54 protein-coding genes (2 of these 54 cut by a window edge) are annotated in these 56,781 nt (G+C 57.6%); 14 read left to right on the forward strand and 40 right to left on the reverse strand.

Annotated elements, in window-relative coordinates:
- Positions 1-371, reverse strand: partial view of an alpha-2-macroglobulin family protein gene (locus tag FHN83_RS05015; RefSeq protein WP_139563360.1) — the beginning only. 4,588 nt of this gene lie to the left of the window's left edge; 371 of the gene's 4,959 nt are visible here — the first part of the coding sequence; its start codon is at positions 369-371; the stop codon falls past the left edge of the window.
- A gap of 284 nt (positions 372-655) precedes the next feature.
- Here FHN83_RS05015 and FHN83_RS05020 point away from each other — a divergent pair, with 284 nt between their 5' ends.
- From FHN83_RS05020 to FHN83_RS05040, 5 genes are all read left to right on the forward strand, one after another.
- The gene (locus FHN83_RS05020) at positions 656-2,200 is read left to right on the forward strand and encodes a PTS transporter subunit EIIC (protein WP_039029723.1); all 1,545 of its coding nucleotides are present in this window, start codon (positions 656-658) and stop codon (positions 2,198-2,200) included.
- An 11-nt stretch (positions 2,201-2,211) separates the two neighbouring features.
- Positions 2,212-3,579 (forward strand): 6-phospho-alpha-glucosidase, encoded by a 1,368-nt coding sequence (locus FHN83_RS05025; RefSeq protein ID WP_139563361.1) that lies wholly within the window; start codon positions 2,212-2,214, stop codon positions 3,577-3,579.
- Between the two features lie 780 nt (positions 3,580-4,359).
- Positions 4,360-4,626 (forward strand): hypothetical protein, encoded by a 267-nt coding sequence (locus tag FHN83_RS05030; protein WP_139563362.1) that lies wholly within the window; start codon positions 4,360-4,362, stop codon positions 4,624-4,626.
- Between the two features lie 92 nt (positions 4,627-4,718).
- Positions 4,719-5,561: a 3-mercaptopyruvate sulfurtransferase gene (sseA, locus tag FHN83_RS05035; RefSeq protein ID WP_139563363.1), complete on the forward strand. Its 843-nt coding sequence runs from the start codon at positions 4,719-4,721 to the stop codon at positions 5,559-5,561.
- Positions 5,562-5,563: 2 nt separating this feature from the next.
- The gene (locus FHN83_RS05040; protein WP_039029725.1) at positions 5,564-6,334 is read left to right on the forward strand and encodes a MurR/RpiR family transcriptional regulator; all 771 of its coding nucleotides are present in this window, start codon (positions 5,564-5,566) and stop codon (positions 6,332-6,334) included.
- 19 nt (positions 6,335-6,353) lie between these two features.
- On the opposite strand, the gene sseB is transcribed toward FHN83_RS05040, so the two are convergent.
- The 11 genes from sseB to trmJ all read right to left on the reverse strand — a co-directional run bounded on the left by sseB (position 6,354) and on the right by trmJ (position 15,235).
- Positions 6,354-7,130: an enhanced serine sensitivity protein SseB gene (gene sseB, locus FHN83_RS05045; protein WP_139563364.1), complete on the reverse strand. Its 777-nt coding sequence runs from the start codon at positions 7,128-7,130 to the stop codon at positions 6,354-6,356.
- A 95-nt stretch (positions 7,131-7,225) separates the two neighbouring features.
- Positions 7,226-8,512 (reverse strand): aminopeptidase PepB, encoded by a 1,287-nt coding sequence (pepB, locus tag FHN83_RS05050; RefSeq protein WP_138369755.1) that lies wholly within the window; start codon positions 8,510-8,512, stop codon positions 7,226-7,228.
- Between the two features lie 59 nt (positions 8,513-8,571).
- Positions 8,572-8,772: a Fe-S cluster assembly protein IscX gene (iscX, locus tag FHN83_RS05055; RefSeq protein ID WP_032613119.1), complete on the reverse strand. Its 201-nt coding sequence runs from the start codon at positions 8,770-8,772 to the stop codon at positions 8,572-8,574.
- A gap of 1 nt (position 8,773) precedes the next feature.
- Complete coding sequence (fdx, locus tag FHN83_RS05060; protein ID WP_039029728.1) at positions 8,774-9,109, reverse strand: ISC system 2Fe-2S type ferredoxin; 336 nt, start codon at positions 9,107-9,109, stop codon at positions 8,774-8,776.
- Between the two features lies 1 nt (position 9,110).
- On the reverse strand, positions 9,111-10,961 hold the full coding sequence (gene hscA / locus FHN83_RS05065; RefSeq protein ID WP_139563365.1) for a Fe-S protein assembly chaperone HscA: 1,851 nt from the start codon (positions 10,959-10,961) through the stop codon (positions 9,111-9,113).
- Positions 10,962-10,975: 14 nt separating this feature from the next.
- A complete protein-coding gene (gene hscB, locus FHN83_RS05070) occupies positions 10,976-11,491 on the reverse strand; it encodes a co-chaperone HscB (protein WP_138369753.1) in 516 nt (171 codons plus the stop codon).
- 77 nt (positions 11,492-11,568) lie between these two features.
- Positions 11,569-11,892 (reverse strand): iron-sulfur cluster assembly protein IscA, encoded by a 324-nt coding sequence (gene iscA, locus FHN83_RS05075; RefSeq protein ID WP_039029731.1) that lies wholly within the window; start codon positions 11,890-11,892, stop codon positions 11,569-11,571.
- A 15-nt stretch (positions 11,893-11,907) separates the two neighbouring features.
- Positions 11,908-12,294 (reverse strand): Fe-S cluster assembly scaffold IscU, encoded by a 387-nt coding sequence (gene iscU / locus FHN83_RS05080; protein ID WP_032613127.1) that lies wholly within the window; start codon positions 12,292-12,294, stop codon positions 11,908-11,910.
- A 23-nt stretch (positions 12,295-12,317) separates the two neighbouring features.
- Complete coding sequence (gene iscS, locus FHN83_RS05085) at positions 12,318-13,532, reverse strand: cysteine desulfurase (protein WP_039029732.1); 1,215 nt, start codon at positions 13,530-13,532, stop codon at positions 12,318-12,320.
- Positions 13,533-13,772: 240 nt separating this feature from the next.
- The gene (iscR, locus tag FHN83_RS05090) at positions 13,773-14,264 is read right to left on the reverse strand and encodes a Fe-S cluster assembly transcriptional regulator IscR (protein WP_008502158.1); all 492 of its coding nucleotides are present in this window, start codon (positions 14,262-14,264) and stop codon (positions 13,773-13,775) included.
- Positions 14,265-14,506: 242 nt separating this feature from the next.
- Positions 14,507-15,235 carry a tRNA (cytosine(32)/uridine(32)-2'-O)-methyltransferase TrmJ gene (trmJ, locus tag FHN83_RS05095; protein WP_039029733.1) on the reverse strand — a complete coding sequence of 243 codons (729 nt, stop codon included), beginning with the start codon at positions 15,233-15,235 and terminating at the stop codon, positions 14,507-14,509.
- 124 nt (positions 15,236-15,359) lie between these two features.
- Here trmJ and suhB point away from each other — a divergent pair, with 124 nt between their 5' ends.
- A complete protein-coding gene (gene suhB, locus FHN83_RS05100) occupies positions 15,360-16,166 on the forward strand; it encodes an inositol-1-monophosphatase (RefSeq protein ID WP_138369752.1) in 807 nt (268 codons plus the stop codon).
- 62 nt (positions 16,167-16,228) lie between these two features.
- Here the strand turns inward: suhB and FHN83_RS05105 are convergent, their stop codons facing one another.
- Complete coding sequence (locus FHN83_RS05105; RefSeq protein ID WP_139563366.1) at positions 16,229-17,194, reverse strand: nickel/cobalt transporter; 966 nt, start codon at positions 17,192-17,194, stop codon at positions 16,229-16,231.
- Positions 17,185-17,823, reverse strand: a complete 639-nt coding sequence (locus FHN83_RS05110) for a DUF1007 family protein (protein ID WP_039029736.1) — start codon at positions 17,821-17,823, stop codon at positions 17,185-17,187. The genes FHN83_RS05105 and FHN83_RS05110 overlap by 10 nt, the downstream gene beginning before the upstream one ends.
- A gap of 123 nt (positions 17,824-17,946) precedes the next feature.
- Between FHN83_RS05110 and csiE the strand changes: the two genes are divergently transcribed.
- On the forward strand, positions 17,947-19,224 hold the full coding sequence (csiE, locus tag FHN83_RS05115) for a stationary phase inducible protein CsiE (RefSeq protein ID WP_039029737.1): 1,278 nt from the start codon (positions 17,947-17,949) through the stop codon (positions 19,222-19,224).
- On the opposite strand, the gene FHN83_RS05120 is transcribed toward csiE, so the two are convergent.
- The 4 genes from FHN83_RS05120 to FHN83_RS05135 form a co-directional block, all read right to left on the reverse strand.
- Positions 19,221-20,357 (reverse strand): 3-phenylpropionate MFS transporter, encoded by a 1,137-nt coding sequence (locus FHN83_RS05120; RefSeq protein ID WP_139563367.1) that lies wholly within the window; start codon positions 20,355-20,357, stop codon positions 19,221-19,223. The two genes, csiE and FHN83_RS05120, sit on opposite strands and share 4 nt — an antisense overlap.
- A gap of 72 nt (positions 20,358-20,429) precedes the next feature.
- Positions 20,430-21,275 carry an aldose 1-epimerase gene (locus tag FHN83_RS05125; RefSeq protein WP_176556534.1) on the reverse strand — a complete coding sequence of 282 codons (846 nt, stop codon included), beginning with the start codon at positions 21,273-21,275 and terminating at the stop codon, positions 20,430-20,432.
- Positions 21,272-22,714 (reverse strand): sugar porter family MFS transporter, encoded by a 1,443-nt coding sequence (locus FHN83_RS05130; protein ID WP_039029740.1) that lies wholly within the window; start codon positions 22,712-22,714, stop codon positions 21,272-21,274. Before FHN83_RS05130 ends, FHN83_RS05125 begins: the two co-directional genes overlap by 4 nt.
- A gap of 70 nt (positions 22,715-22,784) precedes the next feature.
- Positions 22,785-26,060 carry a DUF5107 domain-containing protein gene (locus tag FHN83_RS05135; RefSeq protein ID WP_139563369.1) on the reverse strand — a complete coding sequence of 1,092 codons (3,276 nt, stop codon included), beginning with the start codon at positions 26,058-26,060 and terminating at the stop codon, positions 22,785-22,787.
- Between the two features lie 114 nt (positions 26,061-26,174).
- On the opposite strand from FHN83_RS05135, the gene FHN83_RS05140 reads away from it, so the two are divergent.
- Positions 26,175-27,371 carry an ROK family protein gene (locus tag FHN83_RS05140; RefSeq protein ID WP_139563370.1) on the forward strand — a complete coding sequence of 399 codons (1,197 nt, stop codon included), beginning with the start codon at positions 26,175-26,177 and terminating at the stop codon, positions 27,369-27,371.
- 127 nt (positions 27,372-27,498) lie between these two features.
- Complete coding sequence (locus tag FHN83_RS05145) at positions 27,499-27,921, forward strand: DoxX family protein (RefSeq protein WP_039029743.1); 423 nt, start codon at positions 27,499-27,501, stop codon at positions 27,919-27,921.
- 48 nt (positions 27,922-27,969) lie between these two features.
- Here the strand turns inward: FHN83_RS05145 and glyA are convergent, their stop codons facing one another.
- Positions 27,970-29,223 (reverse strand): serine hydroxymethyltransferase, encoded by a 1,254-nt coding sequence (gene glyA, locus FHN83_RS05150; protein ID WP_039029744.1) that lies wholly within the window; start codon positions 29,221-29,223, stop codon positions 27,970-27,972.
- Positions 29,224-29,525: 302 nt separating this feature from the next.
- Between glyA and hmpA the strand changes: the two genes are divergently transcribed.
- On the forward strand, positions 29,526-30,716 hold the full coding sequence (gene hmpA / locus FHN83_RS05155) for an NO-inducible flavohemoprotein (RefSeq protein WP_139563371.1): 1,191 nt from the start codon (positions 29,526-29,528) through the stop codon (positions 30,714-30,716).
- Between the two features lie 86 nt (positions 30,717-30,802).
- On the opposite strand, the gene glnB is transcribed toward hmpA, so the two are convergent.
- The 5 genes from glnB to purL all read right to left on the reverse strand — a co-directional run bounded on the left by glnB (position 30,803) and on the right by purL (position 39,217).
- Positions 30,803-31,141 (reverse strand): nitrogen regulatory protein P-II, encoded by a 339-nt coding sequence (glnB, locus tag FHN83_RS05160; protein ID WP_039029746.1) that lies wholly within the window; start codon positions 31,139-31,141, stop codon positions 30,803-30,805.
- Between the two features lie 79 nt (positions 31,142-31,220).
- Positions 31,221-32,558, reverse strand: coding sequence for a two-component system response regulator GlrR (gene glrR / locus FHN83_RS05165; RefSeq protein ID WP_039029747.1), 1,338 nt, complete (start codon positions 32,556-32,558; stop codon positions 31,221-31,223).
- A complete protein-coding gene (gene qseG / locus FHN83_RS05170) occupies positions 32,555-33,331 on the reverse strand; it encodes a two-component system QseEF-associated lipoprotein QseG (protein ID WP_039029748.1) in 777 nt (258 codons plus the stop codon). Before qseG ends, glrR begins: the two co-directional genes overlap by 4 nt.
- On the reverse strand, positions 33,328-34,761 hold the full coding sequence (qseE, locus tag FHN83_RS05175; RefSeq protein WP_176556469.1) for a two component system sensor histidine kinase QseE/GlrK: 1,434 nt from the start codon (positions 34,759-34,761) through the stop codon (positions 33,328-33,330). Before qseE ends, qseG begins: the two co-directional genes overlap by 4 nt.
- Positions 34,762-35,329: 568 nt before the next feature.
- On the reverse strand, positions 35,330-39,217 hold the full coding sequence (gene purL / locus FHN83_RS05180) for a phosphoribosylformylglycinamidine synthase (RefSeq protein WP_139563373.1): 3,888 nt from the start codon (positions 39,215-39,217) through the stop codon (positions 35,330-35,332).
- 268 nt (positions 39,218-39,485) lie between these two features.
- Here purL and mltF point away from each other — a divergent pair, with 268 nt between their 5' ends.
- Positions 39,486-41,036 carry a membrane-bound lytic murein transglycosylase MltF gene (gene mltF, locus FHN83_RS05190; RefSeq protein WP_139563374.1) on the forward strand — a complete coding sequence of 517 codons (1,551 nt, stop codon included), beginning with the start codon at positions 39,486-39,488 and terminating at the stop codon, positions 41,034-41,036.
- On the opposite strand, the gene tadA is transcribed toward mltF, so the two are convergent.
- The 4 genes from tadA to murQ are packed head-to-tail and all read right to left on the reverse strand — an operon-like array spanning position 40,936 to position 44,389.
- Entirely contained in the window at positions 40,936-41,463 is a 528-nt protein-coding gene (gene tadA / locus FHN83_RS05195; RefSeq protein WP_139563375.1) for a tRNA adenosine(34) deaminase TadA, read from the reverse strand. The two genes, mltF and tadA, sit on opposite strands and share 101 nt — an antisense overlap.
- Before the next feature lie 30 nt (positions 41,464-41,493).
- Positions 41,494-42,129: a phosphatidylglycerophosphatase C gene (gene yfhb / locus FHN83_RS05200; RefSeq protein ID WP_039029753.1), complete on the reverse strand. Its 636-nt coding sequence runs from the start codon at positions 42,127-42,129 to the stop codon at positions 41,494-41,496.
- A 3-nt stretch (positions 42,130-42,132) separates the two neighbouring features.
- Positions 42,133-43,485, reverse strand: a complete 1,353-nt coding sequence (locus tag FHN83_RS05205; protein ID WP_139563376.1) for a PTS transporter subunit EIIC — start codon at positions 43,483-43,485, stop codon at positions 42,133-42,135.
- A gap of 10 nt (positions 43,486-43,495) precedes the next feature.
- Entirely contained in the window at positions 43,496-44,389 is an 894-nt protein-coding gene (murQ, locus tag FHN83_RS05210; protein WP_039029755.1) for an N-acetylmuramic acid 6-phosphate etherase, read from the reverse strand.
- Between the two features lie 117 nt (positions 44,390-44,506).
- Between murQ and FHN83_RS05215 the strand changes: the two genes are divergently transcribed.
- The gene (locus tag FHN83_RS05215) at positions 44,507-45,355 is read left to right on the forward strand and encodes a MurR/RpiR family transcriptional regulator (RefSeq protein ID WP_139563377.1); all 849 of its coding nucleotides are present in this window, start codon (positions 44,507-44,509) and stop codon (positions 45,353-45,355) included.
- 56 nt (positions 45,356-45,411) lie between these two features.
- Positions 45,412-45,672 carry a YfhL family 4Fe-4S dicluster ferredoxin gene (locus FHN83_RS05220; protein ID WP_039029757.1) on the forward strand — a complete coding sequence of 87 codons (261 nt, stop codon included), beginning with the start codon at positions 45,412-45,414 and terminating at the stop codon, positions 45,670-45,672.
- Here FHN83_RS05220 and acpS read toward each other — a convergent pair.
- The 12 genes from acpS to rseD all read right to left on the reverse strand — a co-directional run bounded on the left by acpS (position 45,669) and on the right by rseD (position 55,209).
- Complete coding sequence (gene acpS, locus FHN83_RS05225; protein WP_139563378.1) at positions 45,669-46,049, reverse strand: holo-ACP synthase; 381 nt, start codon at positions 46,047-46,049, stop codon at positions 45,669-45,671. The genes FHN83_RS05220 and acpS overlap by 4 nt on opposite strands.
- Positions 46,049-46,780, reverse strand: coding sequence for a pyridoxine 5'-phosphate synthase (pdxJ, locus tag FHN83_RS05230; RefSeq protein ID WP_039029759.1), 732 nt, complete (start codon positions 46,778-46,780; stop codon positions 46,049-46,051). Before pdxJ ends, acpS begins: the two co-directional genes overlap by 1 nt.
- Positions 46,781-46,841: 61 nt before the next feature.
- The gene (gene recO / locus FHN83_RS05235; protein WP_138369998.1) at positions 46,842-47,549 is read right to left on the reverse strand and encodes a DNA repair protein RecO; all 708 of its coding nucleotides are present in this window, start codon (positions 47,547-47,549) and stop codon (positions 46,842-46,844) included.
- 131 nt (positions 47,550-47,680) lie between these two features.
- The gene (gene era / locus FHN83_RS05240) at positions 47,681-48,586 is read right to left on the reverse strand and encodes a GTPase Era (RefSeq protein WP_138369737.1); all 906 of its coding nucleotides are present in this window, start codon (positions 48,584-48,586) and stop codon (positions 47,681-47,683) included.
- Positions 48,583-49,263, reverse strand: a complete 681-nt coding sequence (gene rnc, locus FHN83_RS05245) for a ribonuclease III (RefSeq protein WP_039029762.1) — start codon at positions 49,261-49,263, stop codon at positions 48,583-48,585. The genes era and rnc overlap by 4 nt, the downstream gene beginning before the upstream one ends.
- A 223-nt stretch (positions 49,264-49,486) precedes the next feature.
- Positions 49,487-50,461, reverse strand: a complete 975-nt coding sequence (gene lepB / locus FHN83_RS05250; protein ID WP_139563379.1) for a signal peptidase I — start codon at positions 50,459-50,461, stop codon at positions 49,487-49,489.
- 16 nt (positions 50,462-50,477) lie between these two features.
- Entirely contained in the window at positions 50,478-52,277 is a 1,800-nt protein-coding gene (lepA, locus tag FHN83_RS05255; RefSeq protein ID WP_039029764.1) for a translation elongation factor 4, read from the reverse strand.
- A gap of 183 nt (positions 52,278-52,460) precedes the next feature.
- Positions 52,461-52,937, reverse strand: coding sequence for a SoxR-reducing system protein RseC (rseC, locus tag FHN83_RS05260; RefSeq protein WP_139563380.1), 477 nt, complete (start codon positions 52,935-52,937; stop codon positions 52,461-52,463).
- A complete protein-coding gene (rseB, locus tag FHN83_RS05265; RefSeq protein ID WP_138369734.1) occupies positions 52,934-53,887 on the reverse strand; it encodes a sigma-E factor regulatory protein RseB in 954 nt (317 codons plus the stop codon). Before rseB ends, rseC begins: the two co-directional genes overlap by 4 nt.
- A complete protein-coding gene (gene rseA / locus FHN83_RS05270) occupies positions 53,887-54,537 on the reverse strand; it encodes an anti-sigma-E factor RseA (protein WP_139563381.1) in 651 nt (216 codons plus the stop codon). The genes rseB and rseA overlap by 1 nt, the downstream gene beginning before the upstream one ends.
- 31 nt (positions 54,538-54,568) lie before the next feature.
- The gene (gene rpoE, locus FHN83_RS05275) at positions 54,569-55,144 is read right to left on the reverse strand and encodes an RNA polymerase sigma factor RpoE (RefSeq protein WP_032613187.1); all 576 of its coding nucleotides are present in this window, start codon (positions 55,142-55,144) and stop codon (positions 54,569-54,571) included.
- Positions 55,141-55,209, reverse strand: coding sequence for a rpoE leader peptide RseD (gene rseD, locus FHN83_RS28935; RefSeq protein WP_231313890.1), 69 nt, complete (start codon positions 55,207-55,209; stop codon positions 55,141-55,143). Before rseD ends, rpoE begins: the two co-directional genes overlap by 4 nt.
- 358 nt (positions 55,210-55,567) lie before the next feature.
- On the opposite strand from rseD, the gene nadB reads away from it, so the two are divergent.
- Positions 55,568-56,781, forward strand: partial view of an L-aspartate oxidase gene (gene nadB / locus FHN83_RS05290; protein ID WP_139563383.1) — the 5' portion only. Its footprint extends 406 nt past the window's final position; the window shows 1,214 of its 1,620 coding nt (coding positions 1-1,214); its start codon is at positions 55,568-55,570; the stop codon falls past the right edge of the window.

Genomic DNA, 56,781 nt, shown 5'->3' on the forward strand with positions numbered 1-56,781 from the left:
AGCTCTTTCAGGTTAGGCGCCAGCTCCCATGCGCCGTCGATCTTGCCGCTTTTTTTATCGACCACGTGAACCGCGCGGGCGAAGTCCTGGGCGGGTTCGAGGGGAACGGAGAAGGTCAGCACCAGGGCAGCGGCACCGTCCAGCTGAACTTCAGACGCATCCAACAGGGTCAGCGCTTTGCCCTGACTTTGTGTCGCCAGTTTTTCCAGCGTGGCGCTGTCAGGTTTTGCCGGTACAGCCGGTTGCGTGGTGGAAGTAGCCGCCGCGGCGGGGGCCTGTGGTTTGGGCATATCGTCGCTGTTGTCACAGCCGATAAGCGCAAGTGAAGTGAGCAGCGCTAATGAAAGTGCAGCGAAGCGAAACGGTTTCATCCTTTATCCCTGGCCTCGCGGGCCTGTTGGTCGACGTCGGGTTAATTATTATCCGCAAGTTTCATTAATACAAAAGCATTGATTCCAATTCTGGATAACGCCTCGCAAAGTCATGATTCGCGAAAAAATCCGGCTGTTACGGCGATCACAGCGCGTAACGTTACATGTAACCTTTTACGTCATTTGTTTTTAAAACAATAAGATAGCTGGATAAACAAGCGCTTACCCTGCTAGTTTTATTATCAGACGCACCCTGAGTGCGCGGTTCAATAAGAGAGAACGTTATGAAACGAGCCGTGAACGCCCTACAAAATTTCGGAAAATCATTATACGGTCCGGTACTCATCCTGCCGATTGTCGGTCTGTTTATCGCCTTTGGGAATGTGCTGGGTAACGGCGCTCTTGCCGGGTATCTGCCGTTCCTCGGCCATCCGCTGATCCAGAGCATCGGCCAGTTGATCGCTAAATCCGCCGTCTCGGTGCTGGTTAACCTGGCGCTGGTGTTCGCCGTGGGGATCCCCATTGGTCTGGCGACCCGTGACAAGGGTTACGCGGCGCTGATTGGCCTGGTGACATTCGTGGTGTTTATCAACGCCATGAACGTCACGCTGCAGCTGCAGGGCGCGCTGGCACCCGCGGACCAGATGAAAGCCGCCGGGCAGAGCATGGTGCTGGGGGTGCAGGTACTGGAGATGGGCGTGTTCGCCGGGATCCTCACCGGCGCGCTGTCGGGTTACCTCTATAACAAATACTCCGGCGTGCAGTTTAACGGCGCGATGGCGATCTACTCCGGTCACTGCTTTGTCGCCATCATCATGCTGCCGGTCTCGATGCTGCTGGGCGTGGTGATGAGCGAGCTGTGGCCGTTCGCCCAGGACGGTATCAGCGCTGCGGCTTTAGCCATCAAAGGGGCCGGGCCGTTTGGCGTCGCGGTTTACGGCTTCCTGGAGCGCATCCTGGTGCCAACCGGCCTGCATCATCTGGTCTATACCCCGTTCCTCTATACCGAACTGGGCGGGACCCAGGAGGTGTGCGGCGCCACCTATCAGGGCGCGCGTAACATCTACTTTGCCGAGATGGCCTGCCCTGACGTGAAGCAGCTCAGCAGCACCGTCGTTTGGGATGCCCGTGGGATTAGTAAAATGTTTGGCCTGCCTGCCGCCGCGCTGGCGATGTATGTCACCGCGAAACCGGAGCGTAAAGCCGCAGCGAAAGCCATTCTGATCCCGGCGGCGCTGACCTCGTTCCTGGTGGGCGTTACCGAGCCGATTGAGTTCTCCTTCCTGTTCGTTGCCCCGCTGCTGTTCGTGGTGCACGCGGTGCTGACCGGGATTGGCATGATGCTCTTCTACCTGCTCGGCGTTCACGCCATCGGCGCTAACGGCATTATCGATTTCGTTCTCTACAACCTGCCGCTGGGTACGGAGAAGTCCAACTGGCCGATGTACATCCTGGTCGGGCTGATCATGTTCACCCTCTACTTCGTTATCTTCCGCTTCCTGATCCTGCATTTCCGTATGAAGACGCCGGGGCGCGAGGAAGAAGATCAGGAGACGCGTCTGTACAGCAAGCAGGAGTATCAGGCGAAAGGCAGCAACGACGGCTTAGGCGAGGCGATCATCGTCGGCCTCGGCGGGCGCGACAATATTGATGTGGTGGATAACTGCTACACCCGTCTGCGCGTCACGGTTAAGGATGTCGCCATCATCGACGAGCCACGGCTCAAGGCGACAGGCGCGAAAGGCGTCATCAAGCAAGGCAATAACGTTCAGGTGGTCTACGGGCTGCATGTCAAAAAAATGCGAGAAGCGGTCGAGACGATTCTCTGAAGGAGACAACTATGTTTACACCCCCATTTATTCTCTCTATCGCCGGTGGCGGCAGCACCTACACGCCAGGGATTGTGAAAAGCCTGATGGTGCGACTGGAAGATTTCCCGCTGGCGGAAATTCGCCTCTACGACATCGATGCCGGGCGGCAGGACACCATCGCCCCGGTGGTGGAGAAGGTGATCCGCGATCACAGCCAGAGCATCAAATTTACCGTCACCAGCGATCCGGAAGTGGCCTTCAGCGGGGCCCATTTCGTCTTCGCCCAGATGCGCGTCGGCCAGTACAAAATGCGAGAGCAGGATGAGAAGATCCCTCTGCGCCACGGCGTGGTCGGCCAGGAGACCTGTGGCCCGGGCGGGCTGGCGTATGGCTTACGTACTATTCTGCCGATGGTTGAGCTGATCGACATGGTCGGGCGCTACGCCCACGAAAAAGCGTGGATCGTGAACTATTCCAACCCGGCGGCCATCGTCGCTGAAGGGGTGCGCCGCCTGCGTCCGGACGCCCGGGTGCTGAACATCTGCGATATGCCGGTTGCGGCAATGCGTAACATGGGGGCCATTCTCGGCGTGGATCGCCACAAGCTGGAGGTGGATTACTTCGGCCTGAACCACTTCGGCTGGTTTACCCGCGTGCTGGTGGATGGCGAGGACAAACTGCCGGAGCTGCGTCGCCATATCGCTAAATTTGGCCTGCTGACGGAAGACGCGGCCAAAACCGACCCGCAGCACTCGGATCCGTCATGGGTGAAAACCTGGCGCAACATCAAGCCGATTATGGATAACTTCCCGGAGTATCTGCCGAACCCGTATCTGCAGTACTACCTGATGCCAAACCAGATCGTGGAACATCAGAACCCGGACTATACCCGCGCCAATGAAGTGATGAACGGTCGCGAGAAAAAGCTGTTTGCCGCCGCTGAAGAGTATAAGCGTACCGGGATCCTGCCGGACGCCTTCCACGTGGGCGTCCACGGCGAGTTTATCGTTGAGGTGGCCCGTTCGCTGGCGTTTAACCTGCGCCAGCGCCATCTGGTGATGGTGGAAAACCAGGGGGCAATCGTCAACCTGCCGTACGACGCGGTGGTGGAAGTGCCGGCCTATATCACCAGCGAAGGCCCGGAACCGATCCGCATCGGCCAGGTGCCGCTGTTCCACCAGACCCTGCTGCAACAGCAGCTGGCATCGGAACAACTGCTGGTGGAAGCCACCATCGAAGGCAGCTACGAAAAAGCGTTGCAGGCGTTCACCCTGAACCGCACCGTGCCGACCATGGAGCACGCCAAAGCGATTCTGGATGAAATGATTGAGGCTAACCGTGAATACTGGCCTGCGCTGCAGAAAGCGTGGCAGGACGGAGAAGCGGTGAAAAAATAAGGTGCTGCTGAGGAGACAGTAAGTTTTTATTTTATTCATCATTAAATGGCACGTAAGCATTAATTCTTAATTCAATGCCGCACAGGTTTGTAAACTATGTGCGGCATTTTTACATCATCACGCAATAATAATCCCCTCTTCAAACCTCACAGTCTATCGTTCCCAATCCGTTCAGATTAATGTTACGCATCATTAATAATCCATCTAGGTTATATTTCAAAAGATTAACATAAATACAATTGATATCATTGAGGTGTATTTAGTGGCTCCTTCATGAAGATAATAAATCCACTCCACAATAAGACCTCTTGACCACACACAGAAAAACACATAAACATCAATAAATTACATTATTTTTATTTTATCTAAAAACGTCTAATGAAGTGCAAGAGGAAAATTATCCTAAAAAAACATAGACTATTGAACGCGAATGCTATTTATTATCACTCGCTGTTGATTGTAATTCTTATAAGAAAACATGCTCAATACTGTCAGGGAGACTGGAATGTCATTCTATGAATTTGCATATATGCCTGTATTTTATTCATTAATGTCTTGCTGCATTTCTTTCATTTTTAAAAAGAAAGTAAGGTCAATGAAATATGACATCGTAACTGTGTTCATTACATGTGCAGTAATTTGCTTTACATATCCGTTTGTAAATTACTGGTTTGGTAATGAATACCATTTCTTCGACAAATTTGTTCTGTATTGTTTTCTGTCAACAGTTATATCAATTGCGACAATCCTCGCTGTTTACTTCATATACAGGAAATTAAAATGAGAAAATTGAATTCAAAGGAAATGAAATTAATGGGTGGTGCTGGCGATCCTCTCACAGACCAAAATTCTCAGTTAATACGGCAAATAATGATTGGAGCCGGTTGGGGCATGATGTGGGGTGTGCCTATGGGATTTCCCGGTATGGCTGCAGGCGCAATAACTGCGACGACTCAAACCGTTTTGCAGGGAGCTATGTCAAGGATGCCAGTCAACGTTCTCATTCCCAGAGTTCCGATGGGTCCAACCTGGAATGGCAGTAAATAACAGGGCCTTGCTCGCGAGTTGAACGTGGTTCACTTGTCGGTGTCAGAAAAAACACCGACAATCCATTAATGGATTCATTTATGGAGGCAACCATGTCCACCTCATATTTTGTCGCAGCCGAGTGGCTGATTGAGCACAGTGATGACCCTGAAGTCCAGATCCTCGACGCGCGCATGGCGCCGCCGGGACAGGAGCATCGCGACGTACCCGCGGAATACCGCGCCGGTCATCTGCCGGGGGCGGTATTTTTTGATATCGAAGCCCTCTCCGATCACACCTCTCCCCTGCCGCACATGATGCCACGCCCGGAAGCCTTTGCGGTGGCCATGCGCGAGCTGGGCGTCAGCCACGATAAGCACCTGGTGATTTACGATGAAGGGAATCTCTTCTCCGCGCCGCGCGCCTGGTGGATGCTGAAAACCTTTGGCGTGGAGAAAGTCTCGATTCTGGCGGGTGGTCTTGCGGGCTGGCAGCGGGCAGAGCTGCCGCTCCAGCAGGGCGATGTCTCCCTGCCGGACGGCGATTTTGAAGCCACCTTCGATGCCGGGGCCATCAAGCGTGTCACCGACGTGCTGCTGGCCAGCCACGAAAAGACCGCGCAAATTGTTGATGCCCGCCCTGCCCCACGTTTTAACGCCGAAGCCGACGAACCGCGCCCGGGCCTGAAGCGCGGCCATATCCCCGGCGCGTATAACGTGCCCTGGGGCGATCTGGTGTTTGAGGGCGAGCTGAAAACTACCGACGAACTGCGCGAGATTTTCGCCCGTCAGGGGGTGGATCTGCATCAGCCGATCGTGGCCAGCTGCGGATCGGGCGTGACCGCCTGCGTGGTGATTCTGGCGCTGGCCACCCTCGGCAAAACCGACGTCACGCTCTATGACGGTGCGTGGAGTGAATGGGGCGCCCGGGACGATCTGCCGGTTGAACCGGCGTAATAATGGATAACCGACTGGCGACACTGCTATCGCGCGGGGAGTCACTGACCCGCGCAGAGTATCGCGTGCTGGCCCATCTGACCGAGCATCCGCTGCTGGTGGGCCACATCACGGTGCGGGAGCTGGCGCAGGCGACCTTTGTCTCCACCGCCACCATTATGCGCCTGTGCCGCAAGCTGGGGTTCAGCGGTTTTAGCGAGTTCACCTGGCACTGCAAGCAGCTGCTGAGCGATACCCCGCACATCACCGCCGAAACCCGCCAGCCTGCGGAACTGCCCGCGCTGTTTAATCAGTTTATCGCCAACTATCAGCAGACCTTTCAGTGGGCGACGGCGGAAAAGCGCCGCCACTTTGCCGAACTTCTGCGGGAAAAAGAGAGCTTTTTTCTCTACGGCGCGGGCTTCTCCTATCTTTTCGCCGAGTACCTGACCAAGAAGCTGCAGGTGCTGGGCAAGACGGCGTTTATCTCCGGCCCCGGCGACAGCCGCAATATCTTCCTCAGCAATGCTTCGCGCTATCAGGTGTTCATCGCGGTATCGCGCAGCGGTGAGACGGAACAGGTGCTGGATAAGGCGCGGATCGCGCAGAACGTGGGGATGACGGTGGTAGCCTTTACCCGCGCGTCGGCGAATACCCTGGCGGGGATGGCGGATCTGCATTTTGCGCTGTACGACGAAGCGGTGCATTTCGCCGCCGAAGCCGCAGGGGTGACGTCGTTTGAGTCGAATCTGGTGCTGCTGATGGATTTACTGCTGCTGGAAGCAACGGGGTGAGCGTTCACCCCGTACGGGTTCAGATAATGCGGTTGTTTTTGAAATCGCGCAGGAAACCACCCCAGCGGCGTTCATAGAACGGGGTGATGTGCTCGGTGATGAAGTGGCTGATGCCCTTCTCCCCTTTCACCACCCGGCAGATATCGATCGGCTCGTCCCCCGGCAGGGTGTCGGTCGCCACGCTGCCCGTAGCCTGAATGATCTCTTCAATCTCGCCATCCGCTTCAATACCAATCAGCAGGATCGGCTGTTCGTCGGCCTGCTCTTTGATGGAGCAGAGAAACGCCCGTTTCACCGGTTTGAGGGTCTGGAAAAGCTGGGTCAGGGAGTCAATCATCTGCGCCGGTGGCTCGGCCACTTCAGACAGCAGCAGCGATTCACCGCCCTCCAGCACCTCCTGAGTGCTGAGCGGGTTGCCCTCATCGCCAATCAGATGGCTGATTTCGCGCGGGGTGAACTCTTTCCCGGTCGGCAGTTTGGCGTTGAGAAACAGGGTTTCGCCCAGCGTCATCTCAAACAGGGTGCGCACCGGCATCACCACGAACGCCTGCTCATCCTCAACGGCTTGCTGTAAGGCTTCAAGGGAGGAGAAGAACGGGATCACCGAGGTGCCGTCATCTTTTTCCCAGTGCAGCAGATCCAGCGCGCTGTCCTCAACAACCTGCTCGCCTTCCGCCGCTGTACCGGGCACCCAGACGGTGGACTCCAGCAGGGTGCGGAAGAATGCCGGACGGTGGGCGGGCTCGGTGGCCGCTTTCTCCAGCAGGGTTTCTAATTCGTTTTTGGTTTCTGACATAAACTCACTACTTGTAAATCGCCCGGCGGCGCTGCGCTTGCACGGGCCTACGTGTCTTGTAGGCCGGGTAAGCGCAGCGCCACCCGGCAAGACCATTACTCTGCTGTCAGCAGATTCGCAATGGTACGCACACCCAGACCGGTAGCGCCTGCGGACCACTGCTCAACCGCGGCTTTACGGTAGGTGGCGGAGCAGTCGATGTGCAGCCAGCCTTCGCGGTAGTTCTCAACGAAGTGCGACAGGAAACCGGCGGCGGTGCTCGCCCCTGCCGGGTAGGCCGCGCTGGCGGTGTTGTTCAGCTCGGCAAAGTTCGACGGCAGCTGGCTGCGGTGGAACTCGGCCAGCGGCAGACGCCAGAAAGGTTCGTTCTCGGCGGCGGCGCTCGCCAGCAGGCGGTTTGCCAGCTTATCGTCGAAGCTGAACAGCGCGTGGTAGTCGTTACCCAGCGCGGTTTTCGCCGCCCCGGTCAGGGTTGCCATGTCGATGATCAGCTCTGGTTTCTGTGCAGAGGCATCGATCAGGCCATCCGCCAGCACCAGACGGCCTTCGGCGTCGGTGTTCATCACTTCGACGTTCTTGCCGTTGCGGTAGCGAATGATGTCGCCGAGCTTAAAGGCGTTACCGCTGACCATGTTGTCCGCGCAGCACAGGTAAAGCTTCACGCGTTTGTTCAGGCCGCGGGTGATAGCAAATGCCAGCGCCCCGGTGATGGTAGCTGCGCCGCCCATGTCCGACTTCATGGAGTCCATGAACGCGCTCTGCTTCAGGCTGTAGCCACCGGTGTCAAAGGTGATGCCCTTCCCGACCAGGCAGGCGAACACAGGGGCCGTTTTATCACCGGTTGGGTTGTAGTCCAGCGCCAGCAGCACAGGAGGACGCTCAGAGCCACGGCCCACGGTGTGGATGCCCATGTAGTTCTGCTCGCGCAGATCTTCGCCCTTGGTGATGCGGTAAGACATGTTGTCGCCCGCCACGCCGCACAGCAGATCCACCGCGCGCTGCGCCAGCTGCTCCGGACCCAGCTCTTCCGCCGGGGCGTTGATGGTGTCGCGCACCCAGTCGATAATCTTCAGGCGGCTTTCCAGCTCGCGCTTACCCGCTTCATCGAGGTTTGCCCACTCGATTTTACGGCTGCCTTTCGGCCCTTTGTAGCCCGCCCAGAAGGCCCAGCTGCGATCGGTATCCCAGCCTTCACCGTCCAGTAACACATGTTTGATGCCCAGACCGTCAATTTTGCGCGCCGCGCGCTGGATCAGACCTGTATTGTCGCTGCCGTTCAGGTGCAGGGTAATGCCGTCGTTATTAATGCTGTAAGTGGCTTTTTCACCCCAGCGCGCATCGGCAGGCTGAGTAGAGAGCGTAATCTTCATCGCTTCGGTCATTTTATTTTTCCTTATTAGCAACAAGCAAACGGGCCGCCTGAAGGCAGCCCGTTACGTTTTTATTCTGCTTCGTCCAGCCAGACTAACAGAATCGCCTCCAGAATTTTTTCATTGGATGCGTTGGGATCGTCGTCAAACTCTTCCAGATCGCAAATCCACTGATGCATATCGGTGAAGCGTACGGTCTTCGGATCGAGATCCGGGTTGGCGTCGTACAGCGCCTCGCCGATTTCACGGCTGTCTGTCCACTTCAGTCCCATATTAATGCTCGCGTGCGTGGTTAAGCGTATAACGCGGAAGTTCGACCACCAGATCTTCATCGGTGACGCGTGCCTGACAGCTCAGGCGGCTTTCCGGCTCCAGACCCCATGCTTTATCCAGCATGTCGTCTTCATCTTCCGTGCTCTCCGCCAGGGAGTCAAAGCCCTCGCGGACGATGCAGTGACAGGTTGTGCAGGCACAGGATTTTTCACAGGCGTGTTCCACTTCAATACCGTTACGCAGGGCAACGTTAAGGATGGTTTCGCCGGTCTCAGCTTCCAGAACTGCGCCATCCGGACAGAGGTCCGCATGTGGCAGAAAAACAATCTTTGGCATATTAAACCTCGTCCACGGAGTGGCCTTTCAGCGCGGTACGGACAGACTGGTCCATACGGCGAGCGGCGAACTCCTGGGTTTGTTTATCAACGTTTCTAATCGCTTGTTCTATGGCGTCAGCATCATCGCCTTCGGCTACCGCAATCAGTTGTGCGACGGCGTCGTCAATGGCCTGACGTTCAGCGGCGCTTAGCAGCGCGGCATCAGCAGTGAGTGCGCTGTTCAGGCTTTCCAGCACGCGTGCGGCTTCGACTTTCTGCTCGGCCAGCATACGCGCCGAGACATCCTGCGCAGCAAAACTCATTGAGTCCTGAATCATGGTGGCGATTTCACCATCGGTCAGACCGTAGGACGGTTTCACCTGAATGGAGGATTCGACACCGGTCGATTTTTCCATCGCCGTGACGCTCAGCAGACCGTCCGCGTCCACCTGGAAGGTCACGCGGATATGCGCCCCGCCCGCAGGCAGCGCCGGAATGCCGCGCAGCGCGAAGCGCGCCAGCGAGCGGCAGTCCTGAACCAGCTCGCGCTCGCCCTGCAGCACGTGGATGGACATCGCGGTCTGGCCGTCCTTAAAGGTGGTGAACTCCTGCGCGCGCGCCACCGGAATGGTGGTGTTACGCGGGATCACTTTCTCCACCAGGCCGCCCATGGTTTCTAAACCAAGCGACAGCGGGATGACGTCCAGCAGCAGCATTTCGCTGTCCGGCTTGTTGCCGACCAGGATATCGGCCTGGATAGCGGCACCAATGGCAACCACTTTATCCGGGTCGATGGAGGTTAATGGCGTGCGGCCAAAGAACTCGCCCACGCGCTCACGCACCAGCGGAACGCGGGTTGAACCGCCCACCATCACCACGTCCAGCACCTCTTCTGCCTCAACGCCCGCATCTTTCAGCGCGCGGCGGCAGGCCAGCAGGGTGCGTTTCACCAGCGGGGCAATCAGTTCATTGAACTGCTCGCGGCTGATGTCGCCTTTCCAGCCCGCCACCTCAACGGTGACCGAGGTGGCATCGCTGAGGGCGATTTTGGCGGCAGTGGCGGCATCCAGCAACTGACGTTGCAGACGCGCATCGCTGCGATCGACGATCCCCGCCCGCTCACAGAGGTGATCCGCCAGCAGGTGGTCGAAGTCGTCGCCGCCGAGGGCAGAATCGCCGCCGGTAGCCAGCACTTCAAACACCCCGCGGCTCAGGCGCAGAATGGAAATATCAAAGGTCCCACCGCCAAGGTCAAAGACCGCGATTACCCCTTCCTGACCGGAGTCGAGGCCGTAGGCAATCGCCGCAGCGGTCGGTTCGTTGAGCAGGCGCAGCACGTGCAGGCCTGCCAGACGCGCGGCGTCTTTGGTGCCTTGACGCTGGGCATCATCGAAATAGGCCGGAACGGTGATCACCACGCCGTCGAGTTCGCCTTCCAGCGTCGCGGTCGCGCGAGCGGCCAGCGCCTTGAGGATATCGGCAGAAACGCGGATCGGGTTCAACAGACCGGCACGGGTGGCGATCATCGGCAGACCGTTTTCACTGGCCTGCAGCTGATACGGCAGATGCGGGTAACGGCTCTGGATATCCGCCAGCGAGCGGCCCATCATCCGTTTTACCGAGCTGATGGTGTTGGCTGGATCCTGAGCGGCGTTGGTGCGGGCATCATAGCCCACGCTGTGGCCCTGGGACTGATAGTGGACCACAGAAGGCAGCAGGTGCTGACCCTGCGCATCCGCCAGCGTTTCAGCCTGGCCGCTGCGCACGGTCGCCACCAGCGAGTTGGTGGTGCCTAAGTCGATGCCCACCGCCAGACGACGCTGGTGCGGTGCGGCACTTAAGCCCGGCTCACTAATTTGTAATAAGGCCATAATCGCTTCCGAAATTAAAAATCTAGCAGCTTTTCTTCGAGTTGTTCAGCGCTGCTTCGCAGTTTATCGAGAAAACGCAGCTTGCGTACACTGTCCGCCGCCACGTCCCACGTCTCGTTATTCAGTTGGTCAACCATCTGCTGATGGCGGGTATCGAACATCCCTTTTACACGCTTGATAAAGCGCTCAAGGCGGGCTTCGTCTTTGGCGTGTTCGATCTCATCCAGCTCTTCGCGAAGCTCCAGCTGTTCCATCAGGAACGCGGTGTCGCGGACGGTGTGTTGCTCACTGGAGAGGTCAAACCCGTGACGCGAAAGCAGATATTCTGCCCGGCTCAGCGGGTTGCGCAGGGTTTGCCACGCCTGATTGATGGTCGCAGAGTGCTGCACCGCCGCCAGTTGTTCCGCCTGCGTGCCGCTGGCGAATTTATCCGGGTGATACTGACGTTGCAGATCCTGGAAACGGGCCGCCAGCGCCTGAGTATCAATTTCATACCCGGCTGGTAACCCAAAGAGGGTGAAGTAATCCATAACAATCTCAGGGTTAGCTGATTAAAGCAAACCCCACACACAGCCTGGCTGCGGTGGGGTTAACAGGTGATGCGCAATTATACGTGGAAGCTTTCGCCGCAGCCGCACTCGTCTTTCACGTTCGGGTTAGTAAACTTAAACCCTTCGTTGAGGCCTTCTTTTACAAAGTCCAGCTGAGTGCCGTTCAGAAACTGCAGGCTTTTACCATCGACCACTACCTTCACGCCTTTGTCTTCGAACACGGTGTCTTCCGCCGCAGGTTCGTCAACAAATTCCAGTACATACGCCATACCGGAACAGCCGGAGGTGCGTACACCCAGTCGCAGGCCAAAGCCTTTGCCACGGTTTGCCAGAAAGGAGCTTACTCGCGCGGCAGCGCTGTCGCTAAGGGTAATCGACATAACAACCTCAACTAATTATTTTGCGTCACGTTTGCTTTTGTAATCCGCGATTGCGGCTTTGATCGCATCTTCCGCCAGGATAGAGCAGTGAATTTTTACCGGCGGCAGTTCGAGCTCATCAGCAATATCGGTATTTTTAATCGCCTGCGCTTCGTCCAGAGACTTGCCCTTCACCCACTCGGTGACCAGGGAGCTGGACGCGATTGCGGAACCGCAACCGTAAGTCTTGAAGCGCGCGTCTTCAATGATACCTTCATTGTTGACTTTAATCTGCAACTTCATCACGTCGCCACAGGCTGGTGCACCCACCATGCCGCTGCCCACGCTGTCGTCGCTGTTGTCGAAAGAACCTACGTTACGTGGATTCTCGTAATGATCGATAACTTTTTCGCTGTATGCCATGCTGAATTCTCCTTACAAACCGATTAGTGATGTGACCATTCAATGCTGTTCAGATCCACGCCTTCTTTGAACATTTCCCACAGTGGAGAAAGGTCACGCAGACGGCCAATGGAGTTGCGAACCAGATTGATGGTGTAGTCAATCTCTTCATCGGTAGTGAAACGACCTAAAGAGAAGCGGATAGAGCTGTGTGCCAGTTCGTCGGTCATGCCCAGCGCACGCAGTACGTAGGACGGCTCCAGGCTTGCGGAAGTACACGCAGAACCGGAAGAGACGGCCAGGTCTTTCAGCGCCATGATCAGCGACTCGCCTTCAACATAGTTGAAGCTGACGTTGAGGATGTTCGGTGCGCCCTGCTCGAGATCGCCGTTCAGATACACTTCTTCCATATCTTTCACGCCTTCCCACAGACGGTTGCGCAGCGTACGCAGGCGCGCCATCTCGGTTTCCATCTCTTCTTTGGCGATACGGTAAGCTTCACCCATGCCAACGATCTGGTGAACAGGCAGCGTACCGGAACGCATGCCGCGCTCGTGACCGCCGCCGTGCATCTGGGATTCGATACGGATACGTGGCTTACGACGCACGTACAGTGCACCGATACCTTTCGGGCCATAGATTTTGTGGCCGGAGAAGGACATCAGATCCACTTTCAGCTGGCTCAGGTCGATAGGCAGTTTGCCCACGCTCTGGGTCGCATCAACGTGATAGATGATGCCGCGCGCACGGCACATTTCGCCGATAGTCGCGATATCCTGCACCACGCCGATTTCGTTGTTCACGTGCATGATGGAGACCAGAATGGTGTCGTCACGCATTGCCGCTTCGAGCTCTTTCAGGTCGATGATACCGTTGCGCTGTGGCGCGAGGTAGGTCACTTCAAACCCTTCACGCTCGAGCTGACGGCAGGTGTCCAGCACGGCTTTGTGTTCGGTTTTGCTGGTGATGATGTGCTTGCCTTTTTTCTGATAGAAATTAGCAGCACCTTTGATCGCCAGGTTATCGGATTCGGTTGCGCCTGAGGTGAAAACAATTTCACGCGGATCGGCACCAACCAGCTCGGCAATCTGATTACGGGCGATATCTACCGCCTCTTCAGCATGCCAGCCAAAACGGTGTGAACGGGAAGCCGGGTTACCAAAGTTTCCGTCCAGGGTGAGACACTGCATCATTTTCTCGGCAACACGCGGGTCCACCGGCGTGGTTGCGGAGTAATCGAGATAGATCGGTAATTTCATTGCTCTATAAACTCCGTACATCGCTTCAATGCAAGGAATCAGGCAACCGGCTGGATGTACGACCGAGTACACGGGGTGTTTCCACCCCGGCCTGATTCTGAAAATCTTTATAGTTTTACCCTAACTGTTTTGCGGTGCAGCAAGGCGACAAGCTTGTGAATCCCGGGAGCTTACATCAGTAAGTGACTGGGATGAACAAGCGCAGCCAACGCAGCAGCGCCCCGAAACAGGACGGGTAAATTAGGCGCGCAGTTTGACGTCGATAGCGTCTTGCGCGCGGGTGCTGCGTTGTGAATCATGGCTATGCTGACGACCAGATACGTCCAGCACTTCCTGGTTATTCACCAGCTCACCGAGGGTGATGTTGTTCAGGAAGCCGGTCAGACGGTCGCTCAGATCGCGCCACAGCGCGTGAGTCAGACACTTGTCGCCGCCCTGACAGCCGCCTTTACCCTGGCAACGGGTCGCGTCGACGGATTCGTCAACTGCGCTAATCACTTCGCCAACGGCAATACTGCCCGCGTCTTTACCTAACAGATAACCACCGCCAGGACCGCGAACGCTGGAAACCAGGCCATTCTTACGCAGTCGGGAGAAAAGCTGTTCCAGATAAGAGAGGGAGATTCCCTGACGTTCAGAAATATCAGCCAATGGAACCGGGCCCGCTTCGGAGTTGAGCGCAACGTCCAGCATCGCGGTCACGGCATAACGCCCTTTAGATGTCAGTCTCATGTCTTACTTAACCTCAAACTCGCCCCTGCCCGGGGTTTTTTATTGTAAAGTGGGGGTATTGCATAGCAGGGCCAAGTCTGACATTCCTGACTAAAATGGTCAACTATTTACTTGACTGTTTTAGTCAGGTATTTAACCTTCTGTGCGTTCATCGTTTTTTGCCCGGCGGCGCTTCGCTTACGTGCGGCCTGATGCCCTCACCCCGGCCCTCTCCCACAGGGAGAGGGGGAAAACATTCAGCACTACTCTTTATTCTTCTGCTCAATCGACGCCAGAATACCGCGCAGGATGTTCAGCTCCTGGCTTTCCGGGCGGGCGCGGGTAAAGAGGCGACGCAGGCGGTTCATCACCTGCCCCGGATGACCGGCGCGGATGAACCCGGTGGCGAGCAGGGTCTGCTCCAGATGACCGTAGAAACGCTCCAGATCGTCCACCAGCGGGTACGGCGTCTCTTCATGCTCGACCGCAACCTCTTTTTCCTGGGTTGCCAGCCAGGCCATGCGCACTTCATAAGCGATCACCTGTACGGCCATAGCCAGGTTCAGCGAGCTGTACTCCGGGTTGGCGGCAATGGCGACGTGATAGTGGCACTTCTGCAGCTCTTCGTTGGTCAGCCCCACACGCTCGCGGCCAAACACCAGCGCAACCGGCGCATGCTGGCCTTCGCTGATGCTTTTCAGCCCGCACTCGCGCGGATCGAGCATCGGCCACGGCAGCGTGCGCGAACGTGCGCTGGTGCCCACCACCAGGCTGCAACCCGCTAAGGCTTCATCCAGGGTGTCGACGATCTGAGCATTGCCGATCACGTCGCTGGCGCCTGCCGCGAGGGCGATGGCCTGAGAGTCGGGTTTGACCAGCGGGTTAACCAGCCAGAGGTTAGTTAAGCCCATGGTTTTCATAGCGCGGGCTACGGAGCCCATGTTGCCGGTATGCGATGTTTCGACCAGCACGATTCGGATATTTTGCAGCATAATTTTTCTGAGTCTGGAGAATATTCGGTGATGTTATCATAAACGGAAGACATATTCCGATCCCGCTGCTATACTCTGCGCCGTTTTCGTTTCCCCGTTCTTTAACATCCAGTGAGAGTAACCGATGCAACATCCAATGTTGACCATCGCCGTGCGCGCAGCGCGCAAGGCGGGTAATGTAATTGCCAAGCACTACGAAACACCAGATTCCGTAGAAACCAGCCAGAAAGGCAGCAATGACTTTGTGACCAACGTCGATAAAGCCGCAGAAGCGATGATTATCGAAACCATTCGCAAATCTTACCCGCAGCACACCATCATCACCGAAGAAAGCGGTGAGCACGCAGGCGAAGATCAGGATGTTCAATGGGTTATTGATCCACTGGATGGCACCACCAACTTCGTTAAACGTCTGCCCCACTTCTCTGTCTCTATCGCCGTACGCATCAAAGGCCGTACTGAAGTGGCGGTGGTTTACGATCCAATGCGTAACGAACTGTTCACCGCGACCCGCGGTCAGGGCGCACAGCTGAACGGCTACCGTCTGCGCGGCACCAACGCTCGCGATCTGGATGGCACCATCCTGGCGACCGGCTTCCCGTTCAAAGCCAAACAGCACGCCCCTGCCTACATGAAAATTCTGGGCAAACTGTTCACCGAGTGTGCTGACTTCCGCCGCACCGGCTCTGCCGCGCTGGATCTGGCCTACGTTGCCGCTGGCCGCGTGGATGGTTACTTTGAAATCGGCCTGAAGCCATGGGACTTCGCTGCTGGCGAACTGATCGCCCGTGAAGCTGGCGCGCTGGTTTGTGATTTCACCGGTGGCCACAACTACATGCTCTCCGGCAACATCGTTGCAGGTAACCCACGTGTGGTGAAAGCTATGCTGGCGAACATGCGTGACGAACTGAGTGAAGCGCTGAAGCGTTAATTGAGTTGGTTTTGCCCGGTGGCGCTAACGCTTACCGGGCCTACAAAACCCGCCCGGCATTGTTAAAACGGCCTTAGCCCCCTGCCCACCGGCACCGCACTGACCCACATCGTTACCGCCGCCACCAGCAGTACCACGCCTCCCGCTAATGCCAGCGTCGTCCAGCCTATCTGTCGCCACAGTACCGGCGTTTTATTGCCGCTGAGCCTGACCGCCAGCTGACGAAAACCGTGCACCAGCAACGCCAGCGACGAGATAGTCAGCCCCGTTCCCGCCGCCATCGCCAGCGCCGAGGCCACGCCCCAGCTGAACACGCCGATCACCTTACTGAACAGCAGCACCATAATGGCCCCGGAACAGGGTCGCATGCCCATCGACAGAATAATCATCAGCCGCGCCCGCCAGTCGTCAGCGCGCTGGATCTGCGTTGGCGTGGGCAGATGCTGATGCCCGCAGCCGCAACTGGCGTCGTGAACGTGGTGCGGGGTAAAGGCTTTGAAGGTGGGTTTACGCAGCAGCGCGCGCAGTTTTTTCAGCGCCCGCCAGCAGAGCATCAGCCCCAAAACGCCCACCAACGCGTAGCTGCCCTTCTCCAGCCAGAAGCTGCTCATATGCAGATCCCGGGCCGGAAGCTGCAGGAGCAGCAATACCCCCACCACCAGGCCGATCGCCACGCCGCCCTGTAATAAAGAAGAGGCCAGGGTTAGGCCGATGCTCGATTTCAGTTTTGAGGGATGGGTCGCCAGCCAGGTGGTAATGACGATTTTGCCGTGCCCCGGCCCCAGCGCGTGCAGCACGCCATAAAGGAAGCTGAAGATCAGCAGCGAACCGCCCGCCGCCGTGGGATTTTCTGCCACCGCTTTCAGCAAACCGCTCATCTGCTGGTTAACATCCCGCTGCCAGAGAATGCTCTGACGCATCACCTGCGGCCACGCCTGCCACAGCCACACGGCGCCCGCCACAGACAGAACGAGGAACAGCACCAGCGGCCAGAGATGCCATCCGCGACGCATACGCATTACTGACATTGCAGCGTCACCGTCTGGGCAAACTGTTTACCGAGATCCATATCCTCCGGCGGGGCGTCATCTTTATCCAGCGAGCTGGCAAAGTTGAGTGTCTCATCGCTGGGCTCGGGGGTGTTAACGTTGAGCGCGCACTGGCTTTGCAGCCCGTCAGGCAGGGTCACGTCGCTATCCTCCGCGTAGCTCATGTCGACGTAGTAAGAGGGATCGAAGGTCGAGAAACTGTACTTTTGTCCGGCCAGCGGCTGAGGCTCCGCCAGGGGCAGAATAAAGGTCAGCACCGCCTGATGATCGACGCGGCTCATACCGTATTGGGTGGGTCGGTTAAGGAATTTCACCTTCTGCCCGTTATGCCAGAACTCGGTGAAATAGTGCTGGCCAAGCACGTTGGCCATCACCTCCGCCGCCAGCTTTTTCCAGATCTCATCCCCCGGCTTTGCGTTTCCGGCGTCATACAGCAGGTCTGCTGATGTTAATTCGTCCATCACCCAGCGCATTTTCAGGCCGGTTATCTGCTCGTCTTTCACCATAATCTGCGTTTTCAGAGTGATAAAACTGTGAGGGTGCGCGGCGGCGGCAAAAGACAAAACCGCCAAAAATAGCGCAGTTGCGCTGCGTTTAACTATTTGCATCTCTTCCTCACGTCAAAAATTCTGTGATGTTCGCCTGCATTCCTGAAGGAAAGCCCCGCCAGGGCGCTCCCGGGCGACATCCTTTAGCTATTATTATCGGACACTCTAACTGGAACCCGACAGATGATGACGACACTTGAAATGCCATCTGCACTTTCCAGTTCGCAGCGCCGCTGTCAGGTTCTGTTGATGCTCTATGTGCCAGGTTTCCGCGCCACCGTGCAACGCATCGGTGAAATCAATGGTGTGGATGATACCATTTCCCGGCAGGATATCGCCGAGATGCGTACAGAGATCCAACGCTACCACCAGCTCGACATTGCGACTCAGCATGATGGCTGCTACCAGCTAGAAGGTAGCCACCTGAACCAACGTTTATGCCTGTTACACTGGCTGCGCCGGGCGTTACGCCTCTGCCCCCACTTCATCGCGCAGCAGTTTACCCCATCTCTTAAAATCGCGCTAAAGCAGCTCGGCATTGCCCGCACGTTATATGACGACACCAACCTGCGGGCGCTGGTCAATTTCTGCTCCCGTCGTCTGCAACGGCAGTTCGAATGCCGTGACGCGCAGTTTTTACAGCTCTATCTGCAGTACTGTCTGCTCCAGCACCATCTGGGTCAGACGCCGCAGTTCACCGTGGTGCAGCGTAACTGGACCCAGTCGCGTAACGAGTATCTGATGGCGCAGGAGATCGTGCGCCACTGGCAGCGCCGCGTGGTGCAGGTACCCCACGCCGACGAACAGCTGTTTCTGGCCCTGCTGTTTATGATGCTGCGCACCCCCGATCCCCTGCGCGATGGCCATCAGGAAGATGAGCGTCTGCGCCGCACCATTACCCGGATGATCGAGCGCTTTCGTGGACAAACGGGGATGCATTTCAGCGACGAGCAGGGGCTGACCGATCAGCTCTATATTCATCTTGCCCAGGCGCTGGACCGATCCCTGTTTGGCATTGGTATCGACAACAGCCTGCCGGAGGAGATCCACCGTCTCTATCCCCGCCTGATGCGCACCACCCGGGACGTGCTGTTTGAGCTGGAAGCGGAGTTTGGCCTGCGTTTCTCCGAGGAGGAGGCGAGCCTGGTGGCGGTGATCTTTGGCGCCTGGCTGATGCAGGAGAGCGATCTGCATGAAAAGCAGGTGGTGTTACTGACCGGCGAGGATAAGGCGTGCGAGGAGCTGATTGAACAGCAGCTTCGGGAGCTGACCCTGCTGCCGCTCAACATTCGCTACGTGACGTTACAGTCTTTTCAGAAGGACGGCGCCCCGCGCGAAGCGGCCCTGGTGGTGACGCCGTACACCACCGCCCTGCCGCTGTTCTCGCCGCCGCTCATCCACGCCGTCGAGGCGTTGAATGCGCAGCAGCAGGAACATATTCGCGCCATGCTGGAATCCTAGCGCGCTGCGACCCGCGGACGGAGCAGAACCGCGGGCAGCGCCACCAGCGCCATCACCCAGAAGACCCCGTGACCGAGATGCTGATAGAGGAAACCGGCGAACACGGTCATGATCGCAATACTGCCCCCCATCGCCACCGCTGAGTAAACGGCCTGCAGGCGGATCACGTCGCTGCCTTCACGCGCCGCGATATAGCGCATCGCCGCCAGATGGCACACCGTAAAGGTGCCGCAGTGCAGGATCTGGGCGACAATCAGCCACGGCAGTTCGGTGGTCCAGCCCATGATCCCCCAGCGTACTACGCCGCAGACGGCAGACAGCAGGAGCAGATCCCGGGCGCCGAAGCGGCGGAACAGTCGGTTGCTGAGGGCAAAGATGATCACTTCTGCCACCACGCCCAGCGACCAGAGATAGCCCACCGCAGACGCCGAATACCCGGCCCCCTGCCAGTAGATAGCGCTGAAGCCATAGTAGGCGGCATGCGCCCCCTGCAGCAGACAGACGCAGGCCAGGAAACGCCAGCTCTGGGCGACAAGCGTCCGCCAGGCCGGCCAGCCCGCACTCTCCTGATGACGGCTCTCCCCCTGCGGCATCACCGACGGACGCAGCAGCATGCCGAGCAGCATCGACAGGATCCCCACGCTCAGCAGCGCCAGGATAGCGCGATAGTCGTACAGGCTGACCAGCTTGCCCACCAGCGCCGAGCCAATCACAAAGGCAATCGAGCCCCACAGCCGCACCCGCCCATAGTCCATGGTGATCTGTTTTTGCCAGGTGTTGGCCAGGGCATCGGTCAGCGGAACCAGCGGCGAGAAGAAGAGGTTAAAGCCCACCATCACCACCATCAGCCAGGCGAACTGCTGGCTGACCCAGAAGCCTGCCAAAAAGACGAGGGTGAGCAGCGCCAGCACGCGCACGGCGTTGATTAACAGAGAGGGATCGCTGACGCGCGGTGCGATAAGCAGGCTACCGAGAAAACGTGCCACCAGGCCCGAGCCCAGCAGAAGACCGATCATCTCCGGCGTGAGGCCGATGCCCTTGAGCCAGACGCTCCAGAAAGGCAGAAAAATACCGTAGCTAAAAAAGTAGGTGAAATAGCTGAGCGCCAGCCAGCGTGTGGAATGCAAAACCATGAATCCCTCCCGTTTTGGAGGCGATAGTCTGGCGGTAAAAACCGGCTGGCGCAAGCGGGTATTAACAGCTGATTAACAGTTGCGGCGGGCACTTTCGACGGCAATTTCCATCGCAAAATGGCTGCTCTCTCCCGGGCCTAATGCCACCAGCCCAGGCTGCCCGGCCATATTATGGGCATTGACCGGATGGCTCTGAGGCTCAAGGCATAAGAATGATTTACCCGACATTCTGAACAGCATCAGCCACGGAGTTTGCGCTCTGATTGTGATATTCATCACATCACGTTCAATCATCGCCACGCCGTTCCAGCCGGAATAGCCAACGTTCAGCCAGCGATCCCCGCCGTGCCGGGGCGTGCTGAAATCATTTTCGGATGGGATATCGCCCTGCCAGGCCAGCGGTAAATGGTGCTCACCTTCCGGCCAGTAGCCGCTGGCTGAAAATTGCAGGCGGCTGTACTTATCAAAACAGAACCACGGATGAAAGCCCAGGCCGTACAGCATCGACTCCTGGTCAAGATGGGTGAGCGTCAGCTCCGCCCGCAGGAGGTTCTCACGCAGCTGATACCGCAGCTCCGCCCGGTAATCAAAGCCGCACGCATGCTGGCGGCGTAAGGTCAGCAAGCATTCGGTGCGGGTAAGTGAAGCCACCTCCCAGCGCGACTGCCAGCCGTCGCCGTGGAGGAAAAAGCGTTCATCGACCGGGCTTTGCGGCAACATGATTTCCCGCCCCTTAAACCTGAAGCGATTTCCCGCCACCCGGTTTGCCAGCGGCAACATCGGAAACAGCGCGCTGTCGCCTCCCTCCCATAACACCGGCTGCCCGCAGGCCAGGGAAAAGAGCTCCTGTAACCCGCCGCCCTGCGGGTTGACGCGCATCCGCAGATGCGCGTTTTCTATCAACAGTAAGTCCATCAGTGTGCGCGTCCGGCATGACCCGCGGAGGCCACTTTGCCGTGCTGTTTCTCCAGCTGTTCCTCCAGCGCCTCCAGCGTCACGCCTTTGGTCTCCGGCACTTTACGCAGGATGTAGAGATATCCCGCCGCGCAGATCGCCCCATAGAGCAGGAAGCTGCCCGCCGCCCCCAGCCCGGCATTGAGCAGCGGGAAGGTGTAGGTCAGCAGGAAGCAGGCAATCCACAGCGCCAGGGTGCCCATCGACATCGCCAGGCCGCGCACGCGGTTAGGGAAGATCTCCGACAGCAGCACCCAGGTGACCGGGGCCAGCGTCAGGGCGTAGATGGCGATCGCCGCCAGCACCAGCAGCAGCACCGGCCAGCCCATGATGTTCATGGCGTAGGCGCTGGCAATCAGCACGTAGATAATGGTCAGGCCCGACGCGCCCAGCAGCATCAGCTTGCGGCGGCCGATCTTGTCCACCAGCGGCAGGGCCGCGAGGGTAAAGACGAGGTTTATGATGCCGGTTGCCACAATCGATTTCAGGGTGTCATTGATATCAAACCCGGCGGAGGCGAAGATCTCCTGGGCATAGTTGAAGATCACGTTGATCCCGCACCACTGCTGGAACATCGCCAGCACCATGCCGATGATAACGATCGGCTTCACCGACGGCTGTAACAGCGTGGAGAAGGCCACTTTCTGGCTGTCTTTTGCCAGGGTGTGGGCGATCTCTTTTAAGGTCTGGCTGGCGTACTCCGCGGTGCCGATACGCTCCAGCATGGCGCGGGCACGCTCTGGCTTACCGGCCTTCATCAGCCAGCGCGGGGATTCCGGTACAAAAAACATCAGCACCAGGAACGCCAGGGCCGGCACCAGCTCTGCACCAAACATCCAGCGCCAGCCGGTTTGACCGTTCCAGGTCTGGACGATGGCCTCCTGAGTGGCGCCTGCCGCTACCGGCTCGGCAATCATCAGATTAATCAGCTGGGCCGCCAGCACGCCCACCACGATGGTCAGCTGGTTGATGGCGACGAAGCGGCCACGCTTTTCCGCCGGGCTGACTTCGGCGATGTAGAGCGGGCTCAGGGCGGAAGCCAGGCCGATCCCCACCCCGCCGACAATGCGGTAGACCACGAACATATCAAAACTGCTTGCCACCGCCGTGCCCCACGCCGAGGCGCTGAACAGCACCGCCGAGAGGATAAGCGGACGCTTGCGGCCAAACTTATCGGCGCACCAGCCGGAGATCAGGGCCCCGAAGATACAGCCCACCAGCGCGGAACTCATCGCCCAGCCGGACTGCGCCGGGTCGGTAATGGAGAACCAGGCTTCATAGAAGGGTTTGGCTCCGCCAATCACCACCCAGTCGTAGCCAAACAGTAATCCACCGCAGGCGGCGACCAGACAGATTGTCCAGACGTAGCCCATTTTCAGTTGTGTCTGCGCGCTATTATTCATGTTGATTCCTCTTTAAGGGAAACGCAGGGTACAGAGGGTAACAGGTGGGTTTCCCCACCTGCGAGGTCGGTTAATGGAAAATGCCCGTGGCCTGCGCATGCTGAATCAGATGCGCTTTGTCATGGGCCGGATTGAGAGCCAGTAAGGCCCCCAACTGGCGTTTGCAGGCTGTGATATCGCCCAGCCCGGCGTAACCCAGCGCCTCGATGAACAGGCAGTGCTGCTGATGCTGATGACCGGTTGGGGTATCCAGCACCACCAGATCCGGCAGCGAGACCGCAAAGAAATCCGCTTCCGGGACGTCATCCCGATGGGCTTCCACCCACGCCAGGAAGCCCTGGAAATGACGCTCCGCCGCCGCGCTGTCACCCAGCTGGCGCAGCGCCATCCCCTGCCAGAAGAGGTAATCTGCGGGCTGATCGTTGTAGTAGCGCCCGGCATCAAGGGTTGAACCACCCTGAGCTGCCCGGGTAAAGCAGCGCTGCGCTTCATCTCCGGCATCAATTTGCGCATGGCAATACCCCAGCAGATACCAGATATCGTTGTCGGTTTGCCCCGGCAGACGCCCCTCACCCAGGTTGTGCGGATAGCACAGCGCCGCCTGCAAGAAAGCTATAGCTTCGCGGTACTCGCCGCGCCCGATATGCTGCAGGGCCAGATGCTGCTGGTTGAGCAGATACTGCCCGGTCACTTTGCCTTCCCCGCCCTCCCACGGATGGAACTGACGCTCCTGCAGCACCTGCGCCGCAAGGCTATAGCGCCCGGAACAGTTCCATAAGCTCAACAGCTCAGCGGTGAGGTCATCACGCTTAAGGGCGACGTTTTCCCGCTCGGTGAGCATGGCGAGGCGCTTCGCCACCGGCTGGCCGGTGAGCTTATTGAGATAATCAAGCTCGAAAAGGAAACGCGGATTCTCCGGCTCCAGCGCCACGGCGCGCTGCAGGTAGTGTTGTGCCAGCGTCAGGTTGTGCTGTTTATTCCAGGCGTAGATCCCGAGCAGGCGGTGCGCGGGTGCAAACTGCGGCTCCTGCTTCAGGGTGAATTCCCAGCAGCTCACCGCATCGTCATAGCGGCGTTTGCTGTACCAGAAGCAGCCCAGCAGATAGCGGGCAAACGGGTCGTCGTGCAGGGTTTGCAGCATCTGCACTTCATCGAGAGCGTTCGGGAAGCGTACCCGCTTGGTCTCGCACTGGCGCGCCGCCGCAATATAGCGGGCGCGGGTGGCTGGCTCGTCGCTTAGCGCGGCCCGCCACAGCTGAGGCAAGGTCTCCTGGCAGTCGAGCAGATCCAGCATTTCGCGGGCGGCGTCGGGCATACCCATGGAGGTTAACCAGCCCGCCAGCACGCAGGCATTGGCCCCGCGACGCCCGGTGACCTGCAGCAGTTTGTCTCGCGAAGCCGCGTCCCGGCTGATTGCCCAGCGCGCATAGTGCAGGGCGTAGCTCAGCGGATGGGTGACCAGGCAGCTCTGGATGTACTCCAGCGCGGTGCCTTCCCCCTGAACCTCCGCCAGGGCGAGCGCTTTGAGCCCCATCGCCAGATTATTACCGGCATTGATCCCGAGGCTGATATCGACTTTTTCCAGCGCGTCGGCAGAGTTGCCACGCTTCATCGCCAGCCGCGCCAGCGACCAGAACGCCGCGTCACGGCAGTTGCCGCTCCACGAGGCTTTGTAGTAGTGCTCCCATGCGGCATCGTCCTGCCCCTGCCGCTCCAGCGCCGTCGCCAGCAGCTGGCTGGCTTCACCATCGCGCGGGTTTTTATTCAGACGGTGGGCGCGAACCAGCGCGGCGTCGGCGCAGCGTTGCGCCTGCGCCCAGTCGGCGCGATTGAGGGCCAGAGTACCCAGCGCCACGTTGTTGCGGTAGTCGTTGGCATCCAGCGCCAGCGCCCGGCGGTAGTAATCCTCCGCATAGCGGCTGGCATGGTTGTACTGCTCCAGATGCTGACCGATGAAATAGAGCTCATCGCTGTTGCTAATCTCCTCCGGCATCGCTGGCGCGGTAGCCGGGTCCGGCAGCGGCGTCTCCTGCGGGATGTGCTCCAGATAGTGCAGCAGCGTGCGGCCCGAGGCGTCTTTTACCCTCAGCGTTAAGCGTTGCGGCCACGCATCCGGCAGCGCCTGCTGCCAGCTTTCGCCCGGCATCAGGGTCAGCTGCGTTTCCCATACCGGCTGGTCGTCGGCGGTCAGCTCGAGGCGCACGTCGTTCAGCGGCGCGATGGCGTAAAGACCAAGGTGAAGCTGCTGCTCGCGGCGTTCAAGCTGCAGCGCCAGCTCGGTACTGGCGTTCTGCACCTGCCCCAGCTCGCTGTAGGGCAGGAAATTCTGCACGAAGATTTTCTCTTCATAAGGCGCAAGCCAGGTGAAATCGGGCTGGTTATCGGTAAAGACCCCGGTCATCAGCTCGATATAGGGGCCGTTTTCATCGGTGAGATTGCGATCCCAGGCACGGCCAAAATCGTCATGGCCCCAGCTCCACTGCTTTTTACCCGGCGAGACGTGGTGATCGGCGACGTGCAGCAGGCCGCCCCGCTCCCCGTGATGGTATGCCCCGACAAAGTCGTAGTCCGATTTTTCAGCCATGTACGACGTCGGCACCGGCACGTTTTTGTAGCGGGAAATATCCACCCCCGCCGAGTAGTCGACTTTATAGTAGGTGCCGGTGGCGATGGGGAAAGCAGAGACCGCGCGCTTGCCGTGGTCAAACACCGCCGTGACGTCCGGCGGGAAGACGCTCTGATGATCGTCCCCGCCCTTCACTGCCGGGTTTGCCCACCACAGGAAGTGGCGCGGCGTGGCGTTGCCGTTGAAGACTTTGCCGGTGATCTCAATCAACGCCCGGTCAGGGTACAGGGTGAATCCGGTCATCACCTGCAGGCCGCGCATCGGTTCGGCCTCGCCCATCCAGACGGTTTGCGCTCCGTTATCCTGCTGCTGGAAGGTAACGTCGACAGGCATAAAGGTGGTTGGGCGATGGTGCTGCGGCCAGTTAAACTCGATCCCACCGGAGATCCATGGCCCCAGCAGGCCCACCAGCGCCGGTTTCACCACTTCGTTGTAGTAAACAAAATCCCGTTGCTGCACTTTGTCATACGCACGATGAATACGTCCGCCCAACTCCGGCAGCAGCATGATGCGGATATAGTCGTTTTCCATCCACACCGCCTGGTAGTCGCGGGGCTCCCGAACGCCGGTCAGGGTATCCGTCACGCCGTAGGGGTAGACCGCGCCAGAGGAGCCCTGGTAGACGCGCTTTTCCAGGAACATCGGGTTGATATCTTCTGCGCCGGTGGTCCACGTCGGTAATGCGACGGTCTCCCGCCAGACCTTCACTGCTCCAGACATATTCACTCTCCAGTAAACAAATAACAGTAAAAAGCGATAAGATGGCAGTGTAGAGAGGAATTCAGCGCGCTGATTGCGTAATGCTCACGCAATATAATTAACGGAGTTTAGTGAATGCAGGTATCCGGTCTGAACAACAACAGGGTGCGACAGCATAACCGCCGCACCATTATGTCGCTGGTATGGCGCTACAAACGCCTGAGCAAATCGCAGCTGGCCCAGTACACCGGACTCTCTATTCCGGCGGTGAGCAAGATCCTGGATGAGCTGGTGGCGGACAAAAAGCTGGGGCATTCCAGTGAAAATCTCAGCACCCGGGGAATGAACAGTGGCCATTATCAAATCCCGGATGATGGGCCATTGATACTCTGCATGAATGTCAGCCCCACCAGCATTGAGAGCCAGCTGATCGACGCCCGCATGTCGCCATTGGGCGAGTTTCTCTGGACCGACGTTAACGCCCAGACGCCCGAGGCGCTGTTGCAGGCGATTGAAAACCTGTGGCAGCAGCAGCGCAAACAGTGGCCAGGGCAGCGCATCAATCTGGCATTAGGCATCCACGGCCAGGTTGATACCGCCACCGGTGTGTCGCAGATCATGCCCCAGGCACCCTGGAAAAAACCGGTCGAGATTAAGTATCTGCTGGAAGAAAAGCTGGGCATCACGGTGAGGGTGGATAACGACTGCGTAATGCTGGCCCTGGCGGAAAAATGGCAAAACCCGGCTAACCGCGACGATTTTTGCGTGATTAACGTCGACTACGGTATCGGCTCCTCGTTCGTCATTAACGGCCAGGTCTATCGCGGGACGCTCAACGGCAGCGGGCAAATCGGCCACACCATTTTCGATCGCGACGGCGTGGCCTGCGCCTGCGGGCGTTACGGCTGCCTGGAGACGGTCGCCTCGTTATCTGCCCTTAAAAAGCAGGCGCGCCTGTGGCTGAAATCCCAGCCAGGCTCCCTCGGCCTTGACCCCGATACCCTCACCAGCCTGCAGCTGATTGAGGCCTGGCGGAAGGGAGACGTGAAAATCCAGCGCTGGGCAGACGAGGCCGCCAACGCCATCGGGCTGACGCTCTACAACCTGCTCAACATCCTCAACATCAATCAAATCTGGTTCTATGGCCGCAGCTGCGCCTTTGGCGAACGCTGGCTCGAAACCATCAACCGCCAGATTGGGTTTACCCCCTTCGATCACGGCGACGCGGTGCGTAACCGGCAAACGGAAATCGCTTTCGGGGGCTTAACCCGGCAGCAGCAGATTATCGGCATCGGGTATCTGTTCGTTGAAGATGCGCTGGCGGCAGGCTAATAGAGAACATGCTGAAATGTCGGGAATTTAAATCATCCTGATGGCTGATTTATGAACAAAACCTGAATGGCGGGCCGGCATTTTGTGTATTAGCTTTAAGATAAATCCCACCCACAGCGAGCCTGCCATGAACACATTACGGTATTTCGATTTCGGTCAGTCCCGGGCGCTGATCCTGTTGATTGCCCGCCTCGCCCTTATCGCGCTGTTTATTATTTTTGGCGTGCCCAAGATGTTCGGTTTTGACGGCACGGTGCAGTATATGGAGAAGCTGGGCGCGCCCATGCCGACGCTGGCCGCCATTGTGGCGGTGATCATGGAAGTGCCCGCCGCCATCCTGATCGTGCTCGGCTTCTTTACCCGTCCGCTGGCGGTGCTGTTTGTCTTTTATACCCTGGGGACAGCGGTGATTGGCCACCACTACTGGGATATGAGTGGCGATGCGGTGATGCCGAATATGATTAACTTCTTCAAGAACATCAGTATTGCCGGCGGGTTTCTGCTGCTGGCGGTCGCCGGGCCGGGGGCTATCTCCATCGACCGGCGCTAGCCATAAAAAAAGGCCGCGAAAGCGGCCTTTTTGTTCTGCACAACAGACTTATGCGTAAACCGGGAAGCGCGCGCAGATATCCAGCACTTTTGCCTTCACGCGTTCAATAACGGCTTCGTCGTTGATGTTGTCCAGCACGTCACACATCCAGCCAGCCAGCTCTTTGACTTCCGCTTCTTTAAAGCCGCGGCGAGTCACAGCCGGAGAACCGATACGGATACCGGAGGTCACAAACGGGCTCTTCGGATCGTTTGGTACGCTGTTTTTGTTAACGGTGATGTTAGCGCGGCCCAGGGCAGCGTCAGCTTCTTTACCGGTCAGGTTTTTATCCACCAGATCCAGCAGGAACAGGTGGTTTTCAGTGCCGCCGGAAACCACTTTGTAACCGCGGTTCAGGAACACTTCCACCATCGCTTTGGCGTTTTTAGCAACCTGCTGCTGGTAGACTTTGAACTCTGGCTCCATCGCTTCTTTCAGCGCCACGGCTTTGGCCGCGATAACGTGCATCAGCGGGCCGCCCTGCGCGCTTGGGAACACGGCAGAGTTCAGTTTCTTATACAGATCTTCGTCACCGCCTTTCGCCAGGATCAGGCCACCGCGTGGACCCGCCAGGGTTTTATGGGTGGTGGTGGTCACAACGTGCGCGTGTGGAACCGGGTTCGGGTAAACGCCTGCGGCGATCAGACCGGCAACATGCGCCATGTCCACGAACAGGTAAGCACCGATGCTGTCTGCGATTTCACGCATTTTAGCCCAGTCAACCACACCGGAGTAAGCCGAGAAGCCGCCGATGATCATCTTCGGCTTGTGCTCTTTGGCCTGTTTTTCCATGTCTGCGTAGTCAATTTTACCGGACTCATCGATGCCGTAAGGGATGATGTTGTACAGCTTGCCGGAGAAGTTAACCGGGGAGCCGTGAGTCAGGTGGCCGCCCTGCGCCAGGTTCATACCCAGAACGGTATCGCCCGGCTGCAGCAGTGCGGTGTAGACCGCGAAGTTAGCCTGGGAGCCAGAGTGCGGCTGCACGTTAGCGTAGTCAGCGCCAAACAGCTCTTTGGCACGATCAATCGCCAGCTGTTCAACGATATCAACATACTCGCAACCGCCGTAGTAGCGCTTGCCCGGGTAACCTTCAGCGTATTTGTTGGTCAGCTGAGAGCCCTGCGCCTGCATAACGCGCGGGCTGGTGTAGTTTTCGGAGGCGATCAGTTCGATGTGCTCTTCCTGACGTACTTTTTCCTGCTCCATAGCCTGCCACAGTTCGGCATCATAATCGGCAATGTTCATTTCACGCTTTAACATCCGCATCTCCTGACTCAGCTAACAAGTAAATTTTGGCCTGAAAAGGCAGTCCTGATGGACGACGGGCAACAGTATAACTGATTAGCAGAGTGATAACAGGTCTTGACAAACGATTTTACGCAAACGTTTACCTGCCCGCCACGCAAGGGTTTGAGGAATAACGCCCTCGCCGCGCAAAACGGATTTCTTTTCAGGTTTGTGATGCAGTTAATTCATGTTGCAAAGAACCATTTACAACGCAGGGTTATTTTTTTAAGATGCATATAAAATACATCATTAAAGTAACATTTAAGGAAGTTGCTATGTTAGACGCTCAAACCATCGCTACCGTGAAAGCCACTATCCCCCTGCTGGTTGAAACCGGTCCTAAGCTCACCGCCCATTTTTACGATCGCATGTTCGCGCACAACCCGGAGCTCAAAGAGGTTTTTAACATGAGCAACCAGCGTAACGGCGATCAGCGTGAAGCGTTGTTTAACGCCATTGCCGCGTATGCCAGCAACATTGAGAACCTGGCGGCGCTGCTGCCTGCGGTGGAAAAAATCGCCCAGAAACATACCAGCTTCCAGATCAAACCCGAGCAGTACAATATTGTTGGCGGCCACCTGCTGGCCACTCTGGACGAAATGTTCAGCCCGGGCCAGGAGGTGCTGGACGCCTGGGGCAAAGCCTACGGCGTGCTGGCAAACGTCTTTATCAATCGTGAAGCGCAGATCTACAGCGAAAACGCCAGCAAGCGTGGCGGCTGGGAAGGCACCCGCGCCTTCCGTATCGTGGAGAAAACCCCGCGCAGCGCGCTGATCACCAGCTTTGAATTTGAGCCCGTCGACGGCCAGCCGGTTGCCGATTACCAGCCAGGTCAGTATCTGGGCGTGTGGCTGAAGCCCGAAGGCTTCCCGCATCAGGAGATCCGCCAGTACTCCCTCACCCGCAAGCCGAACGGCAAAAGCTACCGCATTGCGGTGAAGCGCGAGGAAGGTGGCCAGGTTTCGACATGGCTGCACAACGACGCCAGCGTCGGAGATGTGGTGCATCTGGCCGCGCCTGCGGGCGACTTCTTTATGGCCGTTGAGAGCACCACCCCGGTGACGCTGATCTCCGCCGGTGTGGGCCAGACGCCGATGCTGGCGATGCTGGATACTCTGGCGAAAGGGCAACACAGCGCGCAGGTTAACTGGTTCCACGCCGCAGAGAATGGCGAAGTGCATGCCTTTTCTGATGAAGTGAAAACCCTTGCGGCCACGCTGCCGCACTTCAGCGCGCATACCTGGTATCGCCTGCCGTCGGATGACGACCGTGCCGCAGCGCGTTTCGACAGTGAAGGCCTGATGGCGTTAAGCGAGCATGAAGGTCTGTTCAGCACACCGGATATGCAATTCTACGTGTGTGGTCCGGTGGCATTTATGCAGTATGCCGCGGCGCAGCTGATTGAGTTGGGCGCGAAGAAAGAGAACATTCACTACGAGTGCTTCGGCCCGCATAAAGTGCTGTAATGCAAAAAGCCCCTCTCCGGAGGGGCTTTTTTTTGCCCGGCGGCGCTTCGCTTGCACGGGCCTACGGGTAATGAACGGCGCGGGGATTAAATCGCCGCGTCGTCTTCTTCGCCGGTGCGGATACGGATGACGCGCGATACGTCAAAGACGAAGATCTTGCCGTCACCGATTTTACCGGTCTGCGCGGTGCGGATAATGGTATCCACGCAGGTTTCCACGATGTCGTCCGACACCACGATTTCAATCTTCACCTTCGGCAGGAAATCGACCATGTATTCCGCGCCACGGTAGAGCTCAGTGTGGCCCTTCTGACGACCAAAGCCTTTCACCTCTGTCACCGTCATGCCGGTGATGCCGACTTCCGCCAGCGCTTCACGTACATCATCCAGTTTGAAAGGTTTAATAATCGCATCAATCTTTTTCATGGTGGTCCTTAAACTTATGCCTGTCAGCTGCCTCGTAATCGGTTGCTCACAGTATCATATTCAGGCGGAATTTAGGGTATCACTCTTTAAAATCGTTTGCTTCCAGCTCGTGGCGCGACAGCAGCTTATAAAACTCGGTGCGGTTACGTCCGGCCATCCGCGCAGCATGGGTCACGTTGCCTTTGGTGATCTGCAGTAACTTACGCAGATAGTTAAGCTCAAACTGGTTGCGGGCCTCGACGAAGGTCGGCAGGGCGGTGTTTTCCCCCTCCAGCGCCTGCTCTACCAGCGCATCACTGATTACCGGCGAGGAGGTCAGGGCCACGCACTGCTCAATGACGTTCACCAGCTGACGCACGTTGCCGGGCCAGCTGGCGGTCATCAGCCGCTTCATGGCGTCGGTGGAGAACGCCCGGACAAACGGCTTGTGACGCTCGGCGGACTGGCGCAGCAGCTGGGTGGCCAGCAGGGGGATATCTTCTGCCCGCTCCGCCAGCGCCGGGATCTTCAGGTTAACCACGTTGAGACGATAGAAGAGGTCTTCGCGAAACTCGTTGCGCGCCATCGCCTTGGGCAGATCCCGGTGGGTGGCGGAGATAATACGCACGTCGATGTCGATATCGCGGTTACTGCCGAGCGGCCTGACTTTGCGCTCCTGCAACACGCGCAGCAGCTTGACCTGCAAGGGGGCGGGCATATCGCCAATCTCATCGAGGAACAGCGTGCCGCCTTCCGCCGCCTGGAACAGCCCTTCCCGGCTGCTGACCGCCCCGGTGAAGGCCCCACGGGCATGTCCAAACAGCTCTGACTCCAGCAGTTGTTCCGGCAGCGCCCCGCAGTTGATGGCGATAAAGGCTTTTTTGCCGCGCGGGCTGGCGTTGTGAATGGCCTGGGCGAGGATCTCTTTCCCGGTGCCGCTCTGGCCGTTAATCAGCACGCTGACGTCAGACTGCGCCACCATGCGGGCCTGCTCCAGCAGACGCAGCATGATCGGGCTGCGGGTGACTATCGTCTCCCGCCACGTCTCGTCCCCGGACGGCGCGGCGTGCTCCAGGGCATCATCAATGGCTTTATACAGCGCGTCTTTGTCCACCGGCTTGGTGAGGAAGCTGAACACCCCCTGCTGGGTGGCCGCCACCGCATCCGGAATGGAGCCGTGGGCGGTGAGAATAATGACCGGCATACCGGGCTGGAGCTTCTGGATCTCGGTGAACAGCTGCATGCCGTCCATCTCGTCCATCCGCAGATCGCTGATGACCAGATCGACCTTCTCGCGCCCCAGCACCTTCAGCCCTTCCTGACCGCTTTCGGCGGTCACGACGCTGTAGCCCTCGCTCACCAGACGCATGCCCAGCAGCTTCAGCAAACCAGGATCGTCATCCACCAGCAAAAGATGCGCAGGTTTTCGGCTTGTCATGGCTTTCCGTCCTCTTGTTTCGGGGCATCGCTGTTCGGCTCTGTCGCATCACCCTCGGTGCCGGCGGGCGACGTGGCGCTCTTCGGTGCATCCGGCAGATAGTTACTGACCGGCTTACGGGTGGAGAGCTGGCGTTCAATATCGGTCAGATTCTCCAGCTTGCGGGTGGTGGTATCCAGCTGCGCGCGCAGATATTGCTGCTGCTGGCGCAGGGTGTCCAGCTCACCGTCGGTGGTCTGTTGCAGCTTACCGTAGCGGGAACGCTCCTCCGCCAGCTGCAGCTGCAGCACCTGCCCGTGTCGCCACAGCTGATACAGCGGGCGCACCTGGGGCGGGATCTGCGGGCTCAGCGCATCCAGCCGGGTGGTCAACTGGCGACGCTCCACCGGGTTAATTTTGGCATTCGCCAGCAGGAGCCCGCGTTTAAAGCTCTCCTGCCAGGTATCATCGGTCCAGCCCCGGGCCTCTGCACGCGCCGCGGCGGGTGAGAGACGATCCGCGCAGTCCATGCCGCGCAGCCAGTAAAGCGGGTTGCTGTCGGTCTCCTGGCCGTGCAGCTGCCAGATATTATTGCAGTCGGTAGACAAGAAGTCCGCCAGCTGATGCTCAGGCAATTTTTCATCCTGCTTGCCGCTAATAGCGCTGGTTGGCGCGTGGGTGACGCACCCGGCCAGCAGCAGGCAGGGAAGGCTCAGGCGGATAAAGTGACGGGAAAACACCGCGTTAATGGCGCGGGAAAAGACGTGTGACATACTCACCAGACTTAGATTCATTTTAGTGATTTATCCGACTCAAGCGGCAGTTCGATGCGAAAGCACACATCGGTATGGTCGTCATTGACAAGATTAAGCTCTCCCTGCATACGACGGATACAGTCGCGGGCAATACTCAGCCCCAGGCCGCTTCCCTTCACCGCCCCTTTTCGTTGATGACTACCCTGGAAAAAGGGTTCAAAGATCATCGTTTTTTCATCGTCAGGGATCGGGCTTCCGGTGTTGGCGACATCGATACAGACCCGCGAGCCGCGCGTAAAACTGCGAACATAAATGGTACCGGATTCAATACCATAGTGCACCGCATTGGAATAAAGATTATCCAGTACGCTCATCAGCAGCATCGGTTCGGCTAAACAGGCGGGCGTCGCCAGCGACAGTTCAGTATGCATCATTTTAGCCCGTGCAGGCAGGCTGTGGGCTGAGAGCACCATATCCACCAGCGGCGCGAGCTCCACGCGCTCAAGCTCCGGGATGCCGTCGGCCAGTTTACGGTTGTAATCCAGCAGCTGTTCAATCAGCTTTTGCAGGTTGCGGCTACTGGCATCGAGGATCTCGACAATCTCCCTTTGCTCCGGCGTCAGCGGCCCGGCGACCTCATCGGCCAGCAGTTCGGTGCCCTCACGCATGCTGGCGAGGGGGGTTTTCAGCTCGTGGGAGATGTGGCGTAAAAACTGGTGGCGCTGGGATTCGAGCCACGACAGCCGCTCGGAAAGCCAGATAATCCGTTGCCCGACCGAACGTAACTCGCGCGGGCCGGTAAAGACCACGGTATTGCCCAGCGAGCGCCCCTCCCCCAGCCGGTTAATCATGCGCTCAATGCCCTTAACCGGGCCGATGATCATGCGGGTGAAGAGCAGGACTAGCCCCAGGCTGACAAGGAAAAGCACCAGCGCCTGCCAGCCAAAGAACTGGCCGCGCTCGGCGATCTCCTGCTGGAGCTGCTGACCGCGGGAGAAAATCACCGAGCGGGTCGTCTGTACCATCTCGGTATTGGCGCTTGCAAAGGCCTCCAGCCGTAAGGCGGACTGGGCATCAGGGCCGCTGTTGATGCACTGCAGCTGGGACAGCGCGTTGATATCCTGGCGCAGCGTCTGGTAGAGCTTATCGTCGGGCAGGACACCGGCGTGGGCATCCAGCATTTCGCTGTAGCGTTTACGCTGGTTCTGATACACCCGCGCCAGGGTTCTGTCGTCGAGCACGCAATACTGCCGGTAGCTGCGCTCCATCTCCAGCGCGGCATTGGTCATCGCTTCGCTGCGCCGGGCATCAATCAGGGTGGTTCGGTTTGTGAGCGCCGCCTGCGCGCTGAGCGCGTTCAGGCTCTGCCATGCCTGCCATGCCAGCACCAGCAAAGGCAGCAGGATCAGCAGGAAGGCCATCATGACTAACTGTCGTAAGGAGCGAGGGAAAACAGGCCAGCGTTTCAACGCATTACTCTCTGTCGCGAGGGAATAAGGGGATGCTAGCCGGACAAGAGTTCAGATACAACAAAGCCGGGTTAAAAACCCGGCTTTGTTATGGAATGAGGCGGTGCCTAACTCGACGTTTCGCCCTGGGTCTGATAAAGCAAAGCTATGATCAGTAGTTGGACGGCAGGCACCTTTTTGTGCGTCATTCGAAGTTTATGTAGCGCGTCCCGAAGGGGCTGACATAAGAGGGTGAATGAGCCACTGGTTATTATTATGCAACAGATGTGCCATAATGCAAATATAAATATTAATGACATGAAAAATAAGAATTTTTATGGCGTGATGTAGTAATTTCGCAAGGTATGGTTTTCAGGCTATCTGTCGCTTATTAGCAACACCCTGAACAGGTTATTGCGGGGTTTATATAAATCAATGAGTTAAATGTCGCTTTTTAGCGACACCGCATAATGTGAGTTGTCGCACATTTGCGACACTTGAGAATTTGTGCGGCCTGCTGCCCTCACCCCGGCCCTCTCCCACAGGGAGAGGGTGAAAAAAAACGGCAACCGAAGTTGCCGTTCTGGATTTATCCCAACTGCTTACGCGCGTTGCGGAAGATACGCATCCACGGGCTGTCCTCGCCCCAGTTCTCCGGGTGCCAGGAGTTGCTCACGGTGCGGAACACGCGCTCAGGGTGCGGCATCATCACGGTTACGCGACCGCTTTCGCTGGTCACCGCGGTGATCCCGTTGGCGGAGCCGTTCGGGTTTGCCGGGTAGTTTTGCGTAACCTTGCCGAAGTTATCGACAAAGCGCAGCGCCACCAGACCTTTGCTCTCCAGCTCGGCCAGATGCGCGGCGTTACGCAGCTCAACCTGCCCTTCACCGTGGGATACGGCGATTGGCATCTGCGATCCCACCATGCCCTGCAGCAGCAGAGACGGGCTCTGGGTCACTTCAACCAGGCTGAAACGCGCTTCGAAGCGATCGGACTGGTTACGCACAAAGCGCGGCCAGGCTTCGCTGCCCGGGATCAGCTCGCGCAGGTTAGACATCATCTGGCAGCCGTTACACACGCCCAGCGCCAGGGTCTGCGGACGGTGGAAGAAGGTTTCGAACTCATCGCGAACGCGTTCGTTAAAGAGGATGGATTTCGCCCAGCCTTCGCCCGCGCCCAGCACGTCACCGTAAGAGAAGCCGCCGCACGCCACCAGCGCCTGGAAATCGGCCAGACCGGTGCGGCCTGCCAGCAGGTCGCTCATGTGCACGTCGATAGCATCGAAGCCTGCACGGTGGAAGGCAGCCGCCATCTCAACGTGGGAGTTCACGCCCTGCTCACGCAGCACGGCCACTTTCGGACGTTCGCCACGGGCAATATACGGTGCGGCAATGTCTTCGTTGAGGTCGAAGGTGAGTTTAACGTTCAGGCCCGGATCGTTGTCGTTGGCTTTCGCCTCGTGCTCCTGATCGGCGCACGCCGGGTTGTCGCGCAGACGCTGCATCTGCCAGGTGGTTTCTGCCCACCACATACGCAGCGTGGAGCGGCTTTCGGCAAAGACCGTCTGGCCGTTGGCGTCGATAACAAAACGATCCCCGCTCACCGCTTTACCCAGATAGTGCACGCAGTCACCCAGACCGTGCTGCGCCAGCAACGCCTCCACCGCGTCGCGATCCGCTGCACGCACCTGAATCACCGCGCCCAGCTCTTCGTTGAACAGTGCAGCCAGACGATCGTCGCCCAGAGAGGCGATGTTTGCCTCAACGCCGCAGTGACCGGTGAAGGCCATTTCTGCCAGGGTAACCAGCAGGCCGCCGTCGGAACGGTCGTGGTAGGCCAGCAGTTTACGCTCTGCAACCAGCGCCTGAATGGCGTCGTAGAAGCCTTTCAGCTGTGCTACGTCACGCACGTCAGCCGCGTTGTCGCCCAGCTGGCGATAAACCTGCGCCAGCGCGGTCGCGCCCAGCGCATTGTGGCCTTTACCCAGATCGATCAGCAGCAGGGCGTTGTCTTCGGTGGCGAGCTGCGGCGTGATGGTGTGGCGCACGTCTTCCACGCGGGCGAAGGCGGTGATCACCAGCGACAGCGGAGAGGTCATCTCGCGCTGCTCGCTGCCTTCCTGCCAGCGAGTTTTCATCGACATGGAATCTTTGCCCACCGGAATGGTCAGGCCGAGAGCAGGACAGAGCTCTTCCCCTACCGCTTTTACCGCTTCGTACAGCCCGGCGTCTTCGCCCGGGTGACCGGCTGCGGCCATCCAGTTGGCGGAGAGCTTGATACGTTTGATGTCGCCAATGTGTGTGGCGGCAATGTTAGTCAGCGCTTCGCCTACTGCCAGACGGGCAGAAGCCGCGAAGTCCAGCAGGGCAACCGGGGAGCGTTCGCCCAGCGCCATCGCTTCACCATAGTAGCTGTCGAGGCTGGCGGTGGTCACCGCGCAGTTCGCCACCGGTACCTGCCACGGGCCTACCATCTGATCCCGGGCAACCATGCCGGTCACGGTGCGGTCGCCGATAGTGACGAGGAAGGTTTTCTCCGCGACGGACGGCAGATGCAGAACGCGGTTGACCGCGTCGGCCACGGTGACGCCCTGCAGGTCGAGCGCTTTACCGCTGGCTTTGCGGGACTCAACGTCGCGGGTCATCTTCGGCGTTTTGCCCAGCAGCACGTCCAGCGGCAGATCAATCGGCTGGTTGTCGAAGTGGGTATCGCTTAAGGAGAGGTGCATCTCTTCGGTGGCTTCGCCGATCACCGCGTACGGTGCGCGCTCGCGGCGGCACAGCTCGTCAAACAGCGGCAGCTGATCTGGCGCCACGGCCAGCACATAGCGTTCCTGGGATTCGTTACACCAGATCTCCAGCGGGCTCATGCCTGGCTCATCGCTCAGGATGTCGCGAAGGTTGAAGCGTCCGCCGCGGTTGCCGTCGCTGACCAGCTCCGGCATGGCGTTGGACAGACCGCCCGCGCCGACATCGTGGATAAAGAGGATCGGGTTGGCATCACCCAGCTGCCAGCAGCGGTCGATCACCTCCTGGCAACGACGCTCCATCTCAGGGTTGTCACGCTGGACTGAGGCAAAGTCGAGATCCGCGTCAGACTGGCCGGAGGCCATAGAAGAGGCTGCCCCGCCGCCCAGACCGATGTTCATCGCCGGGCCACCCAGCACGATCAGCTTCGCGCCAACAACGATCTCGCCTTTCTGCACGTGATCGGCGCGAATGTTGCCGATCCCACCTGCCAGCATGATCGGCTTATGGTAGCCGCGCAGCTCTTCGCCGTTGTGGCTGTCCACTTTCTCTTCATAGGTACGGAAGTAGCCGTTCAGGGCCGGTCGACCAAATTCGTTGTTGAACGCCGCGCCGCCCAGCGGGCCGTCGGTCATGATGTCCAGCGCGGTAACAATACGCTCTGGCTTGCCGAAATCTTCTTCCCACGGCTGCTCAAAGCCCGGGATACGCAGGTTGGAAACGGAGAAACCGACCAGACCCGCCTTTGGTTTTGCCCCACGACCGGTTGCGCCTTCGTCACGGATTTCACCGCCGGAACCGGTCGCAGCCCCCGGCCACGGCGAGATCGCCGTCGGGTGGTTGTGGGTTTCAACTTTCATCAGGATATGCGCAGGCTCCTGATGGAAGTCATAGCGCCCTGCTTCGCGATCGGCGAAGAAGCGGCCCACCTCGGAACCTTCCATCACCGCAGCGTTGTCTTTGTAAGCCGACAGTACGTGGTCAGGGGTTTTCTCCATGGTGTTCTTGATCATTTTAAACAGCGACTTCGGCTGCTGCTCGCCGTCAATAATCCAGTCGGCGTTGAAGATCTTGTGACGGCAGTGCTCAGAGTTAGCCTGCGCGAACATATAGAGTTCGATGTCGTTCGGGTTGCGGTTCAGCTTAACGAACGCATCCTGCAGGTAGTCAATTTCATCTTCCGCCAGCGCCAGGCCTAAACGCAGGTTGGCGTCAATCAGCGCCTGACGGCCCTGGCCCAGCAGATCCACGCTCTGGACCGGTGCAGGCTGGTGGTGAGAGAAGAGCTGCTCTGCGTCGTCGAGAGAGGCAAACACGCTCTCCATCATGCGGTCGTGCAGCTCGGTTGCCACGACTGACCACTGGGCGTCGGTAAGGCTGGAGGCTTCAACGTAATACGCCACGCCCCGCTCCAGACGGTTAATCTGGCTCAGACCACAGTTATGGGCGATGTCGGTTGCTTTAGAAGACCAGGGGGAGATGGTGCCAGGGCGAGGCGTGACCAGCAGAAGTTTACCGTTCGGGGTATGGCTGCTCAGGCTTGGGCCATACTTCAGCAGGCGTTCCAGTCGGACCATCTCGTCTGCCGACAGAGGCGCGGTCAGGTCAGCAAAATGGACATACTCAGCGTAAATATTGCTTACCGGAAGGTCGGCCGCCTGAAAACGTGCCAGCAGTTTGTTGATACGGAAGGCAGACAGTGCAGGCGAACCACGCAGAATTTCCATCATAAGTCTCTCGTCTTCGAAGCGCCGGAGGCGCTTACAGTGTGCGCAAGGGGGGAAAACGGGCGCCATTATAGTGGATCCTGCGCGCCGACGAAACCGTTTGCGTCGTAATAAAATCGTTGCTGGCATTTAGCAACAAATGTTGCCGCGCCTGCTAATAAGTTGCCAAGTGGCGTAACTTTGCGCAAAATGCCGCGAAATCTTTGGTAATACTTGTTTTAACTGTGGCCAATACTAACCAGAATAATACACAGCATATAGAATCAACTTATTGAAAAAATTAAAGATTAATTACCTGTTCATCGGCATCGTCACCCTGCTGCTGGCAGCGGCCCTCTGGCCATCAATCCCCTGGTTCGGTAAAGCCGAAAATCGCATCGCCGCCATCCAGGCGCGGGGGGAGCTGCGCGTCAGTACCATTGTCTCTCCCCTCACCTACAGTTCGGTAAACGATAAAGTCATTGGACTGGATTACGAACTGGCGCAGCATTTTGCCGACTACCTGGGCGTGAAGCTGAAAGTTACGGTGCGCCAGAACATCAGCCAGCTGTTTGACGACCTTGATAATGGCGATGCCGATCTGCTGGCCGCAGGCCTGGTCTATAACAGCGAGCGCAGCAAAAATTATCAGCCAGGCCCGACCTACTACTCTGTCTCGCAGCAGCTGGTCTATCGCGTGGGCAGCCTGCGCCCGCGCACCCTTGCCGGCCTTACCGCCGATCGGCTTACCGTCGCCCCCGGCCATGTGGTGATTGACGACCTGCGGGCGCTGAAAGAGAAAAAGTACCCTGACCTCAGCTGGAAGGTTGATGAGAAGCTCGGCACCACGGCGCTGCTGGAGCAGGTGACGGACGGGAAACTGCCCTACACCATCGCCGACTCGGTTGCCATCAGCCTGTTCCAGCGCGTTCACCCGGAGCTGGCCGTGGCGCTGGACGTCACCGACGAGCAGCCCGTCACCTGGTTCAGTCCCCTTGACGCCGACCAGACGCTCTCCGCCGCCATGCTCGATTTCTATAACGGGATGAATGAAGACGGCACCCTGGCGCGTCTGGAAGAGAAGTACCTCGGGCACGGCGACGATTTCGACTATGTCGATACCCGCAGCTTCCTGCGGGCGGTGGATAACGTCCTGCCGGAGCTGAAACCGCTGTTTGAGAAGTACGCCCAGGAGATTGACTGGCGTCTGCTGGCCGCGATTTCGTATCAGGAGTCTCACTGGGATGCGCAGGCCACCTCGCCAACCGGCGTGCGCGGCCTGATGATGCTGACCAAAAACACCGCCCAGAGCCTGGGCCTCACCGACCGTACCGACGCCGAGCAGAGCATCAGCGGCGGCGCGCGTTACCTGCAGGATATGATGGCGAAAGTGCCGGAGACGGTGCCGGAGGAGGAGCGGATCTGGTTTGCGCTGGCGGCCTATAACATGGGCTATGCCCATATGATCGACGCCCGCGCCCTGACCGCGAAAACCAAAGGTAATCCGGACAGCTGGTCAGACGTAAAGCAGCGCCTGCCGCTGCTGAGCCAGAAGCCGTATTACAACAAGTTAACCTATGGCTATGCGCGCGGCCACGAGGCGTACGCCTACGTGGAGAATATCCGCAAATACCAGATAAGCCTGGTGGGGTATCTGATGGAGAAAGAGAAAGAGGCGCTGACGGAGCAGCAGCTGGCGCAGGCCTATCCGGTGGTGTCACCGGATGAGCTTACTCACCCGATTACTTCGATTCTGCCTTTTGCTGCTTTTTCTGCTGACGCCGCATTCGAAAGAAGTCACTTAGCAACGCCGAACACGCTGGTGCCAGTACCCCTCCAATAATGTTGACCTGATGATTCATGCCGGGGTGGCTGAGCACGTCCAGCAGCGAACCTGCCGCGCCGGTTTTTTCATCCCGCGCGCCATACACCACCGTGCCGATCCGGCTGTGGATCATCGCCCCGGAGCACATAACGCAGGGTTCGAGGGTGACATACAGGGTGGTATCCAGCAGGCGGTAGTTTTGCAGCACCAGCCCGCCCTGGCGTAAGGCCATAATTTCGGCATGCGCGGTAGGGTCATGGCGACCAATCGGGCGATTCCAGCCTTCGCCAATCACCTGATTGTTGTGTACCAGTACGGCACCAACCGGGACTTCGCCTTCATCCCAGGCACGTTGGGCAAGCTGGAGCGCGTGGCGCATCCAGTATTCATGATTAAGTTCGGGGTCGGACAACGCAGCATACTCCAGTCTGAAAAGCGGGCGCATTATACACACCCGCTATGCATAATCACACAATCATTCCAGTTGCTGCAGTTCGCCCAGCGGCGTGACGCGCCAGCGGTGCTGGCAGAAGTAGAGCAGCGGGTTATCCTGTTTGCTGTCGCTGTAGCCGCTGTAGAGCCGCAGCGGGGTGCCGATTTTTTTCTCCAGCTGCACCACCTTCTCGTGGCCGAGGCAGCGCATGGTCAGCACCCAGCCGCCGTAAGCGCGGCCAATCTGGGTGGCGATCAGATTGACGCGCGGCAGCCAGGGGGTATCAAAATAGACCTGTTCCACCAGCGACTGCGGCGAGCCGGTGATCAGCCAGATATCGGCGTCGTTGGCGTCCAGGTAGTTTGTCAGCCGATCCTGCACCACCGGAAAGGCGGTGACGTGCTCGCGAAACCAGCTGACAAACTCTTTCTCCAGCTGTTTGAGCCGGGCTTCGCTGTGGCCGAAGGTGCAGCCCCACAGCAGCAGGCTCATCGGCCAGCGGGCGGCGCGCCCTTTCACCAGCAGCACGCAGCCCACAATGGGTAGCAAGGGCAATACGAGCAGGGCATTCAGGGGCTGTCGGCGCAGTAAATAGCGCATAAAGGTACCGAACATATCCTGCTGATGCAGCGTTCCGTCCAGATCAAAAAAGACAACGCGACGCTCGTTATTTGCCAAACCTTACTCCTCTGGATCGTTAAACCCTAACAGCCAGGTAAACAGGAACCCGGCGATCACCGCTACCAGATAGCCTAACAGATAGAGCATGACTTTTCCGGTCACGATGGTTAATGCCAGCGGTAAACCGGAAATGCCAAAGGTAATCACGGTGGCGACTTTCCAGTAACCGATCAGCGCCCCGCCAACCGCGCCGCCCAGACAGGCACCGATAAAGGGCTTGCCCAGCGGCAGGGTGACGCCGAAAATCAGCGGCTCGCCAATGCCCAGCAGACCAACCGGCAGCGCCCCTTTGATCACCTTTTTCAGGCGTTCATTGCGGGTTTTCATCAGCACCGCAATCGCCGCGCCGATCTGCCCGACCCCGGCCATCGCCAGAATAGGCAGCAGGGCGTTGTAGCCGTGGGCCTGCACCAGCTCAACGTGGATCGGCACCAGCCCCTGATGTAAACCGGTCAGCACCAGCGGCAGGAAGGTACCGGACAGCACCGCGCCCACCAGGAAACCACCGCGATCGATAGCCCAGGAGGCACCGTGAGCGATGGATTCTGAGATCCAGCCACCCAGCGGCTGCAGGACAATAATTGCAATGCTGCCGGTGATAAGGGTCGTCAGCAGCGGGTTGAGGATCAGCTCCAGCGAGCCCGGCAGGGCGTTGCGCAGCTTTTTCTCGATCCAGCACATCAGCACCACCACCAGCAGCACGGCGATCACCCCGCCCCGTCCCGGCTGCAGCGCTTCACCAAACAGGGTGATCTGCGCCAGTTGCGGGCTGGAGAGAATGCCGGCCATCACCCCGCCTAACGCCTGCGAGCCGCCAAACACTTTGGCGGTATTAACCCCGACCAGAATGTTCATGATGGCGAAGACCGCACTGCCGAAAATGCCCAAGATCCCGAGCAGGTTTGGATAGTGCGTCGCAAAATCCCCGACAATGTCCGGGCGCTTGAGGATATTGATAATCCCGGTAATCAGCCCCGAGGCAATAAACGCCGGAATTAGCGGAATAAAGACGTTAGCCAGCATGCGCAGCGCATCGCTCATCGGGGCTTTGTATTTGGCCTTGGCCTGGGCTTTGGTGCGCTCGGCGTCATTGATTACCGCCCCGTCCATCAGCGAACGCATGGCGTCCACCACCTGCGCCGCCTTGCCGGGGCCGACAATCAGCTGATGCTGCTCCCCTTGTTTTACATAACCGCTGACGCCGGGCAGTTTTTTCAGGGTGATCGGATCGAGCTTGTCGTCATCCTGCACCTCCACCCTCACCCGCGTCATACAGTTTTCCAGACGCAGTATATTTTTCTCTCCGCCGATCCCCGCGAGAATACCGCTGGCGAGCGCTGCTGTTTTTTCCATGTACGCCTCTTTAGTTTTCTAATGCCGCACGTAAGAATCCCTGATGCGCGTCAAGCCTGGCGCGCGCCGCAGCGGCATCCAGCCCGCTTAAGATCATCAGAATGGCCGGTTTGACGTCATACCCGGTCTGTTGCAGAACCTGTTCCGCCTCTTCGCGGGAGGTTCCCGTGGCTTCGACCACCATGCGGCACGCCCGGTCGATGAGCTTCACGTTAGTGGCTTTCATGTCGACCATCAGGTTCTGGTAGACCTTGCCAAACTTCACCATCGCCCCGGTGGAGATCATGTTGAGCACCAGCTTTTGCGCCGTGCCGGATTTCAGGCGGGTGGAGCCGGTTAATGCCTCCGGGCCCACCACCGGCGAGATGGCGATCGCAGCCACCTGAGCAATGGGTGAACCTGGATTGCAGGAGATGGCCACGGTGGTGCAGCCGGTCTGGTTGGCATACTCCAGCCCGCCAATCACGTACGGCGTGCGCCCGGAGGCGGCCAGCCCGACCACCAGATCCTTCGCGGTCAGGTTGAGGGCTTTGAGATCGTCCTCACCGAGCTGTTTGCTGTCCTCTGCCCCTTCCACCGCTTTCAGCAGCGCGCCCGGGCCACCGGCAATCAGGCCGATCACCAGGCCATGCGGCACGCCAAAGGTCGGCGGGCACTCGGAGGCATCCAGTACCCCCAGGCGTCCGCTGGTGCCTGCGCCCATGTAGATGATGCGCCCGCCCGCTTTCAGCGCCTCTGCGGCGGCATCCACAGCTTTCGCCACCTCGGGCAATGTCTCTTTCACTGCCTGCGCGACCAGCGTATCCTGTTGGTTAAAGCGATGAACAAGGTCAAGCGTGGAGAGTGCGTCCAGGTCCAGGGTTTGTGGGTTGCGGGATTCTGATACCAGTGAGCCGAGATTCATTTTTTGTACCTCAAGAATTTTTAATTCATAATAGTCGCATTATAATGGAATATAAAATTCATTCAGGCGAGCAGAATTCGCATTTGCTGCAGTCATCACATTTCGCCAGGAGTCCTTATGAACTGTTTAATTCGTATCCGCCAGCGATACGCGGGTTTTGCCCAGAGCGATAAAAAACTGGCGGATTTTTTACTCTCTCAGCCCGATCGCGCCCGCCACTTAAGCTCTCAGCAGCTGGCAAGCGAGGCGGGCGTGAGCCAGTCCAGCGTGGTGAAATTCGCCCAGAAGATTGGTTTTAAAGGCTTTCCCGCATTAAAACTGGCGCTCAGCGAGGCGCTGGCCAGTAATCCGAATCCGCAATCCATGCCGGTCCATAACCAGATCCGCGGCGACGATCCGATGCGTCTGGTAGGGGAAAAGCTGATCAAGGAGAACGTGGCGGCAATGCACGCCACCCTCGACGTTAACAGCGAAGAGAAACTGCTGGAGAGCGTGGCCATGCTGCGCGCGGCAAGACGGGTTATCCTTACCGGCATTGGCGCCTCCGGGCTTGTAGCGCGAAACTTTGGCTGGAAGCTGAATAAAATCGGCGTGATTGCGATTGTCGAACAGGACATGCACGCCCTGCTGGCCACCGTGCAGGCGATGGAGCCTGACGATCTTCTGCTGGCCCTCTCCTACTCCGGCGAACGCCGGGAAATCAATCTGGCCGCCGACGAAGCGCTGCGCGTGGGCGGTAAAATTCTGGCGATCACCGGCTTTACCCCCAATGCACTGCAGCAGCGGGCCACGCGTTGTCTGTATACCATTGCCGAAGAGCAGGCCACCCGCAGTGCGGCGATCTCCTCCACCAGCGCGCAGATGATGCTCACCGATCTACTGTTTATGGCGCTGGTTCAGCAGGATCTGGAGCATGCCCCGGAACGTATTCGACAGAGTGAGGCGTTGGTAAAAAAACTGGTTTGAGCAGACAATGAGCGTATAATGCCCGCCCTGTTTGTGTTGTTTCTGAGAATTTCCTGATGGCGCTGTTAATCACCAAAAAATGCATCAATTGCGATATGTGCGAACCCGAATGCCCTAACCAGGCAATCTCTATGGGGGAGAGCATTTATGAGATTAACAGCGACCGCTGCACCGAGTGCATTGGCCATTATGAGACCCCAACCTGCCAGAAGGTGTGCCCGATCCCCAATACTATCCTGAAAGATCCGGCACATCCTGAATCGGAAGAGCAGCTGTGGGACAAATTCGTGCTGATGCACCACGCCGATAAGATTTAACTTTCGATGAGCACCGTGGCGCAGGCGTAATGGCGCTCATCCGCCAGCGTCACGTGCATATGCGCCACGCCCAGTTTTTCTGCCAGCTTTAACGCCTCGCCCCACAGCCGGAGGCGCGGTTTGCCCAGCTCATCGTTAAACACTTCGAACTGATTGAACGCCAGACCGTTGCGGATCCCGGTGCCGAAGGCTTTTGCCGCCGCCTCCTTCACCGCAAATCGTTTGGCAAGAAAACGCACCGGCTGCTGGTGCGTTTCCCAGATGGCCCACTCGTTATCGCTGAGCACCCGGCGGGCAAGGCGATCGCCGCTGCGGGCAATCACCGCTTCAATGCGGGCGATCTCAACGATATCCGTGCCTAAGCCAAGGATAGCCATTACTTGCGGGCTTCCTGCATCAGGCGTTTCATCTCAGATACCGCCTCTTTCAGGCCGCTCATCACCGCGCGACCGATAATCGCATGGCCGATGTTCAGCTCGTACATCTCCGGGATCGCCGCGATGGCTTTGACGTTGTGATAGGTCAGACCGTGGCCGGCATTCACCTTCAGGCCCAGACCGGCGGCATAGGTTGCCGCTTTAGCGATGCGATCGAGCTCTTTGGCCTGAGTGGTTTCATCTTCGGCATCGGCGTAGCAGCCGGTGTGGATCTCAATGTACGGCGCGCCAACGTCGGCTGCGGCTTTGATCTGCGCTTCATCGGCATCGATAAACAGCGACACGAGGATCCCGGCGTCGGCCAGACGTTTGCAGGCGTCACGCATCTTGTCCAGCTGACCGGCCACATCCAGCCCACCTTCGGTGGTCACTTCCTGGCGCTTTTCCGGTACCAGGCAGCAGAAATGGGGTTTAGTCTCAACGGCAATCGCCAGCATCTCTTCGGTGACGGCCATCTCCAGATTCATGCGGGTGTCCAGGGTCTGACGCAGGATACGCACGTCGCGATCGGTAATATGACGACGGTCTTCGCGCAGGTGCACGGTAATACCGTCAGCCCCCGCCTGCTCGGCGATAAAGGCCGCCTGGACCGGATCGGGATACGCAGTACCGCGTGCATTGCGCAGGGTGGCAATGTGGTCAATGTTGACGCCTAACAGTAATTCAGCCATGACAATCCTCGGTTTTATTTGCTTCGTTTCCCCTCTCCCTCAGGAAGGAGGACTCAATACGTTAACGCTTCGGCATAAACTGCCGGAATAATTCGCGGCTCTTTAACGGCTTGCCACCAAGATACGGCTTGAGCGCAATTCGGGTAAAGCGTTTTGCCGCCCGCAGGGTGCTGACATCCGGAAATTCGCGTTCAGCCAGCGCCCGAAGGTCTCGCCCGGTGAAGGTATTGTTGTCGATGACCACGCTTGCGATAAAGCCTTTCTCTTCACGATAGCGGTAGGTCATGGTGTCCTCTACCGGGTCACCGCTGCCCGCACAGTGTAGAAAATCGACGCCGTATCCCAGATGCCCGAGCAACGCCAGCTCAAAGCGGCGCAGCGTCGGTTCCGGCGAGCCGGTGGTGCCCGCCAGCGCCTGGAGACAGTGCAGATAATCGAAAAAGAGTTCAGAGAAGCGGGTCTCATGTTCAAGCACGCGCGTAATGAGCTCGTTAACATAGAGACCGCTGTACAGCGTAATACCAGAGAGGGGGAGCGCCAGAGAGACGGCTTCAGCACTGCGCAGGGTTTTCACTTCCCCACGCCCGCCAAAGCGTACCAGCAGCGGGGTGAAAGGCTGCAGAGCGCCCTTCAGATTAGAACGTTTTGAACGTGCGCCTTTGGCAACAAGGCGCACGCGGCCTGACTCTTCCGTGAAGACGTCCAGCATCAGGCTGGTTTCGCTCCAGGGACGACTATGAAGGACAAAGGCACGCTGCCATCCATCCATCATACTCGTCGTCTTTCAAGTTGCAGGCGCGTTGGCTGCGCCCGCTCACCCCAGTCACTTACTGGAGTAAGCTCCCGGGGACTCGCGGCCTTGCCGCCTTCCTGCACCTCGAAAGCCATAGAGTATGAAAACTACTGGTCGTCGCCGTAACCAAGACTGCGCAGCGCGCGCTCGTCATCGGCCCAGCCAGATTTCACTTTCACCCACAGTTCCAGGTGAACCGGCGCTTCAAACATCTCCTGCATGTCCTTGCGGGCTTCAATACCGATGGTTTTGATTTTGGCGCCTTTATTGCCAATCACCATCTTCTTCTGCCCTTCGCGCTCAACGAGGATCAGTCCGTTGATGTCGTATCCGCCGCGCTCGTTAGACTGGAAACGCTCGATTTCCACGGTAACGGAGTACGGCAGTTCAGCGCCGAGGAAACGCATCAGCTTTTCACGGATGATTTCAGACGCCATAAAGCGCTGAGAACGGTCGGTGACGTACTCTTCCGGGAAGTGATGAATCGCTTCCGGCAGATGCTTACGCACGATGCCCGCGATAGTGTCGACGTTCAGACCGGTCTCGGCAGACAGCGGTACGATATCGAGGAAATTCATCTGGCTGCCCAGCCACTGCAGATGCGGCAGCAGGTCGGCTTTTTCCTGCACGTTGTCAACTTTGTTGACCGCGAGGATCACCGGCGTCTTACCGTCGCGCAGCTTATTCAGCACCATCTCGTCGTCCGCCGTCCAGCGGGTGCCTTCGACAACGAAAATCACCAGCTCAACGTCGCCGATAGAGCTGCTCGCCGCCTTGTTCATCAGGCGGTTAATGGCGCGTTTCTCTTCCATATGCAGACCCGGGGTATCGACATAAATTGCCTGATATGCCCCTTCGGTATGGATACCTACAATACGGTGACGGGTGGTCTGCGCCTTACGGGAGGTGATGGAAATCTTCTGTCCCAGCAGATTATTCAGCAGGGTTGATTTGCCGACGTTCGGACGTCCGACGATGGCGATAAACCCACAGTAACTTTTTTCTTCGCTCATTCCAGCTCCAGCATTTTTAACGCCTGTTCGGCGGCAGCCTGTTCCGCCTTGCGACGGCTTGAACCTGTGCCAACCACCGGTTCACTCAGGCCACTGACCTGGCAATGGATGGTAAATTCCTGATCGTGTGCTTCGCCACGAACCTGCACCACCAGATAAGATGGCAGCGGCAGATGGCGACCCTGCAGGTACTCCTGCAAACGGGTTTTTGGATCTTTCTGTTTATCACCCGGGCTGATTTCATCCAGACGCGTCTGATACCAGTTGAGGATCAGCTGCTCCACCGTCTGGATATCGCTGTCGAGGAAAACGCCACCGATTAACGCTTCGACCGTATCCGCGAGAATAGATTCACGACGGAAGCCGCCGCTTTTCAGTTCGCCAGGCCCGAGTCGCAGACATTCACCCAGTTCAAATTCACGGGCAATTTCGGCAAGCGTATTGCCACGTACCAGCGTTGCGCGCATGCGGCTCATATCACCTTCGTCCACACGCGGGAAACGGTGATAAAGCGCATTGGCAATAACAAAACTTAAAATGGAGTCGCCCAGGAATTCGAGTCGCTCATTGTGTTTGCTGCTGGCACTGCGATGGGTTAATGCCTGTTGCAACAACTCCTGATGATGAAAAGTGTAGCCCAGCTTCCGTTGAAGCCGATTAATTACGATGGGGTTCATGCGATACCAATAGAATAAATGCGTCAAAAATGCAGCACACGAAACCGTCCTGAAAAAGCCAACGCGGTTTCGTGTGCCGTGGCACTGAATCAGCGCCAACCTTAAACTTCGGGGGAATATTCTATACGCAACGACAGGGGTTGTCGTTAGTCTGAAGAGATTTATCAGTTAAATAATTCACGTAGCCTCTAATTAAAGAGGCTACGTATTCATTTATCAGGTATTAATGGATACCGCCGATACGATTTAACCGTACGCCGGTTGGCCATTCGCCTTCCTGCTTCTCAAAGCTCATCCAGATTGTGGTCGCTTTACCCACCAGGTTCGCTTCCGGCACAAAGCCCCAGTAACGGCTGTCCGCGCTGTTATCGCGGTTATCACCCATCATGAAGTAATGTCCCGGCGGTACGATCCAGGTCGCCAGCTGCTGCCCCTGCTGCTGATAGTACATACCCAGCTGATCCTGAGCGATGGAGACGGTCAGGATACGGTGCGTAACATCACCCAGGGTCTCTTTACGCTCGTTCAGACGAATACCGTTCTCTTTGGTTTCGCCTTTCGGCAGCTGGAAGAAGCCGCTGGTTGCTTCGCCGCCGTTACGACGGGCAAACGTCTGTACGAAGTCGCTTGGCTCAACGCCGGAATAGGTCACCGGTAATGCGCTGCCGCACGCGGTACCGGAACTGCAGCCAGGCTGAACCGTCACCTCTTTGGAAACCGGATTATAGGTCACCTTGTCACCCGGTACGCCAACGGTACGTTTGATGTAATCCAGACGTGGATCGTCCGGATATTTAAACACCACGATATCGCCGCGTTTCGGATGACCGGTTTCGATCAGCGTTTTCTGGTAGATCGGATCTTTGATGCCGTAAGCAAACTTCTCGACCAGAATAAAATCCCCGATCAGCAGCGTTGGCATCATCGAAGCGGATGGGATCTGGAAAGGTTCATAGATAAACGAACGCACCACCAGCACAATGGCCAGCACCGGAAAGACCGAAGCGCCCGTTTCCAGCCAGCCCGGCTTAGGGCTGACTTTCTTCAGGGTTTTCGCATCCAGTTGATCGCCCGTGGCCGCCTGTGCAACGGCCTGACGTTCGCGACGTTTCGGCGCAAAAATAAACTTATCCAGACACCACAACAGCCCCGTCACCAGGGTGGCAATCACCAGGATCAGGGCAAACATGTTCGCCATGCCAACTCCTTAAGGATTATTTTCCGTCTTTACCCACGTGCAGAATGGCGAGGAACGCTTCCTGCGGCAGCTCAACGTTACCGACCTGCTTCATGCGTTTCTTACCTTCTTTCTGCTTCTGGAGCAGCTTTTTCTTACGGCTCACGTCACCGCCATAGCATTTTGCCAGAACGTTTTTACGCAACTGTTTCACCGTAGAACGGGCAATGATGTGGTTACCAATGGCCGCCTGAATCGCGATGTCGAACTGCTGGCGAGGGATGAGCTCTTTCATCTTCTCGACCAGTTCACGACCGCGATACGGGGCATTGTCGTTGTGGGTGATCAGCGCCAGCGCATCAACACGCTCGCTGTTGATCAGCACGTCCACACGCACCATGTTAGAGGCCTGGAAGCGCTTGAAGTTGTAATCCAGCGACGCATAACCGCGGGAGGTAGACTTCAGACGGTCGAAGAAATCGAGCACCACTTCCGCCATCGGGATTTCATAGGTCAGAGCCACCTGGTTACCGTGGTAGACCATGTTGGTCTGCACGCCACGTTTTTCGATACACAACGTGATGACGTTACCGAGGAACTCCTGCGGCAGCAGCATGTGACACTCCGCGATTGGCTCGCGCAGCTCATGAATGTTGTTCAGCGGCGGCAGCTTGGACGGGCTGTCGACGTAGATAACCTCTTTGGAGGTGGTCTCTACTTCGTAAACTACCGTTGGGGCCGTGGTGATCAGATCCAGATCGTATTCACGCTCCAGACGCTCCTGGATGATCTCCATGTGCAGCAGGCCGAGGAAGCCGCAGCGGAAGCCGAAGCCCAGCGCCGTCGAGCTTTCTGGCTCGTAGAACAGAGATGCATCGTTCAGGCTCAGTTTGCCGAGCGCGTCACGGAAGTTCTCGTAATCATCAGAGCTTACCGGGAACAGGCCCGCATAAACCTGCGGTTTCACCTTTTTGAAGCCTGGCAGCGCTTTATCTGCCGGGTTACGGGCACCGGTCAGGGTATCGCCCACTGGCGCACCGAGGATGTCTTTGATCGCACAAACCAGCCAGCCTACCTCGCCGCATTTCAGCTCGGTACGATCAACCTGTTTTGGTGTGAAGATACCCAGACGGTCAGCGTTATAGACCTGTCCGGTGCTCATCACTTTAATCTTGTCGCCTTTACGCATGGTGCCGTTTTTAATACGCACCAGCGAGACAACGCCGAGATAGTTATCGAACCAGGAGTCGATTATCAGCGCCTGCAGCGGAGCATCAGCGTCGCCTTCCGGTGCCGGGATGTCACGTACCAGACGTTCCAGAACATCGGTTACGCCCACGCCGGTTTTGGCCGAGCAGCGCACGGCATCGGTCGCGTCGATGCCGACGATATCTTCAATCTCTTCCGCTACGCGCTCAGGATCGGCAGCTGGCAGGTCGATTTTGTTCAGAACCGGCACCACTTCGAGATCCATTTCCATCGCGGTATAGCAGTTCGCCAGGGTCTGGGCTTCTACGCCCTGACCGGCATCAACTACCAGCAGCGCGCCTTCACAGGCCGCCAGCGAACGGGAAACTTCATAGGAAAAGTCAACGTGGCCTGGGGTGTCGATAAAGTTGAGTTGGTAGGTTTCACCGTCAGACGCTTTATAGTCGAGCGTGACGCTCTGCGCTTTAATGGTAATACCGCGTTCGCGTTCCAGGTCCATGGAGTCCAGAACCTGGGCTGCCATTTCACGATCAGACAGGCCACCGCAAATCTGGATAATACGGTCAGACAGCGTCGACTTACCGTGGTCAATGTGAGCAATGATCGAAAAGTTACGTATGTTCTTCATATAGTTAAATAATTATGCCTTACGAATTCCTGGAGGCCGCTGTTCTTAGCCTGACGTTTTTCAGTGCGAAAACGCAGCATTCTACACTACATCTCCTTCACCAGGAAATGCTCTTCCAGCAAGCTTAGCGCGAAGATCCGGCGTTTTCTTTTATGAGATGTAAATAAAACAAAGCCCGGTACATCACCGGGCTTCTGAAGAGAGCGTTTCGACGCGAAGTTCATCGGGTGGCAATCCGACGCTGAGAATAACGGGCTGCCACTCTTCACGCACCGCGAGCCTTGAAGAGAAGCCGCGGGCCAGTAAGAAGCCACCTACCCCGCCCAGCGCTGCGCCACACATGGCGGCCAGATCGGTCGCAAACAGCACCTGGAACAGACCGCCCAGGGCAAACAGTCCCACCAGCGGCGAAAGATACACCAGCATGGCCGAGCCAAGCAGGCTGCCTTCGGCGATCCCTAATTCGACTTTCTGGCCTTTGACCAGCGGTTCTGCGCTAGGGACGCTGATGGTGTGTGAGGTCTGCGGCCCGAGTTTGTTCAGCACCCGGCTTCCGCAACCGGCGCGAGAGGCGCAGCTGTTACAGGATGCTTTGACATCACAGCTGACCAGCGCGACGCCCTTCTGCCATGAAACGACAGTTGCCCACTCTTTGATCATTGTGCAGCCCTGAATTTAATACTGTCGGCGATACGCTTAGCCGTTTGCGGCGGGAGCTCACCTACAACGGTGATCTCTGCGTTATCACGTACCGTGGTACTGACGGTGCGACGCCCGGTGCGCAGCATCTGATCGGCGCTGACCGGGGTTGCCCGGTTGATGTTCACCGAGAAGCTAAACAATCCGTCGGAGTAAAGACGGGATTCCACGGGGGTATCAATGGTCGGCAGCTGGCGTCGGCTACTGGAAACTTCGCTGAAGCCCTGAGGGATCCAGTTTGGTGCCCAGTTAAAGTTGATGGTATCCCCCACCGGCACGGAGAGCAGCGGCGGCAGATTGGCTTTTGCCAGATTCTGCATGCTGTTCCCGACCTGATCATCAATGGTGAAGGAGATCACCCGGAACTGCTCCAGGGTCTCGCCATCGCGATCCAGCAGATCGACCCGCATTGGCAATTTGGTCTCTGCATCCATCCAGACGATATAGCTGTAACGCGTTCCGTCTCTTGCGACCACACGCAGAACCTCGCAGAGCCGGTCGGCGATACGGGTACGTCCTACGGAAATAAAGTCGTAGTAAGGAGACAGACGCTTGAAGTCGGTATAGATAAGCGAAGGCAGCGAATCAACGATGTAATCGCCGTTCAGCGTAAAGGGCTCAAGACCCGGCTCAAAATAGCTGATTTCATTGCCTCGCTGCACGACTTCGCGGCGCGGACCATCCATCTGCAAAAGCTGGGCAAGCGGCTGTTTATCAAGACGGGCATGGCGATAGCGTAACGACTCTACACCTTGCTTATTGATACTGATAAAAGACAGCTCGTAGTTGAGTGACTGGCTGGCCTGGTTCATTTGCTGCAACAACGCCCCGGACGATACATCAGCCGAGGCGTTGACAGTGAACAACAGGCTACCCGCCATCAGAGACATGGCGCACCAAAGTTGCTTCATTACTGCGATTGCGTTCCTAAAGTTTGGTTTCCTGGCACTTGCACAGCAGCCTGCTGCGTTTGCGCCTGTTCAAACTGAAGCTGCTCGGAATGCAGACGACGCTGCAATTCATAGTCCTGCAACATCGCATTGATGCGACGGCGCTGCTCTTGTACCTGCTGCTGCTGACCGGCACCTGCCGATGCATCAGAAGGAATACCCAGGCTTACCGGGCTGGCTTTGCCCATCATCGGCAGTGTGTTGAACACTGGCGCTTCTGGTTGCTGGCTCACTTCAGATTGAGTGTTATAGTGCTGGACACCAACAATAACTGCAAGCGATACGCAAGCAGCCACTCCCATTTGAGTCAGTTGACTCGCCCAGGGACGCACTTTGTTCCAGAACGGCATTTTCTGCCACAGGTGCGGTGCAGGTTGGGCTTCAGGGATCAGCGGAGTGGCCTGAGAAACAGGTTCGTTCTCAATGGCAGCCATTACGCGAGCTGAGATATCAAAATGGAGGACATCGCTGGTATCGCCGCGCAGGGTATCGCGAATGAGATGATAACTCTCCCAGGTTTTTTGTATCTCAGGAGAGCGAGAGAGCTCGTTGAGCATCTCACTGTCCAGCGTTTCACCATCCATCAAAGCGGAAAGTTGTTCTTTCTGCATGCCTAATACCTTTTCCAGTATCCCGCTATCGTCAACGCCTGATAAGCGGTTGAACTTTATTATCAATAGCTTCTCGCGCACGAAATATCCGTGAGCGAACCGTACCGACCGGGCAATCCATGATAGCGGCTATCTCTTCATAGCTCAGGCCATCTAACTCCCGCAACGTAATTGCCATGCGTAAATCTTCCGGGAGCGACTCGATGGTGCGAAAAACTATTTGTCTCAGTTCTTCTGACAACATTAAGTTCTCAGGGTTCGAAATTTCTTTCAACGCACCGCCGCTTTCAAAATTCTCTGCGTCGATGGCGTCTACATCGCTTGAAGGCGGACGGCGGCCCTGAGCGACGAGGTAGTTCTTCGCCGTATTGACGGCAATACGGTACAGCCAGGTATAAAAAGCACTATCTCCCCGGAAAGATTCCAGCGCGCGATAGGCCTTAATGAAAGACTCTTGCACCACATCAGGAACATCTCCTGACGGTACATAGCGGGACACCAGACTCGCCACCTTATGCTGGTAGCGCACCACCAGTAGGTTAAAGGCTTTCTGATCTCCCTTCTGGACCCGTTCAACCAGAATCTGGTCCGTTAACTGCTCGCTCATCCGAGGTAATGTCTCCCCAAACCTAAAATCCACGCGTTATCGAAACGCCACTCCAAACACTGCACTGTGAGCAAGCAGTTGCTTTGAGGGTCTTTTTTTCAAATAGTTCCGTCACGCCTTTGTTTTTGTTAATCACGTCGCAGACCGTTCATTTTCTATCATTATAAGTCTGATAACGATACGCACCCAGTTTCTGATAAGAAATGGTATTTTCCCGCTTGCAGGGTAACGCAAGACGGGCTTTATTTCACCACAAAATCTGAAGCTAACGATCTGCTTCGCAAAATATTTTCGCTCTTTTTATCGCGCATCTCTTCTCGAGCCCTGTTTAGCCGTTGCAACCAGCATTAAAAAAATACGTGCGATTCATCGCATTCAGGTGCTATGCTGACCAAACACTGTTTAGTAAATTAAACAAACATCATGAACGCAATTTCCGAACTCTCCTGTGACGTACTGATTATCGGCAGCGGCGCCGCCGGCCTTTCACTGGCGCTGCGACTCGCCCCACACCAGAAAGTGATTGTCCTCAGTAAAGGGCCTGTCAGCGAAGGCTCTACCTTCTATGCCCAGGGCGGAATTGCCGCGGTGTTTGATGAAACTGACAGTATCGACTCCCATGTGGAAGATACCCTGATTGCAGGCGGCGGTATTGTGGACAGACACGCGGCAGAGTTTGTCGCCAGCAATGCCCGACACTGCGTGCAGTGGCTTATCGATCAGGGCGTGCTGTTCGATACCCACGTGCAGCCGAACGGGGAAGAGAGTTATCACCTGACGCGTGAGGGCGGGCACAGCCACCGCCGGATCCTGCATGCTGCCGATGCCACCGGTAAGGAAGTCGAAACGACACTGGTCAGCCAGGCGTTAAACCATCCAAACATCCAGGTTCTGGAACGCAGCAATGCGGTGGATTTAATCATCTCCGATAAGATCGGCCTGCCGGGCACACGGCGTGTCGTGGGTGCCTGGGTCTGGAACCGTAATAAAGAGAAGGTAGAAACCTGTCGGGCAAAATCGGTCGTACTGGCGACCGGCGGTGCCTCTAAGGTATATCAGTACACCACAAACCCGGATATTTCGTCAGGCGACGGCATTGCCATGGCATGGCGCGCGGGATGTCGCGTTGCCAATCTGGAATTCAACCAGTTCCATCCCACTGCTCTCTTCCATCCGCAGGCACGCAACTTTTTACTGACCGAAGCGTTACGCGGTGAAGGCGCGCACTTAAAACGCCCGGACGGCACGCGCTTTATGCTGGACTTCGACGAGCGCGGCGAGCTGGCTCCGCGCGATGTCGTGGCCCGCGCCATTGACCATGAGATGAAGCGCCTCGGCGTGGACTGCATGTATCTGGATATCAGCCACAAGCCCGCAGATTTTGTGCGGCAGCACTTCCCGACCATCTATGAAAAACTGCTGGGACTCGGCATCGACATTACCAAAGAGCCAATGCCTGTGGTGCCTGCGGCGCACTATACCTGCGGCGGCGTGATGGTTGACGATCATGGCCGGACCGATGTCGACGGGCTATATGCTATCGGCGAAGTCAGTTACACCGGCCTGCATGGCGCAAACCGCATGGCCTCTAACTCCCTTCTGGAGTGCCTTGTTTACGGCTGGTCGGCGGCGGAAGA

The sequence above is a fragment of the Leclercia adecarboxylata genome (assembly GCF_006171285.1).
In the GTDB taxonomy this organism is placed as follows: Bacteria; Pseudomonadota; Gammaproteobacteria; order Enterobacterales; family Enterobacteriaceae; genus Enterobacter; species Enterobacter barmai.

What these genes read in the sequence shown, in the direction of transcription:
- FHN83_RS05020 (WP_039029723.1), top strand. Translation starts at nt 656, where the DNA reads ATGAAACGAGCCGTGAACGCCCTACAAAATTTCGGAAAATCATTATAC.
- FHN83_RS05025 (WP_139563361.1), top strand. Translation starts at nt 2,212, where the DNA reads ATGTTTACACCCCCATTTATTCTCTCTATCGCCGGTGGCGGCAGCACC.
- FHN83_RS05030 (WP_139563362.1), top strand. Translation starts at nt 4,360, where the DNA reads ATGAGAAAATTGAATTCAAAGGAAATGAAATTAATGGGTGGTGCTGGC.
- sseA (WP_139563363.1), top strand. Translation starts at nt 4,719, where the DNA reads ATGTCCACCTCATATTTTGTCGCAGCCGAGTGGCTGATTGAGCACAGT.
- FHN83_RS05040 (WP_039029725.1), top strand. Translation starts at nt 5,564, where the DNA reads ATGGATAACCGACTGGCGACACTGCTATCGCGCGGGGAGTCACTGACC.
- sseB (WP_139563364.1), bottom strand. Translation starts at nt 7,130, where the DNA reads ATGTCAGAAACCAAAAACGAATTAGAAACCCTGCTGGAGAAAGCGGCC.
- pepB (WP_138369755.1), bottom strand. Translation starts at nt 8,512, where the DNA reads ATGACCGAAGCGATGAAGATTACGCTCTCTACTCAGCCTGCCGATGCG.
- iscX (WP_032613119.1), bottom strand. Translation starts at nt 8,772, where the DNA reads ATGGGACTGAAGTGGACAGACAGCCGTGAAATCGGCGAGGCGCTGTAC.
- fdx (WP_039029728.1), bottom strand. Translation starts at nt 9,109, where the DNA reads ATGCCAAAGATTGTTTTTCTGCCACATGCGGACCTCTGTCCGGATGGC.
- hscA (WP_139563365.1), bottom strand. Translation starts at nt 10,961, where the DNA reads ATGGCCTTATTACAAATTAGTGAGCCGGGCTTAAGTGCCGCACCGCAC.
- hscB (WP_138369753.1), bottom strand. Translation starts at nt 11,491, where the DNA reads ATGGATTACTTCACCCTCTTTGGGTTACCAGCCGGGTATGAAATTGAT.
- iscA (WP_039029731.1), bottom strand. Translation starts at nt 11,892, where the DNA reads ATGTCGATTACCCTTAGCGACAGCGCTGCCGCGCGAGTAAGCTCCTTT.
- iscU (WP_032613127.1), bottom strand. Translation starts at nt 12,294, where the DNA reads ATGGCATACAGCGAAAAAGTTATCGATCATTACGAGAATCCACGTAAC.
- iscS (WP_039029732.1), bottom strand. Translation starts at nt 13,532, where the DNA reads ATGAAATTACCGATCTATCTCGATTACTCCGCAACCACGCCGGTGGAC.
- iscR (WP_008502158.1), bottom strand. Translation starts at nt 14,264, where the DNA reads ATGAGACTGACATCTAAAGGGCGTTATGCCGTGACCGCGATGCTGGAC.
- trmJ (WP_039029733.1), bottom strand. Translation starts at nt 15,235, where the DNA reads ATGCTGCAAAATATCCGAATCGTGCTGGTCGAAACATCGCATACCGGC.
- suhB (WP_138369752.1), top strand. Translation starts at nt 15,360, where the DNA reads ATGCAACATCCAATGTTGACCATCGCCGTGCGCGCAGCGCGCAAGGCG.
- FHN83_RS05105 (WP_139563366.1), bottom strand. Translation starts at nt 17,194, where the DNA reads ATGTCAGTAATGCGTATGCGTCGCGGATGGCATCTCTGGCCGCTGGTG.
- FHN83_RS05110 (WP_039029736.1), bottom strand. Translation starts at nt 17,823, where the DNA reads ATGCAAATAGTTAAACGCAGCGCAACTGCGCTATTTTTGGCGGTTTTG.
- csiE (WP_039029737.1), top strand. Translation starts at nt 17,947, where the DNA reads ATGATGACGACACTTGAAATGCCATCTGCACTTTCCAGTTCGCAGCGC.
- FHN83_RS05120 (WP_139563367.1), bottom strand. Translation starts at nt 20,357, where the DNA reads ATGGTTTTGCATTCCACACGCTGGCTGGCGCTCAGCTATTTCACCTAC.
- FHN83_RS05130 (WP_039029740.1), bottom strand. Translation starts at nt 22,714, where the DNA reads ATGAATAATAGCGCGCAGACACAACTGAAAATGGGCTACGTCTGGACA.
- FHN83_RS05135 (WP_139563369.1), bottom strand. Translation starts at nt 26,060, where the DNA reads ATGTCTGGAGCAGTGAAGGTCTGGCGGGAGACCGTCGCATTACCGACG.
- FHN83_RS05140 (WP_139563370.1), top strand. Translation starts at nt 26,175, where the DNA reads ATGCAGGTATCCGGTCTGAACAACAACAGGGTGCGACAGCATAACCGC.
- FHN83_RS05145 (WP_039029743.1), top strand. Translation starts at nt 27,499, where the DNA reads ATGAACACATTACGGTATTTCGATTTCGGTCAGTCCCGGGCGCTGATC.
- glyA (WP_039029744.1), bottom strand. Translation starts at nt 29,223, where the DNA reads ATGTTAAAGCGTGAAATGAACATTGCCGATTATGATGCCGAACTGTGG.
- hmpA (WP_139563371.1), top strand. Translation starts at nt 29,526, where the DNA reads ATGTTAGACGCTCAAACCATCGCTACCGTGAAAGCCACTATCCCCCTG.
- glnB (WP_039029746.1), bottom strand. Translation starts at nt 31,141, where the DNA reads ATGAAAAAGATTGATGCGATTATTAAACCTTTCAAACTGGATGATGTA.
- glrR (WP_039029747.1), bottom strand. Translation starts at nt 32,558, where the DNA reads ATGACAAGCCGAAAACCTGCGCATCTTTTGCTGGTGGATGACGATCCT.
- qseG (WP_039029748.1), bottom strand. Translation starts at nt 33,331, where the DNA reads ATGAATCTAAGTCTGGTGAGTATGTCACACGTCTTTTCCCGCGCCATT.
- purL (WP_139563373.1), bottom strand. Translation starts at nt 39,217, where the DNA reads ATGATGGAAATTCTGCGTGGTTCGCCTGCACTGTCTGCCTTCCGTATC.
- tadA (WP_139563375.1), bottom strand. Translation starts at nt 41,463, where the DNA reads ATGCGCCCGCTTTTCAGACTGGAGTATGCTGCGTTGTCCGACCCCGAA.
- FHN83_RS05205 (WP_139563376.1), bottom strand. Translation starts at nt 43,485, where the DNA reads ATGGAAAAAACAGCAGCGCTCGCCAGCGGTATTCTCGCGGGGATCGGC.
- murQ (WP_039029755.1), bottom strand. Translation starts at nt 44,389, where the DNA reads ATGAATCTCGGCTCACTGGTATCAGAATCCCGCAACCCACAAACCCTG.
- FHN83_RS05215 (WP_139563377.1), top strand. Translation starts at nt 44,507, where the DNA reads ATGAACTGTTTAATTCGTATCCGCCAGCGATACGCGGGTTTTGCCCAG.
- FHN83_RS05220 (WP_039029757.1), top strand. Translation starts at nt 45,412, where the DNA reads ATGGCGCTGTTAATCACCAAAAAATGCATCAATTGCGATATGTGCGAA.
- acpS (WP_139563378.1), bottom strand. Translation starts at nt 46,049, where the DNA reads ATGGCTATCCTTGGCTTAGGCACGGATATCGTTGAGATCGCCCGCATT.
- pdxJ (WP_039029759.1), bottom strand. Translation starts at nt 46,780, where the DNA reads ATGGCTGAATTACTGTTAGGCGTCAACATTGACCACATTGCCACCCTG.
- recO (WP_138369998.1), bottom strand. Translation starts at nt 47,549, where the DNA reads ATGGATGGATGGCAGCGTGCCTTTGTCCTTCATAGTCGTCCCTGGAGC.
- era (WP_138369737.1), bottom strand. Translation starts at nt 48,586, where the DNA reads ATGAGCGAAGAAAAAAGTTACTGTGGGTTTATCGCCATCGTCGGACGT.
- rnc (WP_039029762.1), bottom strand. Translation starts at nt 49,263, where the DNA reads ATGAACCCCATCGTAATTAATCGGCTTCAACGGAAGCTGGGCTACACT.
- lepB (WP_139563379.1), bottom strand. Translation starts at nt 50,461, where the DNA reads ATGGCGAACATGTTTGCCCTGATCCTGGTGATTGCCACCCTGGTGACG.
- lepA (WP_039029764.1), bottom strand. Translation starts at nt 52,277, where the DNA reads ATGAAGAACATACGTAACTTTTCGATCATTGCTCACATTGACCACGGT.
- rseC (WP_139563380.1), bottom strand. Translation starts at nt 52,937, where the DNA reads ATGATCAAAGAGTGGGCAACTGTCGTTTCATGGCAGAAGGGCGTCGCG.
- rseB (WP_138369734.1), bottom strand. Translation starts at nt 53,887, where the DNA reads ATGAAGCAACTTTGGTGCGCCATGTCTCTGATGGCGGGTAGCCTGTTG.
- rseA (WP_139563381.1), bottom strand. Translation starts at nt 54,537, where the DNA reads ATGCAGAAAGAACAACTTTCCGCTTTGATGGATGGTGAAACGCTGGAC.
- rpoE (WP_032613187.1), bottom strand. Translation starts at nt 55,144, where the DNA reads ATGAGCGAGCAGTTAACGGACCAGATTCTGGTTGAACGGGTCCAGAAG.